Origin of the sequence: Rhizocola hellebori, from assembly GCF_016862955.1 — a bacterium.
Taxonomy (GTDB): Bacteria; Actinomycetota; Actinomycetes; order Mycobacteriales; family Micromonosporaceae; genus Rhizocola; species Rhizocola hellebori.
The window spans coordinates 1-48,446 of record NZ_BONY01000071.1 but is presented as its reverse complement, the minus strand read 5'-3'; the positions used below and the strand labels follow the sequence as shown (position 1 = coordinate 48,446).

Annotated in this window: 45 protein-coding genes and 1 riboswitch; of the genes, 26 read left to right on the top strand and 19 right to left on the bottom strand. The window is 67.9% G+C overall.

Annotation, left to right across the window (positions count from 1 at the left end):
* Positions 1 to 483 precede the first annotated feature (483 nt).
* Positions 484 to 1,398 (top strand): DUF4394 domain-containing protein, encoded by a 915-nt coding sequence (locus tag Rhe02_RS38040; RefSeq protein WP_203913329.1) that lies wholly within the window; start codon positions 484 to 486, stop codon positions 1,396 to 1,398.
* 74 nt (positions 1,399 to 1,472) lie between these two features.
* Here Rhe02_RS38040 and Rhe02_RS38035 read toward each other — a convergent pair whose 3' ends face one another.
* From Rhe02_RS38035 to Rhe02_RS38025, 3 genes are read right to left on the bottom strand one after another with little or no spacing between them, the layout of a single operon-like run.
* Entirely contained in the window at positions 1,473 to 2,294 is an 822-nt protein-coding gene (locus tag Rhe02_RS38035; protein ID WP_203913328.1) for a VOC family protein, read from the bottom strand.
* Positions 2,291 to 2,626: an ArsR/SmtB family transcription factor gene (locus Rhe02_RS38030; protein WP_203913327.1), complete on the bottom strand. Its 336-nt coding sequence runs from the start codon at positions 2,624 to 2,626 to the stop codon at positions 2,291 to 2,293. Before Rhe02_RS38030 ends, Rhe02_RS38035 begins: the two co-directional genes overlap by 4 nt.
* Before the next feature lie 32 nt (positions 2,627 to 2,658).
* A complete protein-coding gene (locus Rhe02_RS38025; RefSeq protein WP_203913326.1) occupies positions 2,659 to 3,783 on the bottom strand; it encodes an FAD-dependent monooxygenase in 1,125 nt (374 codons plus the stop codon).
* A gap of 83 nt (positions 3,784 to 3,866) precedes the next feature.
* On the opposite strand from Rhe02_RS38025, the gene Rhe02_RS38020 reads away from it, so the two are divergent.
* From Rhe02_RS38020 to Rhe02_RS38000, 5 genes are all read left to right on the top strand, one after another.
* A complete protein-coding gene (locus tag Rhe02_RS38020; protein WP_203913325.1) occupies positions 3,867 to 4,484 on the top strand; it encodes a TetR/AcrR family transcriptional regulator in 618 nt (205 codons plus the stop codon).
* A 47-nt stretch (positions 4,485 to 4,531) separates the two neighbouring features.
* A riboswitch (guanidine-I (ykkC/yxkD leader) is annotated at positions 4,532 to 4,639 on the top strand.
* Between the two features lie 50 nt (positions 4,640 to 4,689).
* Positions 4,690 to 5,817, top strand: coding sequence for an agmatinase family protein (locus Rhe02_RS38015; protein WP_203913324.1), 1,128 nt, complete (start codon positions 4,690 to 4,692; stop codon positions 5,815 to 5,817).
* Positions 5,814 to 6,803 (top strand): ABC transporter substrate-binding protein, encoded by a 990-nt coding sequence (locus Rhe02_RS38010; RefSeq protein ID WP_203913323.1) that lies wholly within the window; start codon positions 5,814 to 5,816, stop codon positions 6,801 to 6,803. The genes Rhe02_RS38015 and Rhe02_RS38010 overlap by 4 nt, the downstream gene beginning before the upstream one ends.
* Positions 6,800 to 7,615: an ABC transporter permease gene (locus Rhe02_RS38005; RefSeq protein ID WP_203913322.1), complete on the top strand. Its 816-nt coding sequence runs from the start codon at positions 6,800 to 6,802 to the stop codon at positions 7,613 to 7,615. Before Rhe02_RS38010 ends, Rhe02_RS38005 begins: the two co-directional genes overlap by 4 nt.
* The gene (locus Rhe02_RS38000; RefSeq protein WP_203913321.1) at positions 7,612 to 8,490 is read left to right on the top strand and encodes an ABC transporter ATP-binding protein; all 879 of its coding nucleotides are present in this window, start codon (positions 7,612 to 7,614) and stop codon (positions 8,488 to 8,490) included. The genes Rhe02_RS38005 and Rhe02_RS38000 overlap by 4 nt, the downstream gene beginning before the upstream one ends.
* Here the strand turns inward: Rhe02_RS38000 and urtE are convergent.
* The 6 genes from urtE to Rhe02_RS37970 form a co-directional block, all read right to left on the bottom strand.
* Complete coding sequence (urtE, locus tag Rhe02_RS37995) at positions 8,403 to 9,089, bottom strand: urea ABC transporter ATP-binding subunit UrtE (protein WP_203913320.1); 687 nt, start codon at positions 9,087 to 9,089, stop codon at positions 8,403 to 8,405. The two genes, Rhe02_RS38000 and urtE, sit on opposite strands and share 88 nt — an antisense overlap.
* A complete protein-coding gene (urtD, locus tag Rhe02_RS37990) occupies positions 9,089 to 9,820 on the bottom strand; it encodes an urea ABC transporter ATP-binding protein UrtD (protein WP_203913319.1) in 732 nt (243 codons plus the stop codon). The genes urtE and urtD overlap by 1 nt, the downstream gene beginning before the upstream one ends.
* On the bottom strand, positions 9,798 to 10,841 hold the full coding sequence (gene urtC / locus Rhe02_RS37985; RefSeq protein WP_239124319.1) for an urea ABC transporter permease subunit UrtC: 1,044 nt from the start codon (positions 10,839 to 10,841) through the stop codon (positions 9,798 to 9,800). The genes urtD and urtC overlap by 23 nt, the downstream gene beginning before the upstream one ends.
* Positions 10,838 to 11,725, bottom strand: coding sequence for an urea ABC transporter permease subunit UrtB (urtB, locus tag Rhe02_RS37980; protein WP_203913317.1), 888 nt, complete (start codon positions 11,723 to 11,725; stop codon positions 10,838 to 10,840). Before urtB ends, urtC begins: the two co-directional genes overlap by 4 nt.
* A gap of 61 nt (positions 11,726 to 11,786) precedes the next feature.
* Positions 11,787 to 13,025 carry an urea ABC transporter substrate-binding protein gene (gene urtA / locus Rhe02_RS37975; RefSeq protein WP_203913316.1) on the bottom strand — a complete coding sequence of 413 codons (1,239 nt, stop codon included), beginning with the start codon at positions 13,023 to 13,025 and terminating at the stop codon, positions 11,787 to 11,789.
* A 394-nt stretch (positions 13,026 to 13,419) separates the two neighbouring features.
* Positions 13,420 to 14,493 (bottom strand): substrate-binding domain-containing protein, encoded by a 1,074-nt coding sequence (locus Rhe02_RS37970; protein ID WP_203913315.1) that lies wholly within the window; start codon positions 14,491 to 14,493, stop codon positions 13,420 to 13,422.
* 99 nt (positions 14,494 to 14,592) lie between these two features.
* Between Rhe02_RS37970 and Rhe02_RS37965 the strand changes: the two genes are divergently transcribed.
* A complete protein-coding gene (locus Rhe02_RS37965; RefSeq protein ID WP_239124318.1) occupies positions 14,593 to 15,030 on the top strand; it encodes a MarR family winged helix-turn-helix transcriptional regulator in 438 nt (145 codons plus the stop codon).
* Here Rhe02_RS37965 and Rhe02_RS37960 read toward each other — a convergent pair.
* The 6 genes from Rhe02_RS37960 to Rhe02_RS37935 are packed head-to-tail and all read right to left on the bottom strand — an operon-like array spanning position 14,978 to position 19,525.
* Positions 14,978 to 15,736, bottom strand: a complete 759-nt coding sequence (locus Rhe02_RS37960; protein ID WP_203913314.1) for an urease accessory protein UreD — start codon at positions 15,734 to 15,736, stop codon at positions 14,978 to 14,980. The two genes, Rhe02_RS37965 and Rhe02_RS37960, sit on opposite strands and share 53 nt — an antisense overlap.
* Positions 15,736 to 16,392, bottom strand: a complete 657-nt coding sequence (gene ureG / locus Rhe02_RS37955; protein WP_505973684.1) for an urease accessory protein UreG — start codon at positions 16,390 to 16,392, stop codon at positions 15,736 to 15,738. The genes Rhe02_RS37960 and ureG overlap by 1 nt, the downstream gene beginning before the upstream one ends.
* Positions 16,393 to 16,396: 4 nt before the next feature.
* A complete protein-coding gene (locus Rhe02_RS37950) occupies positions 16,397 to 17,194 on the bottom strand; it encodes an urease accessory protein UreF (protein WP_203913312.1) in 798 nt (265 codons plus the stop codon).
* 8 nt (positions 17,195 to 17,202) lie between these two features.
* A complete protein-coding gene (locus Rhe02_RS37945; protein ID WP_203913311.1) occupies positions 17,203 to 18,906 on the bottom strand; it encodes an urease subunit alpha in 1,704 nt (567 codons plus the stop codon).
* Positions 18,903 to 19,226: an urease subunit beta gene (locus tag Rhe02_RS37940; RefSeq protein ID WP_203913310.1), complete on the bottom strand. Its 324-nt coding sequence runs from the start codon at positions 19,224 to 19,226 to the stop codon at positions 18,903 to 18,905. The genes Rhe02_RS37945 and Rhe02_RS37940 overlap by 4 nt, the downstream gene beginning before the upstream one ends.
* A complete protein-coding gene (locus Rhe02_RS37935; RefSeq protein ID WP_203913309.1) occupies positions 19,223 to 19,525 on the bottom strand; it encodes an urease subunit gamma in 303 nt (100 codons plus the stop codon). The genes Rhe02_RS37940 and Rhe02_RS37935 overlap by 4 nt, the downstream gene beginning before the upstream one ends.
* 344 nt (positions 19,526 to 19,869) lie before the next feature.
* Here Rhe02_RS37935 and Rhe02_RS37930 point away from each other — a divergent pair, with 344 nt between their 5' ends.
* Entirely contained in the window at positions 19,870 to 21,876 is a 2,007-nt protein-coding gene (locus Rhe02_RS37930; protein WP_239124317.1) for a M3 family metallopeptidase, read from the top strand.
* 60 nt (positions 21,877 to 21,936) lie between these two features.
* Entirely contained in the window at positions 21,937 to 22,095 is a 159-nt protein-coding gene (locus Rhe02_RS37925) for a hypothetical protein (RefSeq protein ID WP_203913308.1), read from the top strand.
* A gap of 56 nt (positions 22,096 to 22,151) precedes the next feature.
* Here Rhe02_RS37925 and Rhe02_RS37920 read toward each other — a convergent pair whose 3' ends face one another.
* Positions 22,152 to 24,755, bottom strand: a complete 2,604-nt coding sequence (locus Rhe02_RS37920) for an AAA family ATPase (protein ID WP_275412675.1) — start codon at positions 24,753 to 24,755, stop codon at positions 22,152 to 22,154.
* Between the two features lie 114 nt (positions 24,756 to 24,869).
* Complete coding sequence (locus tag Rhe02_RS37915) at positions 24,870 to 25,676, bottom strand: AfsR/SARP family transcriptional regulator (protein ID WP_203913306.1); 807 nt, start codon at positions 25,674 to 25,676, stop codon at positions 24,870 to 24,872.
* Positions 25,677 to 25,920: 244 nt separating this feature from the next.
* On the opposite strand from Rhe02_RS37915, the gene accA reads away from it, so the two are divergent.
* Genes accA through Rhe02_RS37870 form a run of 9 tightly spaced genes read left to right on the top strand, consistent with a single transcriptional unit; the run spans position 25,921 to position 35,643 of the window.
* Complete coding sequence (accA, locus tag Rhe02_RS37910) at positions 25,921 to 27,630, top strand: acetyl-CoA carboxylase carboxyltransferase subunit alpha/beta (RefSeq protein WP_203913305.1); 1,710 nt, start codon at positions 25,921 to 25,923, stop codon at positions 27,628 to 27,630.
* On the top strand, positions 27,627 to 28,133 hold the full coding sequence (locus Rhe02_RS37905; RefSeq protein ID WP_203913304.1) for an acetyl-CoA carboxylase biotin carboxyl carrier protein: 507 nt from the start codon (positions 27,627 to 27,629) through the stop codon (positions 28,131 to 28,133). Before accA ends, Rhe02_RS37905 begins: the two co-directional genes overlap by 4 nt.
* Positions 28,134 to 28,145: 12 nt before the next feature.
* Entirely contained in the window at positions 28,146 to 29,501 is a 1,356-nt protein-coding gene (locus Rhe02_RS37900) for an acetyl-CoA carboxylase biotin carboxylase subunit (protein WP_203913303.1), read from the top strand.
* Between the two features lie 12 nt (positions 29,502 to 29,513).
* A complete protein-coding gene (locus tag Rhe02_RS37895; RefSeq protein WP_203913302.1) occupies positions 29,514 to 29,780 on the top strand; it encodes an acyl carrier protein in 267 nt (88 codons plus the stop codon).
* Positions 29,777 to 30,247 carry an SRPBCC family protein gene (locus Rhe02_RS37890; protein WP_203913301.1) on the top strand — a complete coding sequence of 157 codons (471 nt, stop codon included), beginning with the start codon at positions 29,777 to 29,779 and terminating at the stop codon, positions 30,245 to 30,247. Before Rhe02_RS37895 ends, Rhe02_RS37890 begins: the two co-directional genes overlap by 4 nt.
* Positions 30,244 to 30,678, top strand: a complete 435-nt coding sequence (locus Rhe02_RS37885) for a cupin domain-containing protein (protein WP_203913300.1) — start codon at positions 30,244 to 30,246, stop codon at positions 30,676 to 30,678. The genes Rhe02_RS37890 and Rhe02_RS37885 overlap by 4 nt, the downstream gene beginning before the upstream one ends.
* Entirely contained in the window at positions 30,675 to 31,958 is a 1,284-nt protein-coding gene (locus Rhe02_RS37880) for a beta-ketoacyl-[acyl-carrier-protein] synthase family protein (protein ID WP_203913299.1), read from the top strand. Before Rhe02_RS37885 ends, Rhe02_RS37880 begins: the two co-directional genes overlap by 4 nt.
* Positions 31,959 to 31,972: 14 nt before the next feature.
* Positions 31,973 to 33,211, top strand: coding sequence for a beta-ketoacyl synthase N-terminal-like domain-containing protein (locus tag Rhe02_RS37875; protein ID WP_203913332.1), 1,239 nt, complete (start codon positions 31,973 to 31,975; stop codon positions 33,209 to 33,211).
* A complete protein-coding gene (locus Rhe02_RS37870) occupies positions 33,208 to 35,643 on the top strand; it encodes an FAD-dependent oxidoreductase (RefSeq protein WP_203913298.1) in 2,436 nt (811 codons plus the stop codon). The genes Rhe02_RS37875 and Rhe02_RS37870 overlap by 4 nt, the downstream gene beginning before the upstream one ends.
* On the opposite strand, the gene Rhe02_RS37865 is transcribed toward Rhe02_RS37870, so the two are convergent.
* On the bottom strand, positions 35,636 to 37,063 hold the full coding sequence (locus Rhe02_RS37865; protein WP_203913297.1) for an NAD(P)/FAD-dependent oxidoreductase: 1,428 nt from the start codon (positions 37,061 to 37,063) through the stop codon (positions 35,636 to 35,638). The two genes, Rhe02_RS37870 and Rhe02_RS37865, sit on opposite strands and share 8 nt — an antisense overlap.
* 134 nt (positions 37,064 to 37,197) lie before the next feature.
* Here Rhe02_RS37865 and Rhe02_RS37860 point away from each other — a divergent pair, with 134 nt between their 5' ends.
* Together Rhe02_RS37860 and Rhe02_RS37855 are read left to right on the top strand one after the other, a co-directional pair.
* Complete coding sequence (locus Rhe02_RS37860) at positions 37,198 to 37,527, top strand: TcmI family type II polyketide cyclase (protein ID WP_203913296.1); 330 nt, start codon at positions 37,198 to 37,200, stop codon at positions 37,525 to 37,527.
* Positions 37,528 to 37,648: 121 nt separating this feature from the next.
* Entirely contained in the window at positions 37,649 to 40,597 is a 2,949-nt protein-coding gene (locus tag Rhe02_RS37855; RefSeq protein ID WP_203913295.1) for an AfsR/SARP family transcriptional regulator, read from the top strand.
* Positions 40,598 to 40,672: 75 nt separating this feature from the next.
* Here Rhe02_RS37855 and Rhe02_RS37850 read toward each other — a convergent pair whose 3' ends face one another.
* A complete protein-coding gene (locus Rhe02_RS37850) occupies positions 40,673 to 41,329 on the bottom strand; it encodes a Tat pathway signal sequence domain protein (protein WP_203913294.1) in 657 nt (218 codons plus the stop codon).
* 319 nt (positions 41,330 to 41,648) lie between these two features.
* Here Rhe02_RS37850 and Rhe02_RS37845 point away from each other — a divergent pair, with 319 nt between their 5' ends.
* From Rhe02_RS37845 to Rhe02_RS37820, 6 genes are all read left to right on the top strand, one after another.
* Complete coding sequence (locus tag Rhe02_RS37845) at positions 41,649 to 42,410, top strand: TetR/AcrR family transcriptional regulator (RefSeq protein WP_203913293.1); 762 nt, start codon at positions 41,649 to 41,651, stop codon at positions 42,408 to 42,410.
* Between the two features lie 176 nt (positions 42,411 to 42,586).
* Positions 42,587 to 43,186 (top strand): DUF6230 family protein, encoded by a 600-nt coding sequence (locus tag Rhe02_RS37840; RefSeq protein WP_203913292.1) that lies wholly within the window; start codon positions 42,587 to 42,589, stop codon positions 43,184 to 43,186.
* A gap of 3 nt (positions 43,187 to 43,189) precedes the next feature.
* A complete protein-coding gene (locus Rhe02_RS37835) occupies positions 43,190 to 43,603 on the top strand; it encodes a DUF6114 domain-containing protein (protein WP_203913291.1) in 414 nt (137 codons plus the stop codon).
* A 290-nt stretch (positions 43,604 to 43,893) separates the two neighbouring features.
* On the top strand, positions 43,894 to 45,564 hold the full coding sequence (locus Rhe02_RS37830) for a pectate lyase family protein (RefSeq protein ID WP_239124316.1): 1,671 nt from the start codon (positions 43,894 to 43,896) through the stop codon (positions 45,562 to 45,564).
* Positions 45,565 to 45,702: 138 nt separating this feature from the next.
* Positions 45,703 to 46,335 (top strand): DUF899 domain-containing protein, encoded by a 633-nt coding sequence (locus Rhe02_RS37825; RefSeq protein WP_239124315.1) that lies wholly within the window; start codon positions 45,703 to 45,705, stop codon positions 46,333 to 46,335.
* 181 nt (positions 46,336 to 46,516) lie between these two features.
* Positions 46,517 to 48,100, top strand: coding sequence for a right-handed parallel beta-helix repeat-containing protein (locus Rhe02_RS37820; protein ID WP_203913290.1), 1,584 nt, complete (start codon positions 46,517 to 46,519; stop codon positions 48,098 to 48,100).
* The last annotated feature ends 346 nt before the right edge of the window (positions 48,101 to 48,446 follow it).

Below are 48,446 nucleotides of genomic sequence, written 5' to 3'. Positions count from 1 at the left end.
GTAGCGCTCAAAGAACAGATGCGCCAACGTCAGCGCCGCTGCCCGACCCAACGCGGCGGCGCACCACCGGCCGGTGCCTGCCTATCGATCAAGACTGTGGGGGTGGTCCGATTCCGGGTACCTGTTCAACCGCCGAACCGATCGGCGCCAGTATGGCTGCAAACGAACGCATCACGGTCTGTTCCGCTGTTTCGGGCCACGCTGGCACTTCTTCGTCTCTGGACCAGGCCGAAACCGCCTTGGCTGCCAGTTCCGCCAGCACCCGGGGGGGTCACCGGCGGCACCCGGAACACCGACAGCGCCAGGTCGACGGCATCGTTGGGGTGCCTAGACGAAGGTCCAGTTAGATCCTGTGCCGTGTAGGCGCGGCCCTGGTGGCATTGTGCCAGAAATCCCGCGCGCACCCGTCCAATCGCGCTGCGCCTCCGAAGAAGCTGCGTGTCGCCCGGTGGGCGCACAGACTCGCGACAGAGGAGAACGAAGATGCCAAGGAAGTGGGTACTGGGCCTGGCGGTGCTGGCCGTGACCGGAGCCATGACGGCGGCCGCCGCGGTGGTGACCAAGGCCGGGTCGCAGGGATCGGATCCGTTGCTGGTCAGCTACAACGACAACTCGCCGGACCGGCGCAACGACCACCGCGTGATCGGCCTGACCGGCGACGGCCGCAACCTGGTCTGGTTTCGCGCCAACGACCCGGACAAGGTTCGCAGCATTGGCACCGTGGGCGGCATGGTGGGTGACACGCGTCTGATCGGCATCGACTTTCGCGCCCAGAACGGCAAGCTCTACGGCGTCGGCGACAGCGGCGGCATCTACACCATCGGCATCGATAATGCCAAGGCCAGCAAGGTTTCTCAGCTGACCATCGCCCTGTCCGGCCAGAGTTTCGACATCGACTTCAACCCGGCGGCCAACCGGTTGCGGGTGCTCAGCGACAACGGCCAGAACCTGCGCCACAACATCGATGACCCAGCCGGCACCCCGGCCGCGGGCATGACCGCCACCGACACCGGGCTGACCACACCACCGGCGACAGCCGTCACGACGGGGGTCACCGGTGCCGCGTACACCAACAACGACACGGATCCGAACACCGCCACCACCCTTTTCGACCTCAACGTCATGACCGACCAGGTCGCCGTGCAGTCACCGGCCAACCAGGGTGAGCTGGCCCCGGCCGGCAAGCTGATGGTCGACACCGACGGCGACACCGGCTTCGACATCTACAGCGCTCTGCGCGTCGGGGTCAGCGCGGGCAACACCGCATACGCCACCCTCAAAGTGGACGGCCGCTATCGGCTCTACCGCATCGATCTGCTCACCGGCCGGGCCGCTCAGAACGGCTCGTTTCCCAACCGCACCCAGGTCACCGACATCGCCATCCAGCTCGACGCCTGAACGGACGGCAACAGACGGCAGCAGGCGGCGAAGTCCAATGAGGACATCGCCGCCCAGCGTACCTAGCCATCGGGTCACGGCATCGCCGGTGATGCCTGTATGAAGGTCCATTGGTGTGCTTCGAGATCCCGTGCCGTGTAAGCGCGATAACCGTGCTGCTGGATCTCCGAGACGATGGTGGCGCCGTGACCCGTGGCCCGCGCATGGTGCGCGTCGAGGTCGTCTACATAGACCCACATCTCGTGGGTGACCGGCTCGTCGGCGGAACGCTTGCCCGCCAACGGGAAAAGGAGCACGGCCACGTTGCCGACGTGCAGCTCGATCCACGACGGTTGAGCCCCTTCGGCGGGGATGCGGTCCCACGAGGTCAGCCCGAAAACCTTGGCCAGCCAGCGGGCTGCGGCCGCAGGATCCTCGTAGTAAAGCGCAGCGCTCAACCGGGCCAGCTGCCGTGGCTCAGGTGAAGTCGCGGCATCGCGTCGGGCGCACCACGATTCAAGCCAGTGCAGCACGTTGGGCCAGAAAAGCGAACCCTCGCCCACCTCGCCGCCGGGTAGCAGGTAATGCTCGACGCGCACCCGGGTGCCCGAGTCGATGGCCTCGAAGCGCACGTCGACCTCGGTGGCGTCGACGCTGCTGCGGTAGACCAGCCGCGCCCCCGGCTCCCACACCGTGATCCGGCCCAGTTCGAGGGCATCGCCGGTGGTGTCGTCGTACACCTCTAAGAATCGCCCGCCGACGCCGGGCTCGATCCGTTTGGTCACGGCACGTGCGGAGTCCCAAGCATTGATGGGCCCGGGAACCCACCACTGTCCTATCTCCTCGGTGAAGGCCTGGAACGCGATCAGCGGGTCGACACCGACCTCGATCGATGCGGTAGCCGATTTGCGGGTCATGGTTTGGCCTTCCCTTCAACATGGCGTTTGAATGAGCCGAGCTGTTCGTTCCAATGCGCTTGTACCTGATCGAGCCAAGCCTGCAAGGCGACCAGAGGATCGGGGCGCAGCCGGAACACCCGAACCCGCGCATCGGTGGCCACCCGTTCGTCGCTGACCAGGCCGGCCTCAAGCAGGATGCGCAGATGACGGCTGATCACGGGCGCCGAGGTGCCGGTGGCCTGGGCCAGCTCGCCGGGCCGGCGCGGGTGCTCGCCCAGCAGCTGGATCACGCGGCGGCGGGTGGGATCGGCCAGCACGGTGAAGACCGCCTGCACCGAGTCATCTAACACCCTCTAATAGTTAGAGCAGATGCTAACTATTGTCAAGCCCGCCAGCTGGCCCAGGCCCGCACCCCGAGATTGCGCACGGCCAGGCCGAGCCGCGTCTTCGGAATGAGCACTCCCGCGGCCACACCGATGCCGCGCTGCCTCGGGTTTACCAGCCTGCGGTGGGTGGCCTCATAGTGGCGCAACGCCCGCGAATGGTCACCCGGATCGGCGCCAAGCGATGCGGCGAGGGTGAAAGCACCGGCCATAGCCAGACTGGAACCCTCGCCCAACAGCGACACGCACGAAGCCGCGTCGCCGAGCAAAGCAATGCGGCCGCGCGACCATGTCGCCAGGCGCACCTTGCTGACCGAGTCGAAGTAGAGATCGTCGGTGGCGCGAAGCGTCTCAAGCAGCTGAGCAAGCCGCCAGCCGCCGCCGGAGTAGGCCGCAGTGACAATTTCCTTGTGCCGCTTGGTGTCCCGGTGATCGAGATCGGCGATGGCTGGGCCGCGAAAGATGAAGGCGGCCAAAGCATTGCCCCGCGACGGGTGGATGGAGGCCAGCCTGCCGGGAGTGTTGTACAGCAGCACCTCCCGGGGATTATCGGCGCCAGCCCCGAGCGGCATGGTGGCCACATAGACGCCCATGTGGCGCACGAATTCGGCATCCCGGCCGAACGCCAGCCGCCGCACGGTGGAATGCAGTCCGTCAGCGCCGATCACGAGGTCGAATCGGCGCGGGGCGGAACGCTCGAAGGTGACATCCACACCGCCCTCGTCCTGCCGCATTTGCGCGATGGAGTCGTCGAACACGAACTCAGCGGTGTCGCGAGCTGCCTCATAGAGGATGGCGGCCAGGTCGGCACGCGGAATCTCGACCTCCTGATCGCTTGCGCCGCTTCGGGTTGCCGACATGGGCAGCCGGGCGATCCGGCGGCCGGCCGCATCGACGAAGCTCATCGACTCCACGTTGGTGGCCGCATCGCGCAGCCGGGGCAGCAGGCCCATCTTTTCCGCCACCGGCAGGGCCGGCCCGCGGACGTCGACGGGGTTGCCGCTCGAGCGCGGCGCTGTGGACCGTTCCACGACGGTGGGCGTGAACCCGTGCCGCGTCAGCCAATAGGCAAGGGTAGGGCCGGCCACACCAGCGCCGGAGATCAACACGTTTTGCGGCTTCATACTCCGCACGGTACCAGCACTCAGTGCAATTCTGCAATGAGTGCATAATTGCGCGGAGTGCGGCGTGCCGTACACTGATCGGCATGTCACTGCGCGACCGCAAACGGGCCCGGACCAGGCAGGCACTCGTCGACGCCGCCGCGGATCTGTTCGAGCGCAACGGTTACGACCAAACCACGGTCGCCGACATCGCAGCGGCGGCCGACATCGGCACGCGCACGTTCTTCAGCTACTTCGCCAGCAAGGAAGAGCTGCTGTTCCCGGAGAGCGACAGCCGGGTGCAGGCCACGGTCGACGCGATCGCGGCGCGCAAGCCAGCCGACGGCCCGGCCGAGGTGCTGCTCACAGCGCTGCGAAACATCGGCGAGGACAGCAATGACATGGTGAGCCCGCTGGCCGGGTTGCGGATGCGCCTGATTCAAACGGTGCCGGCCGTGCGCGGGCGCGCCCTGCAGATCCAGCTCGACGCGCAGCGCGAGATCGCCAGGCATCTGGCGGCCGAGTTTCCCGACCAGCTTGACCAGGTGAGCGCGGCCGCGCTGACCGGAGCATTCGTCGGCGCGGTCCAGGGCGCGCTGCAGGTGCTGCTGGAAGACCCTGAGCGGCAAGCCAATCCGGCCGCCATGCGGGCGGCGGTGGGCCAAGCGGCCGACATCGCGCTCACCCCATGGCTACGCCACGGCTCGGCAACGCGGCATTAATCAAAGGGAAATAGATCCACGGTGTACTGGACCACGACTCACCCAAGGTGAGGCGCGCCTAGGGTTCCGCCGCCCATTCGGGCGGGCTGGTCCGAGAGGTGCAGGTGCCCGGGCACGGCCAGGGCGCTCCACGGCGGGACAAAAGCCCGGGAGACAGCCGAAGACTGGCTGTGCCCCAGCCGGTCCAGTCCCGACGGAGGCACCATTGGGATTCCACCACCACCCCCAGCACGGCCCCGAAGCCAAGTACGCGGTCGAGCGTGAAGCCGAGCTGCCCACCACACAATGGGAAGAGGAGGTCGCGCGCGGCCTCGAGCTCGGCCTGCCCGGCGCCGACTCCATTGTCGACAAACGGATCCCCACCTTCTCCCGCGGCGAGCTGCCACACTTCGCGGGGATCAACACCTTCCTCAAGGCCCCCTATCTGGAGGACGTGCGCCGATGCGGCGAGTACGACGTCGCCGTGCTGGGAGCGCCCTTCGACGGCGGCACCACCTATCGCTCCGGCACCAGGTTCGGCCCGCAGGGCATCCGTAAGATCTCGGCGCTCTACGGCCCGTATTCGTTCGAGCTCGGCGTCGACCTTCGCGAGTCCATCACCATCGCCGATCTGGGCGACATCTTCACCATCCCCGCCAACATAGAGAAGACATTCGATCAGATCTCCAAGGCGGTGGCGCACGTCTACGCCTCGGGCGCGTTTCCGGTGGTGCTCGGCGGCGACCACTCCATCGGCTATCCCACCGTACGCGGGGTCGCCCAGCATCTGCAGGGCAACCTCGGGATCATCCACTTCGACCGGCACGTCGACACCCAGGAAACCGATCTCGACGAGCGGATGCACACCACCCCGTGGTTCCATGCCACGGACATCCCCAACGTGCCGCCGAAAAACCTGGTGCAGATCGGAATCGGGGGCTGGCAGGCGCCACGGCCGGGGGTCAAGGTGGGCCGGGAACGCGGCACCACCATCATGACCGTCACCGACTGCGTCGAGATGGGCATCGAAGCGGCCGCGGAGCGGGCGCTGGAGGTGGCCTGGGACGGCGCGGAAGCGGTCTGGCTCAGCTTCGACGTCGACTGCCTGGACGCCGCCTTCGTACCGGGTACCGGCTGGCCCGAGCCGGGCGGCTTCCTGCCACGCGAGGTGCTCAAGTTCATCCAGCTGATCGCCGAGCGCCCGCTGGCCGGCATCGAGGTGGTGGAGTGCTCGCCGCCCTACGACAACGCCGAGATCACCGCGCTGATAGCGACCCGTGTCATCTGCGACACCCTGGGCTGCCTGGTCAGGGCCGGCCACCTGCCATCGTCCACATTGGAGAAGAAGTCATGAAGAGAAGGGTCGTCGGCCTGCTGGCCGTCCTATCGCTGGCCATATCCGGCTGCGGCACCGCGGAGGAACCGGAGCAGGCCAAAGCCAAGGTGACGCTGGCGTTCAGCGCGTGGCCGGGCTGGTTCCCGTGGCAGGTCGCGCAGGAACAGGGCCTGTTCGCGAAGAACGGGGTCGAGGTCGAGCTGAAGTACTTCGACAGCTACACCGACAGCCTCACCGCGCTGGCCACCGGAAAGGTCAGCGCCAACAGCCAGACGCTCAACGACACCCTCGCCTCGGTCAGCGGCGGCGCGGCGCAGAAAATCGTTCTGGTCAACGACAACTCGACCGGAAACGATCAGATCATCGTGGCCCCGGGCATCACCGGCGTGGCCGATCTGAAAGGCAAGGCGATCGCGGTCGAGCAGAGCACGGTCGACCACTATCTGCTGTTGCTGGCGCTACAGAAAGCGGGTTTGAAGGAAAGTGACATCACGCTCAAGCCGCTGCTGACCGATGCGGCCGCGGCGGCGTTCGCGGCCGGCGAGGTCGACGCGGTCGGCGCTTTCGCCCCGTTCACCTCCGACGCGCTCAAGCGGCCGGGAAGCAAGGTGCTGACCTCGTCCAAGGACTTCCCGGGCGCGATCCCCGACCACCTGGTGTTCACGGCCGAGTTCGTCTCCGCCCACCCGACCGAGGTACAGGCCGTGGTGCGGACCTGGTTCGACACCATCGCCTGGATCCAGGCCAACAAAGAGGCGGCGATCGCCATCATGGCCAAGAAGGCGGGGGTCAGCGCGGACGAGTACAAGACCTACGACGCGGGGACGACAATCTTTACGCGGGAACAGAACCTGTCCGCCTTCGCCAGCGGGAGCACGCCGGCCAACCTCGACTATCAGGCCGGGCTCATCGCGCAGTTCCTCGTCGACACCAAGCTGGCCGAGAAGAAGCCTTCGCTTGACGGCCTTTTCGAGCCCAAGTTCGTCCAGGCGGTTTCGGGATGAGCCTGCCACGGCGTCGGCCCCCGCGGCCGACGCCGTCCCTGCTGGCCATCCGCAAACCCAACTCGCGGCGGGCCACCGTCGTGCTGGTGACCCTTTCGGTGCTCGTGCCGCTCGGGCTGTGGTGGGGGCTGAGTGTGAGCGGGCTGATCCAGCCCGCCCGCTATCTGCCCACCCCAGCCGCCACTTTCGCCGCGGCGCTGGAGATGGCGGGCTCCGGTCAGCTGTTCACCGATGCCTGGGCGAGCCTGCAGCGGGTGCTGCTCGGGTTCGGGCTGGCCATCGCGGTGTCGGTGCCGCTGGGCATCGCGATGGGCACCTTCCGCGCCGGGCAGTCGCTTTTCGAACCGGTCATCGGGCTCCTGCGCTACCTGCCCGCGAGCGCGTTCATCCCGTTGCTGATCATCTGGCTGGGGCTGGGCGAACCGTCCAAAGTGGCGCTGCTGTTCATCGGCACCGTCTTCTTCAACACGTTGATGACAGCCGATGCTGTACGCGGCATCCCGACCTCGCTGATCGACGTCTCGTACACGCTGGGCGCCCGCACCGGCGAGGTGGTACGCAAGGTGGTCATCCCGCACTCGCTGCCGGGCATGATCGATGCAGTCCGGGTCAACGCGGCCGCGGCGTGGAACTTCGTCGTGGTGGCCGAGCTGATCGCGGCCGATTCCGGGCTGGGCTACCGGATCGTTCGGCTGCAGCGCTTCAGCCAGGTGGACCGGATCTTCGCGGTGCTGGCGGTCATCGCACTGATCGGTCTGGCCATCGACCTTCTGCTGCGGCTCACCCGCGACCGGGTCGGGAGGTGGACATGATCAAGCTGGAACTGGCCGACGTCGGCATGCGTTTCGGGGACGTGGTCGCGCTTGAGGGCATCAACCTGGCCGTGCCGCGGGGAAGTTTCGTCTGCGTGGTTGGCGCCAGCGGCTCGGGCAAGTCGACGCTGATGTCCCTGGTGGCCGGGCTGACCAGGCCCACCAGCGGGGAGGTCCGCCTGGACGGCTACCCGGTCACCATGCCCGGCCCCGATCGCGGTCTGGTGCTGCAGTCGGGCGCGGTGTTCCCGTGGCGTGACGTGGAACGCAATGTGGGCTTCGGGTTGGAGCTGCTGCCCCGACTGTCCAAAGCGGAGCGTTCGGAGCGGGTGCTCCGCTACCTGGAAGCGGTGGGGCTGAACGAATTCCGGCACGCCCTGCCCAAGCATCTGTCCGGCGGGCAGCGCCAGCGGGTCGCCATCGCGCGGGCGCTGATCGTCGAGCCGGAGGTGCTTCTGCTCGACGAACCCTTTGGCGCGCTTGATGTTCAGACCAAGGAGGACATGCAGCTGCTCATCCGCAAGGTGTGGCGCGACACCGGGACGACCGTGCTCATGGTCACCCACGATGTGGAAGAGGCGGTCTTTCTGGGCCAGCGCGTGGTGGTGCTGGCGAGCCGCCCGGGGCGGGTGGCCGCCGATCTGAGCGTGCCGCTGGGCGACCACCGCGATCTGAGCGTCAAACGCGAGGACTCCTTCCTCGCGCTACGGGCCAAGATCGAGGATCTGGTGCGCGCCTTTCACCGCACCGGCGGGCAAGGCCCCAGGCAGGTGGTAGCCGCCAGGAGCTATACCGATAGCGCGGCACGCACCAGGTCGGCCGAGCTTTCCCCGCCGGAGCCGGTCGAGGTCACCCGGCCGGATTCGAGGACGTAGTAGTTCTGCGCGGCCCGCAAGGCGAAGCCGAGGTGCTGTTCCACCAGGAAGATGGCGACGTGGTTGGCCAGATCGAGGATCTTCTCCTCGATCTCGGCCACCACCGACGGCTGGATCCCCTCGGTCGGCTCGTCGAGCAGCAGCAGCCGGGGACGGGTGATGAGCGCGCGAGCGATGCCCAGTTGCTGGCGCTGCCCGCCGGAGAGCAGGCCCGCCCTGCGCCGCAGCAACGGCTTCAACGCGGGGAACAGGTCCAGCGCGGCATCGAGGGATTCCTTGCCCTGCTTACGCCCGTCCGCGGTGATCTGCAGGTTCTCCAGCGCGGTCAGGTGCGGAAAGCATTGCTGTCCCTGGGGAACGTAGGCCATCCCGGCGGCCACCCGCTGGTGGGCCGGCATCCGGGTGATGTCCTCGCCGTCGAAGGAGATGGTGCCCTGTCTGGGTTTGAGCAACCCGATCGCGGCCCGCAGCAGGGTGCTCTTGCCCGCCCCGTTGTGGCCGAGTACGGCGGTGACACCCGCGGCGCCGACGCTGATTCCGATGCCGTGCAGCACGATGCTGCGTCCGTAACCGGCTTGGAGACCTTCTATTGTCAGCATCAGGCTTCCTTGGTACCCATATAGACCTCTTGAACTTTGGGGTCGGCCTGGACCTGGGCGACAGTGCCCTCGCTCAGCACCCGGCCGGCATGCAAAACGGTGACGGTCTGGGCGAAGCGCCGCAGGAAGTCCATGTCGTGCTCGATGACCACCACCGTGCGGTCGCGGCTCACCTTGCCGATCAGCTCGCCGGTGGCATCGCGTTCGTCGTGGCTCATGCCCGCCACCGGCTCGTCGAGTAGCAGCAGCTTCGCGTCCTGCACCAGCAGCATCCCGATTTCGAGCCACTGTTTCTGGCCGTGGGCAAGGGTTCCGGCCGCCTGATCCAGCTGACCGGTAAGCCCGATCGTCTCCAGCGCCTCCTGCACGTTCTCGGGGATGCCCCGACGGCGGCGGATCATGGTCCAGGCGCCGCGGCCGGTGCCCGCGGCGATGTCGAGGTTTTGCAGCACGGTCAGGTTTTCGAAGACCGCCGCGGTCTGGAAGGTGCGTCCCACCCCCAGCCGCGCGATGCGATGGACTTCGGTGCCGAGCAGCTCGCGCTCGCCGAAGCGCACCGATCCGCTCGCCTTGACCAGCCCGGTGACCGCGTCGACCAGGGTGGTCTTGCCAGCGCCGTTGGGGCCGATGAGGAAGCGGACGTCGCCCGGGGAGACGTCGAGGTCGACCCCGCCGACGGCCACGAACCCGTCGAAGACGACGCGCAGGTCACGGATGCTCAAGCCGTCCATGCGGTTGCCTCCTTAGCAGACGGGCGAGCGAAGCCAGCCCACCGGGCAGGACCGCGATCACGATGACGAACAGAGCACCCTGCAGATAGATCCAGGCGCCCGGAAACCGTTCAGAGAGCGTGGTTTTCGCGTAGGCCACCGCGACCGCCCCGAGCACCGGCCCGAGCAGGGTAGCCCGGCCGCCGATGGCCACCCCGATGACGAACTCGATCGAGGGGACGATGCCGATCAGCGCGGGCGAGATGATGCCCACTGCGGGAACGAAAAGCGCCCCGGCGAGCCCGGCCATCCCGGCTGCCGCCACGTACGCGACCAGTTTGACGGTGGCCGGGTTGTACCCGAGGAAACGCACCCGCTCCTCGGAATCGCGCACCGCCACCAGCAGCTCCCCGTACCGGCTGTGCATCAGCTGGCGCACCAGTGCGAGCAGGCCGAGCAGGCAGGCGGCGATGATGAAGTACACCATCCGCTGGTTGACCGGATCGTCGAGGTCGTAACCGAAGAAGCCTTCGATGTCGGTCAGGCCATTGGTGCCGCCGGTGGTGCCCTGCTGTCCAATCAGGAGGATCACCATCGCGGCGGCCAAGGCCTGGCTCAGGATCGCGAAGTAGGCCCCGCGAACCCGCCGCCGGAAGATGAGCGTGCCCAGCGCCAGCGCCACCAGCATCGGCAACAGCACGGTGGCGGCAAGCGCGAAGACCGGATTGGCGAAAGGACGCCACCACCACGGCAGCGCGTCAAGCTGGCCGTAGAGCTCCATGAAGTCGGGCAGGTTGCCCTCGCCCGCGTCGGCGAGCTTCAGATGCATGGCCATCGCGTAACCGCCGAGGCCGAAGAAGACACCTTGGCCGAGCGTCAGCAGCCCGCCGCGCCCCCACGCCAGGCCGATACCGACCGCCACCAGCGCGAAGCACAGGTATTTGGCGAGAAGGCTGAGCCGGAAGTCGGACAGCACCGCGGGCGCGACCCCGAACAGGACAACGGCACCAAGCGCGAATCCCGCGGCCGCGCGCCACTTCATGCCAGGCTCCTGGTGCGCAAGGTGAACGCGCCCTGGGGCCGCCATTGCAGGAACGCCACGATCGCCACGAACACCGCCACCTTCGCCACGCTCAACGTCGTGAGATATTCGACGCTCGACTGAAGCACTCCGAGGACAAACGCCACTATGACGCTGCCCCGCAGATGACCGATGCCGCCCACGACCACCACCAAAAAGGCGTCAATAATTATGTTGGTACCCATGGTCGGCCCGATCGGGCCCAACAGAGTCAAGGCCACCCCGGCGATGCCGGCCAGCCCGGAGCCGATGAAGAAGGTGAGCCGGTCGATGCGCGCGGTGGGCACCCCGGAAACGGCGGCCAGATCACGATTCTGAACCACCGCCCGGATCCTGCGGCCGAAGGAGGTCAGCCGCAGCGCCACCGTCAGCGCGGCCACCGCGAGCACCACCAGGCCCAGGATGAACAGCCGGTTGTTGGCCATGGTCAGATCGCCCGCGATTCGGGTGTTGCCGGTGAGCACCTCGGGCGCGCGGGTCTGCACATTGGGCGCGCCGAAGATGTCGCGCGCAAGCTGTTGCAGCAGAAGCGAAACACCCCAGGTGACCAGGAGCGTGTCGAGCGGGCGCGCGTAGAGCCGCCGGATGAGCAGGAATTCGAGCAGCACGCCCATCGCCCCGGCCACGGCGAACGCCACCGGAATCGCCACCAGCAAGGAGACTCCGGCATCGGTGATCGCCGACTGCAGAACGAACGTCGTGTAGGCGCCGGCCATGATGAACTCGCCGTGCGCCATATTGATCACACCCATCTGCCCGAAGGTGAGGGCCAGGCCGAGCGCGATGAGCAGCAGTACAGCGCCGATGCTGATACCGGTGAAGAGCTGACTGGCAACAACTGTCACGTGTCGCCTCCGGGCGGGACGGCCGGTGGCGTCGCCGCCACCGGCCCTCGATTGGGGTGAGTCAGGACAGGCCTGAGGCCCAGGGATAGGCCTTCAGGTACGGGTCGGGTTTGACCGGGCCACCGGAATTCCACACCTCGGTGATCAGGCCATCGTCGCCGATCTTGCCGATACGCGCGGTCTTGTGGATGTGTTGGGTCGCGCCGTCGATGGTGACCAGGCCTTCCGGCGCTTGGAACGTGATGCCGTCGGAAGCCCCCTTCACCTTCTCCACCTCGAACGACTTCGCCTTTTCCACCATGGCTTTCCAGAGGTAGACCGAGACGTAGGCGGCTTCCATCGGGTCGCTGGTCGGCTTGTCCGCGCCGAACTTCGCCTTGTAGGCCTTGACAAACTTGTCGTTGGCGGACCCGGTGGTGGTCTGGTAGTAGTTCCAGGCGGTGAGCTGGCCGGCGAGGTACTGGGTGCCGATGCTCTTGACCTCTTCCTCGGCGATGGACACCGAAATCACCGGCATCGTCGCCGCGGTGAGCCCGGCCGACTTGTACTCCTTGAAGAAGGCCACATTGCTGTCCCCGTTGAGGGTGTTGAACACCGCGTCGGCCTTGGCCGCCTTCACCTTGTTCACGATCGTGCCGAACTCGGTCGAGCCCAGCGGCGCATAGTCTTCACCGAGCACGGTCATGCCGTTGGCCGCCGCGTAGGCCTTGATGATTTTGTTGGCGGTGCGGGGGAAAACGTAGTCGCTGCCGACGAGGTAGACCGACTTCTTGCCCTGCGCCTTGAGATAGTCAAGACCCGGCACGATCTGCTGATTGGTGGTCGCACCGGTGTAGAAGATGTAGGGCGACTGTTCCAGCCCTTCATACTGCACCGGATAGAAAAGCAGCGACTTGTTCTCCTCGAACACCGGCTTGACCGCCTTGCGGCTGGCCGAGGTCCAGCAGCCGAAGACCGCGCCGACCCGGTTCTCCTTGATCAGTTTTTCCGCCTTCTCGGCGAAGGTGGGCCAGTCCGATGCGCCATCCTCGCTGATGGGCTGGATCTTTTTGCCGAGTACGCCGCCTGCCGCATTGATTTCCTCGATGGCGAGGACGATCGCGTCCCGCACGGTGACCTCGCTGATGGCCATGGTGCCCGACAGCGAGTTGAGCAGGCCTACTTTGATGGTGTCCCCGGAAACGTCAATGGTGACACCGGTTGACGTGGTTTCACCGGTCTTGCTGCCACAGCCGGGCAGCACGAGCGCGACGGCCAGCGCCGCGCACAGTACGGCCACGCGGCCGCGAATAGTCGACATGAGACTCCTCGCCAGGAATGGAATGCGGATGCTTGCGGAGAAACAGCGCCGGGTGAGGATGTGGGTCGGCGGTGGGGCACCATGGCGGCGGCCTGGCTCGGTTGTGCCGAGGATTTCCGCCTTATGGCTGGGCAGGATTAGCGTCGATGAATTCGATTACGCCGATGTTTCCCAGCCCTTAATTACCCGTTTCCATCAGCAATTCCAGCCCCGGGTCGAAGGCGCGGAAATGGCTGCCACAAACGGCTTTCCAAGCGAATTGGAAAGCGCGCGCGGCAGCCATCGATAGGAACCATGTGGAGGATTACTTCCTACAGGAAGTATTCTTGGAACGACCGTGACAGTCAATACTCGAACGGCTTCACAACCGGCCGACAGGGCTTGTGAATTCGGCTTACGACGTCAGCTGTGCCACCACGTCGAACTCCAGCCCGCGTGCCTTGGCCAGATAGATTCGCTGCCGCACATGACGGCGTCGCACCTGCAACAGGCCACGCGGGCCTTCGTAGCTGACCGACTCGGCACCCGCCTCGATCGAGCGCACGTCCAGCGCGCGGGCCCGCTCGATGAGCGCGGCGAGCAGAAGCACGCCCTCGTAACAGGACTCGCCGAGGCTGCCCAGCGGTGGCGCGTCGGCGCCGAAGCGGGCCGCGTACTGGCCGTGGAAGTCCAGATTCTCCGGCGTCACCAGGGAGGCGAAGAAACCGGCCGCGCTGAACAGGTCCTCCCCCGCCCCGGCCCCGCCGGCCAGCAGCATGTTCTCGTCCATCAGCGTGCTCAGCCGGGGGCAGCGCGCGGCCAGGCCGTAGCGGGCGAAGGCGCGGTTGAAGCGCACCGCGTCGTTGCCCACCAACAGCATCAGCACCGCGTCGGCCTCGCTGCGCTCGATGCAGCGCAGCACCCCGGAAAAGTCTTGCGTGCCAAGGGGCACAAAGGCTTGCCCGCAGATGGCCGACCCCAGCGCGAACGCGTAGCGCCGCGCGGCCCGCGCCGTGCGGCGGGGCCACACGTAGTCGTTGCCCACGATGAACCAGCGCTTGATCCGCCGCTCGCGGGTGAGCAGCTGCATGGCCGGGCGCAGCTGCCCGTCCGGGGTCTCGCTGGTGAGGAAGACCCCCTCGGTGCGCTCTCCGCCCTCGTAGAGCGCCGTGTACACATAGGGCACCCGGCCCGCGATGCGCGGCGCGATCGCTTGGCGCACAGACGAAATGTGCCATCCGGCGACGCCGTCGACGACCCCGAGCGACACGAGCGCCGCCACCTGCGCGGCTACCAGCTGCGGGGAGGCGCCGCCGTCGACCGGCAGCAGGCGCAGCTCGCGCCCGAGCACCCCGCCGGACCTGTTGACCTCCTCGGCCGCCAGCTGCGCGCACAGCTCGCAGGTCGGGCCGAAGATGCCGGCCGGACCCTGCATCGGGTAGACCAGCGCGACCGTCACCGCCGACCGATCCACCGCGAAGTTGCGCATGCCGTCGATACTCCCGGCCCGGGCCGCGATCTGGAAGGTGTGTCGGGAACCTGCCGCCGTTCTGTAGCATGGGGCAGCCGTTTTCAGATCGGAGGACCGGTGGGCGGGCAGACGGGCGACATCGTCGTCCTGTTGGCGCGCGCGGAGAAACTCGTCGCGCGCAGGCTGGCCGCCGTGCTGGAAAACGAGCGGCTCACCGTGCCCGGGTGGCGGGTGCTGACCCTGCTCGCCGATGGCCTGGGCCACCCGATGACCGAGGTTGCCGATCATTGCCTGCTGCCGCCGGGAAGCCTGACCAAATTGGTCGATCAGCTGGCCGAGGACAACCTTGTCTACCGCCGCATCGATCCCGCCGACCGGCGGCGCATCCGCGCCTTTCTCACCCGGCGCGGGCGCGAAACCCAGGCCCGGGTCGCCCTCGACCTCGAGCTCGACCTTGCCGGCGCCTGCCCGGCCGAGCTGGCCGGCCACCTGGCGACCCTCATCACCGCGCTGGAGTCAGCACAGCCCGCAGCGCCGGCGCTGCCTCGGCGGTAGCCGTCACCAGCCAGCCGGGCCCGGTGCCCAGTGGCATCCGAACCGCTGTCGGGCTGGCCACCTCCGACTGCGCCATCATCGCCTCCGGCGCGGCCGTCCTCGGTTCAGGCCATGATTCGCTGTTGACGCCAAGGAGGCTGCCGACGGCTTTGGCCCCGCCCAGCACGCCGGGGCCGGCCCAGTGCACGGCGCTCGGGCCGACCTGTAAAGCCTGACGCAGCAATGGTTTTCCGGCATAGGTCACCGAGGTGCTCACCGTGACGTCGCCGGGTTGCTCGTCATGGCGTCCGCAGATCAGCTCCTCGCGCCAGAGCAGCCGGGCGCCCTCCGCGAGCTCCACATTGGACATGGCGAGGTGGTGGCAGCCGCGCGCCGCGATGAGCTGTTCGGGCAGCCAGTGCAGCTCACCGCCGCTCGCCACCCGAACCGTGACTGTCATCCGCGACACCGCGCCCGACCGGGCGGGCAACGCGATGGAGGCGGCGATGCCGCGCACGCACAGCCGCGCCCGCTCCCCCACCGCGATCTCCAGCCGCAGCTCGTCGCCGCCGAGCGGACCGGCCGCGCCGCCAAGCAGGTGCACGACGGCCGGGCCGGTGGTAGCCGGGGTGTGCCGCAACAGCAGCGGCGCTTCGCTGCGCAGCCCGGTCAGCCGGGTGACGCCGGCGTCGTCGGCCTGCGCCACCACCCGGGCGACGGCCCGCATCAGTGCTCGTGCGCCAGGAGCGCGCGAATCCAGTCGGCCACCTTGACCGCCTGCCGATCCTGGGCGATCGAAAGGAAGATGGTGGGCAGGTCACCGCGGCGTGCCCTGGCGTCACGCTCCATCACCGACAGATCCGCTCCCACCATGGGCGCCAGGTCGGTCTTGTTGATGACGAGAAGGTCGGCGGCAGTGACTCCGGGGCCTCCTTTTCTGGGTACCTTGTCACCCCCGGCCACATCCACCACGAAGATCTGCCTGTCGACCAGGCCACGGCTGAAGGTGGCGGTGAGGTTGTCGCCTCCGCTTTCCACGAGCACCAGATCCAGCTGGCCCAGCTCCTCTTCGAGTTCCTCGATGGCGGCCAGATTGGCCGAGATGTCATCGCGGATCGCGGTATGCGGGCAGCACCCGGTCTCCACCGCCCGGATGCGTTGCGGGTCAAGCACTCCGGCCCGTTTGAGGAAGTCGGCGTCCTCGGTGGTGTAGATGTCGTTGGTGACCACGCCGAGCCGCAGCTCGCCCGCGAAAGCCCGGCACAGCGCCGCCACCAGAGCGGTCTTGCCCGAGCCGACCGGCCCGCCGATGCCCACCCGAAACGCACCGTGATGGTGCAAAGCCGAGTGCGGGTCAACGTTCGGGTCCGGATGGGTGTGCACGGTTTCAGGATGCAAAGAGACGCACCTCCCAGGTCGCATGAAGCTCGGCCGAGATGTCGGCCAGCGGTGAGGAAAACATGGGCAACTCGGCCGGGTCCTTCCCGGCGTGCGCCGTGGCCGCCATGGCCACCGCGTCGCATTGCCCGGCCAGCTGAGCAAGCAGCCGCTGGATGTCGTAGGGGCTGAACCCCAAGAGCCGCAAGGCGGCGCTGGCCTGACCGGTCACCTGCGAATAGCACGCGATCAGCGCCGCCTCAGCGCAGGACAGCCCCGCCGCCGCCGCGGTCACGCCCAGCACCACGGCGTGATGCACCCCGTCGCGCCGCTGCGGCAGGAGCCCATAGCCGTCACCCGGCCAGACCATCTTTGCCGCCCGCAACAAAGCCGCCCCCTGCTTACGCGAAGCCACCCTGGTGGCCGGTGAAGCCATGCGCGCCTCCAGCTCCTCATCCAGCTGCAGCAGCACCTCCGACCCCGCTGCGCACTCCATGTCCCCCAGCCGCGGCACCGACCCACCCTCCACCGCACCGGACGGGGTGGCAAGGTGGGCGGCGGCAGCGCCTTGGGCCGCAGGGTGAGCGGCGGCTGTGCTGGTCGCAGGGTGAGCGGCGGCGTGGTGCGAGGCGGCGGCGAAGGCGGCGGTGACCAGGCCGGTGGTATAGAGGCGGCCCAGCAGGAATGACTCCAATGTGGACAGGCTGCTGACCCGGCCGGCGGCCACGGCGGCTTCCAGGCCGCTGGAGTGGGCGTGGCCCCCGGCCGGGAAACGGCCGTCGGCGAGAAGAAGCAGCGCGCTGGTCATGCCCGGCCTCAGAACAGGAAGTAGCGCTGGGCCATGGGCAGCTCGGTGACCGGACCCGGCTCGTAGACGACGCCGTCGATGCGCACCGTGAACGTGTCCGGGTCGACCTCGATGTGGGGCATGGCATCGTTTTCCGGCAGGTCGGCCTTTCCACGCGAACGGACGTCGGCCACCGGCACCAGCCTGCGCCGCACGTCGAGCTTCAGCCCGGCTTCGATGGCGGCCGGCGCCACAAAGGAGACGCTGGTCGCCGCAGCCGCCGCACCGAATGCCCCGAACATCGGCCGGGGCAGCACGGGCTGCGGAGTGGGAATGGAAGCGTTGGCGTCGCCCATCTGCGCGTAGGCGATCATCCCGCCCTTGATGACCAGGTGCGGCCTTACCCCGAAGAAGGCTGGATCCCAGAGCACCAGATCGGCCAGCTTTCCCGGCTCGACCGAGCCGATCTCCTGCTCCAGGCCATTGGCCATCGCTGCGCAGATGGTGTACTTGGCCACGTAACGGCGTGCCCGATGGTTGTCGGCGACGCCGTCTCCGGGTAGCGATCCAACCCGATCCTTCATCACGTGCGCGGTCTGCCAGGTGCGGATGACCACCTCGCCGATGCGGCCCATCGCTTGGGAGTCCGAGCCGATGATGGAGATCGCGCCCAGGTCGTGCAGCAGGTCCTCGGCCATCATGGTGCTCGGCCTGATCCGGCTTTCCGCGAAGGCCAGGTCCTCGGGCACGGCCGGGTTCAGGTGATGGCAGACCATCAGCATGTCCAGGTGCTCGGCCAGGGTGTTGTGGGTGTAAGGCCGGGTCGGGTTGGTCGAGGACGGCAACACGTTGGGGTGGCTGGCCACGGTGATGATGTCGGGCGCGTGCCCGCCACCGGCGCCCTCGGTGTGATACGTGTGGATCGCCCGGCCATTGATCGCGGCCAGGGTGTCCTGCACGAAACCGGCCTCGTTGAGGGTGTCGGTGTGAATGGACACCTGGACTCCGGACTGATCCGCCACGCGCAGGCACGCGTCGATGACGGCTGGCGTGGTACCCCAATCCTCATGAAGTTTGAAACCACCGGCTCCGGCGCACAGCTGCTCCCACATGGACTCCTCGGAGACCGTGTTTCCCTTACCCAGCAATAAAACGTTGACCGGGAAGGTGTCCAGCGCCTCGTGCATGCGGGCCAGGTGCCACGCGTTGGGGGTGACCGTGGTGGCCTTGGTGCCCTCGGCCGGGCCGGTGCCGCCACCGACCAGGGTGGTCACCCCACCGGCCAGGGCCTCGTCGATGAGCTGCGGGCAGATGAAGTGGACGTGGGTGTCCACCGCGCCGGCCGTGAGAATCTTTCCGTTGCCCGCGATGACCTCGGTCGACGGGCCGATGATCAGGGCGGGGTGGACCCCGTTCATGGTGTCGGGGTTGCCCGCCTTCCCGAGCGCCACGATGCGCCCGTCGCGGATCCCCACGTCGGCCTTGACAATGCCCCAGTGGTCAAGCACCACCGCACCGGTGATGACGGTGTCCAAGGCGCCTTCGGCCCGCGTCACCCGCGACTGCCCCATGGACTCGCGGATCACCTTGCCACCGCCGAAGACCGCCTCATCGCCGCCGAAACAGCGGTCCTCTTCAATTTCAATCATCAGGTTGGTATCGGCCAGCCGCACCCTGTCCCCAGCGGTGGGGCCATACAGGGCCGCGTATCGATCCCGGCTCAGATAGCTCATGCCATGGCCTCCGCATCCAGGTTGCCGGGGGTACCGCCGCGGAGTCCGGGGACTATCCGGGCACCGCCCAGCGGGACGAGTTCGACTTCGCGGGTCACGCCCGGCTCGAAGCGCACCGAGGTACCGGCGGGGATCGCCAAGCGCTTGCCCCAGGCCGCTTTCCGATCGAACTCCAGCCCCGGGTTGGCCTGCGCGAAGTGATAGTGCGAACCGACCTGCACCGGCCGATCCGCCGTGTTGACGACGGTGACCACGGTCAGCTCCAGCCCGGCGTTGATCTCGACCTCGCCTTCGCCGAAGACGATCTCACCCGGGATCACCGCACCGGGTGGTGCACCGTCACCAGCTTGGTCCCATCCGGAAAGGTCGCCTCCACCTGCACCTCCTTCAGCATCTCCGGGACGCCGTCGAGCACGTCCTGCGCGGTGAGCACGCCACGCCCGGCTTCCATGAGGTCCACCACGGTCCGGCCGTCGCGAGCGCCCTCCAGCAGGAAGGAGGTGATCACCGCGACCGCTTCGGGATAGTTGAGGCGCAGACCGCGCGCGCGGCGTTGCTGGGCCACCATCGCGGCCACATGGATCAGCAGGCGCTCCTGCTCATGCGGGGTAAGAAACACAAAATCCCTCCGGGGTCCCAAAAACCTGGTGCCGCGAGTCGCAGGCCGCCGGCGGTGACATCCTGACGATCTTTGGCGGCCGAAGGTTGCCAAGATCGGGCTTGGATGTCGCCGCCTTTCTGGGCAGCCTGCCGCGCGTCGCTTCGCACGCGCCGAAATTACAGCCCAGGAGGTCCGGAAGGGTGCGGGGATCGCCCGCGACGCAAATCGGCTCTGCCGCATGCAGCATCCCAGCCGATCGCGCCCGGATCAACCCCCCACGCGAGGGTGGTCAAACCGCGGTGGCGCGGAAGGCTAGTTTAAGGAAAGCTAACCTGATCGACCGCGTAAGGAGTGAACGGGCTGTGACTGCTAATCCCTTGTTGACACCAAGCACGCTTCCCTATCACCTGCCCCCGTTCGCTCTCCTCCGTGATGAGCACTATCTGCCCGCCTACGAGCAGGGCATGGCCGAACAGCTGGCCGAGGTGACGGCGATCGCCGAGCAGGCCGACGCGCCCACCTTCGCCAACACGATCGAGGCCATGGAAAGGTCCGGCCAGCTGCTGGAACGGGCAAAGCTGGTGTTCACCATCATGACCTCCACCAACAGCAACGAGGCGCTACGCGCGATCGAGGCGCAGGTGGCCCCGCTCTACGCCGCCCACCGCGACGCGATCCTGCTCAACAGCAAGCTGTTCGCGCGCATCAAGGCGCTCTACGACGCGATCGATGAGGTCGAGGGCGCCGAAGAGCAGCGGCTCGTCGAGCGGTACTACCTCGACCTGGTCCGCGCCGGGGCGGCGCTGCCGCAAGCCGACCAGACCCGCCTCGCCGAGCTCAACCGCGAGCTCGCCGAAGCATCCACCACCTTCAATCAGAATCTGCTCGCCGCGATGAACGACGCGCTCGTCGTGGTGGACACGGCGCAGGAGCTGGACGGCCTGTCCGAAGGCGAAATCGCCGCGGCGGCACAGACCGCGGCCGAGCGGGGCCACCCCGGCAAGTACGCGATCAGCCTGATCCTTCCCACCTCGCAGCCGGTCCTCGCCACGCTGACCAACCGGGAGCTGCGCCGCCGCGTACACGAAGCGTCCATGGGCCGAGCGGCTGAAGAGAACGCCGAAATCGCCGCGCAGATGGCGGTGCTGCGGCTGGAGCGCGCGCGGCTGCTGGGCTTCGCCAGCCACGCCGACTATGTAATCGCCGACCTGACCGCGGGCAACGCCGACACGGTGATGGAGATGCTCGGCCGGATAACCCCGGCCGCGGTGGCCAACGCGGCGCAGGAGGAGACGGCCCTGCAGACCTTGGCCGGCGGCGTTCAGCTGGCCGCATGGGACTGGCCGTTCTACGCCGAGCAGGTGCGCCGGGCTGAGTACAATGTGGACAGTGCGACCATGCGTCCCTACTTCGAGCTGGAGCGGGTGCTGGTCGACGGCATCTTCTTCGCCGCGCACAAGCTCTACGGCATCACCGTCGTCCCGCGGCCCGACCTCGTCGGCTACCTGCCGGAGGTGAGGGTCTTCGAGGTGTTCAATGAGGACGGTTCGCCGCTCGGGCTGTTCCTGGCCGACTACCACACCCGGGCCGGAAAGCGCGGCGGCGCTTGGATGAACGAGCTGGTCAGCCAGTCCCGGCTGTTCGGCACCAAGCCGGTGGTGGTGAACAACATGAACATTGTCAAGCCACCGGAAGGCGAGCCCGCGCTGCTCACCTTCGACGAGGTCAACACCATGTTCCACGAGTTCGGCCACGCCCTGCACGGCCTGTTCTCCAGCGTGCGCTATCCCCGATTCGCCGGGACGAAGGTGCCCCGCGACTTTGTCGAATTCCCCTCACAGGTCAACGAGATGTGGGCGACCTGGCCGGAGGTTTTCACCAACTACGCCAAGCACTATCAGACCGGCGAGCCGATGCCGATCGAGCTGGTGGAGCGATTCCGGGCGGCGTCGGGGTTCAACGAAGGTTTCCGCTCCACCGAGTACCTCGCCGCGACCCTGCTCGACCTGGCCTGGCACCAGATCACCGAGCCGCCCGCCGACCCGGCCGCCTTCGAGGCCAAGGCGTTGCAGGAGGCGGGGGTGTCGATCGCGGCGATCCCGCCCCGGTACCGGACGAACTACTTCGCGCACATCTGGGCCAGCGACTACAGCGCCGCCTACTACTCCTACATCTGGAGCGAGGTGCTCGACGCGGACACGGTCGAATGGTTCACCGAAAACGGCGGGCTGCGCCGGGAAAACGGCGACATCTTCCGGCGGGAGCTGCTCAGTGTGGGCGGCAGTGTCGAGTCGCTCGCCGCTTTCCGGGCGGTTCGCGGCCGCGGGCCGAGCATCGAGCCGCTGCTGGCCCGGCGCGACCTGAACTGACCACTAGCGGCGGCCGAACGCCTCGTTGACATATCGCCTGGGGTTGGCCAAGGTGTGCGCATGAGTGATGATGAGCGCACCGAGATCGTGGCATTTGACACCGACGGCGACGGCGTGGCCGATGTCCGCACGTTCGACACCGACGGCGACGGCAAGGCCGACTTCATGGAGCTGGACACCGACTCCGATGGTGAAGTCGACATCGCCAAGTCGATTTAGCAGCAAGGCAATCGATGGCCTGGGCGCGCCGCGCCCGGGCCATCAGCTTTCGGCCATCAGCGTTCGGCCGCGTCGCCCAGAACCACCCGCAGCCCCTGCCGGCCCGAGACACCGAGCTTGGTGCAGGCGCGGGCAAGGGTGTTGTTGACGGTGGTGACCGCCAGCCCCAGCTGCTCGGCCACCTCCCGGCTGCTGTGCCGGGTCGCCAGCATGGCCACCTCCCGCTCGCGCGGGCTGAGCAGGTGGAAGTCCTGATCGCTTGCGAGCAAAGGGGTTCGGGCCCCCGGGCAGAGGTCGCGCAGCTTGCTCGCGTAGAGCAGCGCGCCGCTGTGCCGGCTGCGCATGCCGGCCGCCTGCCACAGCCGGGTGGCCACGGTGGCCGCTTCGGCCGCGAGCAGATCGTGACCCAGCTGCTCGAAACTTCGCGCCGCGGCCAGCAGTGCCCCGGCATCCTCGCCCGCCACGGCTTCGGCCGCGGTGGCAAGGGTTTGCGCGAACGGGGTGCGCAACTGCGCGGCCAGCTCTGCCAGGCGCTTGCGATCGGTGGCGCACTGCGCGGCGGGCACGCCCAGCCTTATCGTCTCGTAGCGGGCCGCCGCCTCGATGGTGGGCAGCTCCAGCTCGTTGGCGAGCTGAGCCGAGCGCCTTGCCGAATCGACGGCCGCCAGCTGTGCCCCTTCGGCATATTCCACCCAGGCTCGCCAGATGCCAAGCGATGGCTCCCAAATCCGGTTGTGGCGACCGGCCAGCTCGTCCGCGCGGTGCATCCAGCGCCGCGCGGCCTCCGGGTCGCCCTTGGTTCCGGCTATCCAGGCGAGCGCGCCGACACAGCACCGCGCGACGTGGAAGGTGTCGTTCTCCTCCAGCCGCCCGACCGCCTCCCGCAACAGGTGCGCGGCCCTGTCCAGGTGGCCGCGGGCGGCGGCCACCAGACCGGAGTGCAAGGCCCACCCGGCCACCATCATCGGCATGCCCGAGGCGAGAGCGGCCTGGTATCCGCCTCCGGTCACGGTTTCGGCCTGGGCCAGGTCGCCCATGGCCAGGTTGGAGAGGCAGTACCCGATCTCGATCTCGAAGGCGGCCCACGGCAGCTCGTCGGCTTTCTCGCGGGCGATCCGCATGCCGCGCTGGAAGAAGTCCGCGGACACCACGGGATCGCCGAGGAACCCAGACGCCGCCGAACCGCTGGCACAAGCCCACACCACCGCCAGTTGTGACTGTCCATCCCGGACAGCCAGCGCCTCGCGCAGCGCCCTTTCACACTGACCGTCGAAGAAGAGGATCCAGGACCAGGAGCCGCGCGCCGCGTCGCCACCCGGCTGATCGAAGACGGCGGCCAGCATCCTCTCCGCGGCGGCGAAGTCGCCGTTGCCCCAGTAGAGGTTCTCGGCATGGGTGACCGCCCAGCTCACCGGCTCGGCATCGTGGGAAGCCTGCTCCGCCAACAACATCGTGGCTTCGGCGTCGCGGCCCCGATATTGCAGGATCTCGGCGAGCAGCCGGTCGGCCTGCGGGCTCGGCTGTGCCAGCCGCGCGGCCCGTGCGAGCCGCTCGGCGATGACGAGATCCGCGCGGCCCACCGCCAGCGCGGCTCCGGCGCGGACCACCTCGGCGTCGATGACCCTGCCGCCTTCCACCTGCCACAGCGCGGCCCGCAAGGCATCGTCGCGGCGGCGCATCGGGGTGGCGAGGATGGCTTCGGACAGGTGGCGGTAGATCTGCCTGGCCCGAGCGGCCGACAGCCGGGCCCGGATCACCTCGCCGTAAAGGGGATGCGCCAGCTGTGCCTCGACCCGGGCCTGGGCGGGCTCGACCACCACCGCGCCGGAGGCTTCAGCCAGGTCGATCGCGGTGAAGTCGGCGAGCCGCTCCAGAACCGACAGCGACACCGGCTCGCCGCAGGTGACCATCTCAAGCACGGCGCGCGCGGCCGGGTCGAGGTTCTGCAGGCGATGCCACACCAGATCGGCGAGCTGGTCGGGCACAGCGAAGGAGGTGTCCAGCAACCACACTCCGTGACGCTGATGAAGCCCACCGCCACGCAGGATCTCGCGTAGCGCCAACGGGTTGCCCCGCACGAGATCGTGCAGACGCCGCCGGCTCAACCCGTCGACCTGGCCGTCCACATACTTGTCGATCAGTGAATCGAGCACCTGTGGCGGCAGGCCTTCCAGCTCAAGGCGTTCCGCCCGGCCCTGCTTGTAAAGCGAGACCGCGAGCTCGGGCACCTCGGCGTCACGGCGCAGTGTCATCACCACGAACGCCAGCCCGGCTGAGATCAGGTGGGCGATCGCCGCGGCCGACGCCGGATCCAGAAGGTTGGCGTCGTCCACTCCGATCACCACCCGCCGCCTGCCGGGCAGTGCCGAGAAATAGTCGGTGATGGACAGCAGCAGCCCGGTCGGGCCCGCATCGACCTGCGGTCCAAGCAGATGGGCCACCGCACCGAACGGAATGGCGGCCACCGTGCGGGTCGCCGCCGCCCATTCGATATGCAAACCCTGCCGCCGCCAGGCCGCCAATGCGGCCCGTACCAGCGCCGTCTTGCCCACCCCAGCGTCACCCGTGACCACCAGGGCGGCACATTCGGGCTGACGGAATGCGGCGTTCATGAACGCCAGCTCCCCGTCACGCCCGGCAAAAGCCCAGTCCCGCGCCATCATCATCGATTATGGGGCGGCCGTGGCGGATTGGCCAACCCTGGCCCTACCCTGAATTCGGTCGCGAACACCCAATTTTCGGCGGGTGTCCACATCGGATGCGGTAACCCGGGGTCAGGCCGGCTGCTCCGCGCCCAGGAAGGCGAAGTGGTCCAGGGCCGGATCCGAGGACAGGATCGCGCGCTGAAGGCTGTGGATCCGCCGCGACGGTTCCAGCCCGACGTCCTCAAGCAGGGTCCGGCGTAGCCGCTGAAAAGCGTTGAGGGCGTCGGTTCGGCGCCCGGCGCGGTAGAGGGCGACCATGTACTGCGCCTGGAGATCCTCGTGCAGCGGGTGCTGCGCGGCCAGACCACTCAGCTCGCAGAGCACCGCATGGTGCCGGTCGAGGCGCAGCTCGGCGTCGAAGCGCAGCTTGCACGTGGCCAGCCGGCTCTCCTCCAGCTGGCTGACCTCGACGGTCAGCACCGGGCCGAGCCGCACGTCGACCAGAGCCGCGTCCTGCCACAGCTTCAATGCCTTGCCCAGCAAGCAGGAGCCGAGGGTGTCGTCCCGCTCGGCCAGGGCGGCGCGCCCCTCGGCGGCCAGCCTGGAGTATTCGTGGAGGTCCAGCTCGCCTTGCTGGACGCGAAGCAGGTACCCGTCCGCGGCGGTGACCAGGATGTCGCGGGCCACCTCCTCGGAGCTGAGCCCCAGGGTGGCGGCGAGCATCCGCCGCACCTGCAGGACATAGGTCTGCAGGGTGGTCTGAGCGCTGGCGGGCGGCTCATCGCGCCAAAGCTCACGGCTCAGGGTCTCGATTGGCACGACAAGGTTGGCCCGCATCAGCAGCAAGGCGAGCACCTTGCGCGGCTTGGGCGCGGTCAGGCAGCCGACGCGGCCGCCGGAGCGCACCGCCAATTGGCCGAGAACGCGACAGTCCATGTTTCCTCCGAATGTCGCAGAAGCCCAAAAGCCCCCCAATTGGAACTTTCAGTTTGTTCTGTGATCAAACCTACTAGGCCCATCGGATTCTCGCCGATCTTCGCTCGGATCCCTGGTCAGCGACTTATGGCCGAACGCGAGTGAAATTCCACCGATCGTCTAGCGGGGTACTGGAAGGGTCGATATCGGCACAAAGCCTCGAATCAGATGTAACAGGCATTTATCAGTGAAAGGGGGTATCGGAATGGCAGAACCGACGCAGGCGCCGTGGGTGCTGTGCCCCGGTTGCCAGGCCGTCATCTACGGCCGGCGAATGGCCAGCGCCGACGGAGTATGCCCACAGTGCGGCTGCTACGGCGCGCTGACCGCGACCGAGCGGCTCGCCCTGCTCGCCGACCCGGACTCGCTCGAGCTGCTCAATTTCGACCTGCCCGACAGCGATCCGCTCGCCTTTGTCGACCGTCGGCCCTACCCGAGCCGGATAGTGGAGGCGCGCGAGGCCACCGGCCTGCGCGAAGCCGTCCTGTGCGCACGGGTTCGGGTGGGCGGCACGCCCGCGGTGATCGCGGCCATGGACTTCCGGTTCATGGGCGGCAGCCTCAGCGGCGCGGTGGGCGAAATCATCACGCTGGCCGCCGAGACCGCCCTTCTCGACGGCTCGCCGCTGGTGATCGCCACCGCGTCCGGTGGGGTGCGGATGCAGGAAGGCGTGGTCGGCCTGCTGCAGATGGTGAAGACGGCACAGGCGCTGCAACAGCTCAACGAGGCCGGGCTGGCCACCGTCTGCCTGATCACCGATCCCACCTATGGCGGAGTGGCCGCCTCTTTCGCCCTGCTCGGCGACGTGATCATGGCCGAGCCCGGCGCGCGGCTCGGCTTCGCCGGGCCACGGGTAATCCAGGAGACCATCCGGGAGAAGCTGCCCGACGGTTTCCAGACCTCAGAATTCCTGCTGGAGCGGGGATTCATCGATCAGGTGTGTCCCCGCTCGGCGTTGCGTGACCGGCTGGGAAGGTTGCTGTCGCTGGCCACCGGACGGCGGCGCACCGCTTACACCGAGCCGGTGGAGCAGATCGTCGTCCGCGAGCCGGAGGCGCTGGAGCAACGCCCGGCGTGGGAGGCGGTGCGCAAGGCCCGCGACATCGGGCGGCCGACCACCTCCGACTATCTGCGGATGATCCTCGACGATTTCGAGGAGCTGCGCGGAGACCGGGTCGGCGGCGACTGCCCGGCCATCATCGGCGGCGTCGGCCGGCTCGGTGGCGACCCGATAGTCGTTATCGGGCACGAGAAAGGGCACACGCCCGCCGACCTGACCGCCCACCGGTACGGCATGCCGGCGCCGGCCGGATATCGCAAGGCGGGGCGGCTGATGCGGCTGGCCGCCAAATGGAAATTGCCGATCGTGACGCTGGTGGACACGCCCGGGGCGCATCCGGGTCTGGACGCCGAGCTGCAGGGGCAGGCAAGCGCGATCGCGGAGAACCTGCGGCTGATGTCCACGCTGCCGGTTCCCGTGGTCACGGTGGTCACCGGCGAGGGTTGCAGCGGAGGCGCTCTGGCCATCGCCGTGGCCGATCGCCTGCTGGTGATGGAGAACGGCTTCTACACCGTCATCAGCCCGGAGGGGTGCGCCGCGATTCTGTGGCGCGAGCGCTCCGCCGCGCCCGAGGCCGCACAGGCGCTTCGGATCGACGCGCGGTCCCTTCTGGAGCTGGGCGTGGCCGACGGCGTGATTCCGGAGCCGCCCGGCGGCGCCGAGACCGATCCGGCGCAGGCCGCGTCCTTGCTGCGCACGGCCATCCGATACGAGCTGGCCGAACTGGATGCTTTGGACCCAGCCGGGCTGATCGCCGCCAGGCGTGCCCGGTACCGCGATTTCGACGGCACGAGCCGCCGGGCGCTCTACGCCGCACCGGCCCTGGTGACCGCTTCTGACAGGAGGATCTCGTGACTGAGGTGATCAATTCCGAACCGCGCATCGGCGCCGGTTCGCTCGCGGAGGCGCTGAACGATGTCAGCCGCAGCGCGCAACAGCTCCTCGCGGACGTCAACAGCCAGCCGCGGGCGCTGCGGATCCGCGCCGGAGACGTGCAGGTCGAGCTGGAATGGCCGGCGCATGTCGGCTCCGCGCCGGCCGGCGTGGTACCACAAAACGTTGCCACGGCTGAAGAACTGACCGCAGGCGAAACGGCGACCGCGAGTGGCCTGTTCGATCTGTGCGCACCCACCGTCGGCACGTTCTACGTCTCCCCGGAGCCGGGGGCGGCGCCCTTTGTGGCCGAAGGAGATCTGGTCCGCGCGGGACAACAGGTCGGCATCGTCGAGGCGATGAAGCTGATGATCCCGATCGAGGCGGAACGCGATGGACAGGTCATCGCCGTCCTCGCCGCGAACGGGGGTCCCGTCGAGTACGGCGACCGCCTGTTCACCTTCGCCACCGCGTGCTCGGAATAGCGGGGGGCAGCCGTGTTCAAGACTGTGCTCATCGCCAATCGGGGCGAGATCGCGCTGCGCGTCGCCCGCACCTGCCGGGAGATGGGGCTGCGGGTGGTCGCGGTGTATTCCACCGAGGACCGCAACTCGGCCGTGGTAGGCCTGGCCGACCAGGCCGTGTGCATCGGCCCCGGCCCGGCCAAGCTCAGCTATCTCAACCTTTCCGCCGTCGTCGAGGCGGCGCTGGCCACCGGCGCCGACGCGGTGCATCCCGGCTACGGTTTCCTTTCCGAGGTACCGGATTTCGCCGAGGCGTGCGAAACCTCGGGCCTGACCTTCGTAGGCCCGCCCGCCGCTGTCATGGATCGCTTGGGCGACAAGTCATCGGCGCGCCGGGCCATGGCCGAGGTCGGCCTGCCCATGTTGCCGGGCAGCATCGAGCCGATTGTGGACGCGGACATGGCGGCCAAGGTCGCCGCCGATGTCGGCTATCCGGTCATCGTCAAGGCGGTGGCGGGCGGCGGCGGGCGCGGCATGTGCGTGGTCAGCGAGGCCGGTGAACTGCCGCAGCGCTATCGCGAGATCCGCACCACGGCACAGGCGCTGTTCGGCGACGACCGTGTCTACATCGAGCGGTATCTGCCCTCGGCGCGCCACGTCGAGGTACAGGTGGTCTGCGACGGCTACGGCGGCGGCGTGCATCTGGGGCTGCGCGACTGTTCGGTGCAGCGGCGGCGGCAGAAGATTATCGAGGAGACACCGGCCCCGAGCATGCCGGCCTCGCTGACCGAGGAGATCTGCGAGGCGGCCGTGCGCGCGCTGGTCGCCACCGGGTACGTGGGCGCGGGCACCGTCGAGTTTCTCCTCGACGGCCCGGACCGGTGGTACTTCATGGAAGTCAACTGCCGCATCCAGGTCGAGCATCCGGTGACCGAGATGGTCTACGGCGTCGATCTGATCCGCGAACAGCTGCTGATCGCCGCCGGGAATCCGTTGAGCCTGCGGCAAAGCGAGCTCATCCCGCGCGGCGCCGCGATCGAATGCCGGATCAACGCCGAGGACCCGGCGCGCGACTTCCTGCCCACGCCGGGCCAGCTGACCGAGCTTCGCCTGCCGGGTGGCCCGTTCGTGCGAGTGGACACCGATGCCCGCTGCAACAGCCGGATCTCGCCGGCCTACGACCCGCTGCTGGCCAAGATCTCGGTCTGGGGACCGGATCGGCCGCAGGCACTGGCGCGGATGTTGCGCGCCCTGGACGAATTCCACGCCGAAGGTCCCGGCGTGTGCACCAACCGCGACTTCCTGCGCACCGCGTTGCGGCATCAGCCGTTTGTCGCAGGCACCCACAACACCTCGCTGGTGGCCGACTTGGCGCCCGCATTGCCCTGAAGGAGAGGAACCATGCCGACCGAGAAATTCTCCATCGACGACCTCATGACGTTGCTCGTCACCAAGGCGGGCCTGCCACCGCAGGCCCGTACCGAAAATCCACAGTGGACATTCGCCGACATCGGGCTGGACTCGCTGGCGTTCCTGCAGTTGCAGGCCGAGCTGCAGAGCCTCTACCGGGTGGAGCTGCCGTCGGACAAGCCGCTGGCCTACACGTTCGGCCAGATCGTCAGTCACGTCAACGAAAGCCTTGCGCGGGAACAGGAGCGTGTCGCATGAGCGCACCCACTATCGGACATGTCGACAACTCGATTCTCATCAACTCGGACCTGGACCTGGTCTGGGATGTGACCAACGATGTCGAGAACTGGCCGGAGCTTTTCACCGAGTACGCGTCGGCCGAAATCATTGACCGGCAAGGCGCCACGGTCCGGTTCCGGCTGGCCATGCACCCCGATGAGAACGGCAAGGTGTGGAGCTGGGTTTCCGAGCGCACACCGGATCCGGTCAAGCGGCGGGTGGTCGCGCGCCGGGTCGAGCCGGGTCCGTTCGAGTTCATGAACATCGAATGGATCTACACCACCGAGCCGGGCGGCACCCGGATGCGCTGGATCCAGGATTTCCGGATGCGCCCCGACGCGCCGGTGGACACCGCCGCCATGACCGACCGCATCAACGCCAACACGGCGATTCAGATGGACATCATCCGTAAGAAGATCGAGCAGCTAGCAGGTGACAACGCATGACCACGGAACTTGAAGCCACCAGCACCCACCACATCAAGACCATCTCCATCAGCGATGTGCCGGCCAACCGGCGGCGCGGTGGCGACATCCGCACCATCCTGTCTCCCGCCACCTGCGGCGCGACGTCGGGTTTCCTTGGCACGCTTCGGCTTGAGCCGCTGGAAGTGGTGACCGAACACTGGCACCCCTATTCCGAGGAGTTCCTCTTCTGCGTCCAGGGCGTGGTCACGTTGCGGCTCAACGGCGAGGAGCGCCTGTTGAGCGCGAACGAGGGCATCCTCATCCCGATCGGGGTGCGCCACCGGCTGGTCAACGAGGGCTCCACTCCGGCCTTCCTCGTCTTCCAGCTGGCGCCGTTGGCACCGGCGCCGCACCTGGGCCACGTCGACACCGAAGATCTGCCTGAGGAAACCCGCGAGGCCGCGCGATGACCGGCGGCGCCCGCCGCACCGTGGTCACCGGCGTCGGCGTGGTCGCTCCCGGCGGCACCAACCGCGAAGCCTTCTGGAAGCTGTTGACGGCCGGGCAGACGGCGACCCGCAGAATAACGTTCTTCGATCCAGCCGACTTCCGCTCGCAGATCGCCGCCGAGTGCGACTTCGACCCGAAGGCCGCGGGCCTTACCCCGCAGGAGATCTACCGCAACGACCGCTTCGTTCAGTTCGCGCTCGCCGCGGCGGACGAGGCGGTCGCCCAGAGCGGGCTGGATTTCGTCTCCGGGCACGGTGTCGACCACGACGCGGTCGCGGTGAGCATGGGCAGCGCGGTGGGCGCCACCACGCGGCTGGAGGACGAGTACGCCGTCGTCAGCGATCACGGCCGGAACTGGCTGGTGGATCAGCGCTACGGCAGCTCGTTCCTCTACCAGGCACTGGTTCCCAGCGCTCTGGCCACCGAGGTGGCCTGCCGCTACCGTGCGCACGGGCCGGCTGCGGTGGTCTCCACCGGCTGCACGTCCGGGCTGGACGCGGTCGGCTACGGCCATCAGCTCATCGTGGACGGCGACGCCGACGTGGTGATCGCCGGGGCGACCGACGCGCCGATCTCGCCGATCTCCATGGCGTGTTTCGACGCGATCCGGGCCACCTCGGCCCGCAACGATGATGCCGGGCACGCCTCGCGGCCCTTCGACGCCACCCGCGACGGGTTCGTCATGGGGGAAGGGGCGGCGGTGCTCATCCTGGAGGAAGCCGAACATGCCCGGCGTCGCGGGGCCGAGGTGCTGTGCGAGATCCGGGGCTTTGCCAACCGCTGCAACGCCTATCACATGACCGGGCTGCGGCCCGACGGCGTGGAGATGGCCGAGGCCATCAACGCGGCGCTGGCCGAGGCGCGAATCGATCCCACACAGATCGGCTACGTCAACGCGCACGGCTCCGGCACGATCCAGAACGACCGGCACGAGACGGCCGCCTTCAAACGCAGCCTCGGCAACCACGCCTACCGCGTTCCGGTGAGCTCCATCAAGTCGATGGTCGGCCACTCGCTCGGCGCGATCGGCGCCATCGAGGTGGCGGCGTGCGTGCAGTCGATCCGGCACGGGGTGGTGCCACCCACGGCCAACTATGAGCACAGCGATCCGGAGTGCGACCTCGATTACGTGCCGCGGCAGGCCCGCGAGCACCGCGTCGACGTAGCGCTCTCAGTCGGCAGCGGGTTCGGCGGGTTCCAGTCCGCGATCCTGCTCACCAAGCCGGGATGGGGACTGTGATGTCTAAAGCAGAGATGGCCAAAACCGCTGTGGTGACCGGCATCGGGGTGGTCGCCCCGAGCGGGATCGGCATAGAGGAACACTGGCGCAGCACGCTGGCCGGCGAGTTGCGGGTGCGCCCGATCGAGTCCTTCGACGCCAGCGGGTACGACACCGTCCTGGCCGGACAGGTGGACGGATTCAACGTCGAGGACCACGTCGACGCGCGGCTGGTGGTGCAAACCGACCGATGGACGTGGATGTCGCTGGCCGCCGCCCAGCTGGCGCTCGATGACGCCAAGTACGACCCGGCGGCATACGACCCGTACCAGACGTCGGTGGTGCTCTCGGCCGGGTCGGGCGGCAACGAATTCGGCCAGCGCGAGATCCAAGCGTTGTGGAGCAAGGGACGCACGGCGGTCAGCGCCTACCAGTCGATCGCCTGGTTCTACGCCGCCAGCGCCGGGCAGACCTCCATTCTGCACGGCACCAAGGGACCGGCCTCGGTGCTGGTCTCCGAGGGAGCGGGCGGGCTGGACAGTCTCCACGCGGCACGGCGGGTCATCCGGCGGGGCACGCCGACGGTGCTCGCGGGGGGCACCGAGGCGCCGCTGTCGCCCTATGCGCTGGCCTGCCAGATCGCCAACGGCCGCACCACGCACAGCCGTGATCCGCGTGAGGGCTACCAGCCCTTCGATGTTCACGCCAACGGTTACGCACCCGCCGAGGGCGGCGCGGTGCTGGTGGTCGAGGACGAACAGACCGCGCTGGAACGCGGCGCCCAGCAGATCTACGGCGAGATAGCCGGGTACAGGGCCACGCATGACGCGTTCCACCACGAGAATCCGGCGCCGGACAGCCGGCAGCTCATCCGCGCGATGCGCGGCGCGCTCGCCGACGCCCAGGTCCGGCCGGAACAGGTGGGTCTGGTCATCGCGGACGGGGCGGCAGTGCCCGCATTGGACACGCAGGAGGCCGAGGCGATCCGCACCGTGTTCGGCATCTGCGCGGTACCGGTGTGCGCGCCGCAGGGATTCATCGGCCGGCTGTGTTCGGGAGGCGGCGCGCTCAGCGTGGCCACCGCGCTGCTGGCCTTGCGCGACGGGGTGGCCCCGGCGGTGGGCAACCTGACCCAGCCCGTGCCGTGGTACGGGCTGGACTTTGTCCGGCAGCCGCGGGAAATGGAAAAGGACGTGGTGCTCGTCATCGCCCGCGGCCACGGCGGGTTCAACAGTTGCATGGTGGTTAAGCGTTATCGAGAGGGACAGCGGTGACCGAGAACAACGACAAGCCTGTGCGCGCGATCCTGAGGATGCGGGTACGGGAAGGGTGCGAGGCGCAGTTCGAAAGCGCCTGGCGCGAAGCGGCCGCGGAGATCAGCCGGGTGCCCGGCAACCTTCGCCAGGAACTGAGCCGCGACACAGACCAGACGCGGGACTTCATCATCACCAGCGAGTGGACCGACCAGGGGGCGCTGGACCTGTTCGGCCGCAGCGCCGCCCGGGACAGGCTCACCTCGGCCCTGCGCGATCTGCGCGAGTCGGCCGACCGCAGCACGCTGGAGGTGCTGCACGTCGTCGACGCTCAGGCGCCCCGGATCCGGGTGGTGGTCAAGGTGGTCGTCCCGGACGGCAAGGAGGAGTCCTACGAACGCGCCTACCGCAAGGTGGCCGAGCGGATGCGCGGCACTCCCGGGCACACCCGCGAGGAGCTGCTTCGGGAGGTCGGCACCAAGAACTACCACCTGTTCGCCGAGTGGGAAAGCGAAGCGGCCTTCAACGCGTGGGCCGATGATCCGGCTCATATGGAACAGACCGCGCCGCTTCTTCCGTACCTGCTGGAAAGCTTTGAACGCACCACATTCGAAATCGTCGCCCGTCCGGAGGACATGCTGCCGGAGGTCGAGGCGGCGGCCGCGAAGCCGGTGGCGGCCGCCAAACCGGCGCCGGCCGCGAACCCGAAGCCGAGCGCGATTGCCATGCCCGAACCCCGGGCCACCCTGGAGGTCAAAGTGCCAGATCTGCCGCCCCTGACGTCGATCGCCGGATCCAGCGACGCCTCGGCTGCCGAATTCGACACCGACGTGCTCGTGGTCGGGGCGGGCCCGGCCGGGCTCACCCTCGCCATCGAGCTGGCCCGCCGCGGCGTGCGCTGCCGGCTGGTGGAAAAGCGCGCCGAGCCGTCGAGCCAGGCCGACAAGGCCATCGGCATCCAGTGCCGCACCATGGAAATCTGGGAGAACATCGGCGTCGTCGGCGAGGCGATGGACGCCGGCAGCTGGCTGCACGGCCAGACCGTGTTCGTCAACGGCAGGCAGACCCACCAGGTCGACTGGGACCTGCCCGAGGTTCCCTATGCCCACCTTGGCCTGCCGCAGTACGACACCGAGCGGATCCTCACCGGCTGCTTCGAGCGGCACGGCGGCCGGGTCGAGCGGGGCGTGGAGCTGCTCGGGTTCACCCAGGATTCGTCCGGCGTCACCGCCCGGCTCAGCGGCGGCGGGCAGACCTCGCAGCTTCGGGCCCGCTATCTGGTCGGCTGCGACGGCGCGCACAGCACTGTGCGGCAGGCCATCGGCGCCACCTTCGAAGGTGGCATGGGCATGTTCCCGCAGCTGTTCATGCTGGGCGACGTCGATCTGGATTGGACGATGCCCGAGGGTCACCTGCTGCGCTTCATCCACGTCGAGGACGAGGAGATGAAGGGCATGCTGGTGTGTGTGCCGCTGCGCGGGCCCGGCCGCTTCCGGGTGGCGACGCTCGCGCCGCCGCGGCTCATGGCCGAGATCGGCACCGGGCCCATCCCGCCCGGCTTCTCCCAGGAGTACACGCCGCCGACCCTCGCCGACATCCAGACCGTGCTCGATGAGCTGGCTCCGGCCGGGACAACCGCGAGCAACCTGCGCTGGTCGTCGATCTTCCGGATCAAGCACGGCATCGTCGACCGCTATCGGGACGGCCGGGTCTTCCTGGCCGGGGACGCCGCGCACCTGCACCCGCCCGCGGGCGGCCAGGGCATGAACACCGGCATCCAGGACTCGTGGAACCTGGGCTGGAAGCTGGCCAGCGCGGTGAAGGGGACGGCCGCGGCCAATCTGCTGGACAGCTATCAGGCCGAGCGCCGCCCGGCCGGGAAGTCCATTGTGGACAGAGCGGTACGGGTGGCCTTCACCGACGAGATGGACATGGAGGACGAGAAGCTTCAGTTCCTCACCGACATGCAGATGACGCTCACCTACGCGGGCAGCCCGCTGGTCGGTGAGGTGGTCGAAGACTCAGCCGGCTTCGACGGCGGACCCGCACCGGGCGACCGGGCACCCGACGCCGAGCACCTGCGGCGCTTCGGGGTGAGCCACCCGGTGCGCCTGTTCGAGCTGACCCGCGGCACGGCCCACACCCTGCTGGCCTATGTCGACACCTCCACCAAGGAACACGAGGTGATCGGGTTCGAGAAGCTGGCCGCCAAGGTGCGCAGCCAGGGCGCCGGGCTGGTCAACGTCTTCGTCATCGCCCACCCGGACGCCGCCGTGCCACCGCAACTCGACCTGCCCGTGTTGCGGGACACCGCGGACGCCTTCCGCGCCGCCTACGGCATTCGCGGGGGGAGCGCCTATCTCGTCCGCCCGGACGGGCACGTGGGATTCAGGTGCGCGCCCGTCTCCGCGGCGGCGATCGACGAACATCTGTTCAAACTGTTCACTATCTGACCGATTGCGCGGGCTCTCCGGTGATGGCTGTCCAGTCATCGCGGGAGGGCCCGTCCGGCATCGACGGGAACTTCGGATGCGCCTCGAGCCAGCGGGCCACGTGGGCGCGAACCTCCTCGGTGCCGAAGGCCACCTCCGGCGCGAGCACCAGATGGCGTACCTGGGCCTTGGCCCGCATCACCACCGGATCGTCGAGCGCGCAGGGGTTCAAGGCGAACTGGGCTCGCGTCGCGGCGTCGAACGCCCGCCCGGCAAGCATTTCCGGGCCGCCGGACAGGAACGCCTCGTCGCCGCGGTCGACCTTCACCTGGTGGTCGAACCACGGCTTGAGACGCCGCATCGCCCATTCGTGGTAGTCCACGGCGAAGTCCGCCTGGTCCTGCATCGCACCCACGGTCGAGGCCACCCGCTGGGCCGCCAGCAGGGTCAGCGCCACGCCCTGTCCCAGCGTCGGGTTGGTGTGCGTGATCGAGTCGCCGACGCCCAGCAGCCCGGTCACCACCGGGCCGTGCTCGTCCACCAGCGCCGTCCACCGGTTGTCCAGCCCCGCCATGATGTGTACGTCGCCGATGCCCTTGGCCCCCAACCCGAGCCACGCGCCCGGCCCGGGGAAGATGGCGGCCAGCGCATCGAAGATTGTGGTGTCGCGCAGCGCCGTCCGGGTTGGATCGTTCACCGAGATGGCCAGGGTGACCCCGAAGATGTCGTTGTCGCCCGGGAACACCAGGCCGATGGCGAAGGGCGTGACCGAGACGTCGCTGACCCGGCCGGGCACCCGCGGCGCGTCGGGGCTCAGCTTGTACCAGCGGGAGAAGTAGGCGATGCCGATGTTGTGGTTCTCCACCACCGGCGGCCGGCATCCGGCCTGACCGAGCCAGGTGCCTACCGGTGAGCGCCGCCCCGCGATGTCGAGCACCAGGTCGGCGTCGTGGACCTCGGCGCCGCAGCGCACCCCGGTCACCCGGGGGATCGCACCCGTCAGGTCGAACTCCAGCCCGTCGACGGTGTCGCCGCGGCGCAGCTCCACCCCCGCCTGCCCGGAAACCGCCTCGTACAGGGCCGTTTCCAGCAGGACGCGGCGGGTCCTGGTGGTGACCAGATCCTCGTCACCCGGGCGGATCGGCGGGTGGGTGCCGAACCAGTCGAACTCGTGGTATTCGCGCGCTCCCAGTCGCAGCATCGCCGCGTAGACGTCAGGCGCTTCGGCGCGCAGCACGTTGCGGACAGGCGCCATGAACGCGTGCGGCTGGGTGGCCTGTGGCGTGCGCGGCCTGGGCCAGTTGAAGAAGTCTTCATCGAGATTGCCTGTCGGCCAGCGGTTCTCGGATTCGAACACCGTCACCGAGTGACCTCGGCGGCCCAGGAACAGTGCGGTGGCAAGGCCACCGATCCCGCCGCCGATTATTGCGAGCTTCGCCAACCCAATCGCCCCCGTGTCTGGAAGAAATGCCTTCCCAGCATGGTGATGCTGATTCGCTAAGTCAACGGACACGCCGGGGCTGGACCGCTAGGTTCGAGGAGAAGCTGGAAAACCATTACGGGGAAAGGTGAACCATGAACAGAACCATCATCGTCGCTCGCATTCAGCCCGACGCCGAACGCGCCGTGGCGAACGTCTTCGCCGCCTCCGACGCGACGTCGCTGCCGCGCGATCTGGGTGTCAGGCACCGTGCGCTCTATTCGCTTCAGGACATCTACCTGCACGTGATCGACTTCGACGAGGATCCGGGCGTGGCCATGCGCAAGGCCGTCAAACTGCCGGGCTTCCGGCAGATCAGCGAGGAACTCAAGCCGTTCATCAAGCCCTATGACGAGCAGCGCTGGCGCACCCCGCAGGACGCGGTCGCCAACCAGTTCTACCGCTGGAGCGCCACCGAAAGGTGAGCTCAGCGGGGGCGGCCGGGCAGAACGGCCGCCCCCACGCTCTCGGCCGGACAACAATTGCCAACCGTCCGGTGTGGACCGCGAGCCGACGGCCCCCGTTCCCACCGTCGGATCCGCAAAGGTGAACGCCTTCGTCAACCTTGCCGCAGCCAGGTCATACGAATGGGCACATGTGCAGTATCCGTTGGCGATCATGGTTGGGCACAGACAATGCTTCACCGTGGAGGTGGCGGTGAAGTTCCGGGTGCTTGGCGCAGTTCAGATCAACGTCGCAGGTCAGTGGCTTCGGGTGGAACGCCCGCGCCGCCGCGCCCTGTTGGCGTATCTGCTGCTGTCGGCCAACACGACGGTGACCGTCGCCCGGCTCACCGAAGCGCTGTGGGGGCCACACCCGCCCAGCACCTCGCGATCGCAACTAAAGAACGATCTTGCCGCTATCCGGCGGAACCTCGCCGAAGCCGGCTATCCAGATCTCCTGCGCACCCAGACCGCGGGTTACCAGATCGATCTCGAGCCCGGCGACCTTGACCTGCTGGTGTTCACCCAGCGGGTGCAGCAGGCCGAGAGCGAGCTGGCGGCCGGGCGGGCGGCACCGGCGTCCGATCTTTTCCGCTCTGCGCTGAGCCTGTTCAGCGGGCCCGCGCTGGCCGATCTGCGGGCCTGGTTTACCGAGTCGGCGCAGTCGCGGCTGGAGGAGCTTCGCCTCGCCGTGGCCGAGCAACTGGCCGAGGTCGACCTGCTGCTCGGCCGGCATCTGTGGCAGATAGCCGAACTCACCGAGCTGGTGGCCCAGCACCCGCTGCGCGAACGGCTTCGCGGCCTGCTGATGGTGGCCCTGTATAGGGGCGGGCGGCGCGCCGAGGCGCTCGCGGTGGCCCGGGACCTGCGCAAGGTGCTCATCGAGCAGCACGGCTTGGACCCGCAACAGGAGTTCACCGAGCTGGAGGCTCGGATCCTGCGCGGCGACCCGGGTCTGGCGCCCGAGCCCGATCATCCAATCTCGACACAGGTCCCCGCCCAGTTGCCCAAGGACATCTACGCCTTCGTCGGCCGCGAGGTTGAGCTGAAACGGCTGGCCGCCGTGGCCGACGAGGTCGACGGGCCGAACCTGTTGCTCATCGCGGGAAACGCCGGAGTGGGCAAGACCGCACTGGCGACACACTGGGCCCACCGCATCGCGCCCAGCTATCCCGACGGGCAGCTCTACCTCAACCTGCGCGGTTTCGACCCGGGCAGCAACCCGATCGAGCCGCTCGACGCGCTGGCCCGTTTCCTGCGCGCGCTGGGCGCCGACGACGCCGAGATCCCGCGTGAGGTCGATGAGGCGGCGGCCCTGTTCCGGTCGCTGCTCGCCGGGCGGCGAATGCTTGTGCTGCTTGACAATGCGCACTCCGCTGAGCAGGTCCGCCCGCTGCTGCCGGGAGCGCGAAGCTGCCTGGTGGCCGTGACCAGCCGGCGCGCCCTGCACGGGCTGATCGCGCACGAGGGCGCCCATCTGCTTGAGCTTGGCGTGCTCTGCGCCGATGACGCCAAGGAACTGCTGAGCACCGTCCTGCATGACGGCTCCTTCGCCGTCGACGTCGAGGCCACCGACGAGCTTTCCAGACGATGTGGGTACCTGCCCCTCGCGCTTCGGCTGGCGGCCGCGCACCTGACGTGCCACCGGCATCTGCCGATCGCGCGTTACACCAGCGAGCTGGCCGGAGACGACCCACTGGCCGCGCTGGACCGGAGCGCCGGCGAAACCGCCACGGTCAGCGCCGCCTTCGGCGTGTCCTATCGCGAGCTGAGCCCGGCCGCGCAAAGGATGCTGCGCCTGGCGACGCTGGCCCCCGGGGCGGATTTCAGCCTTGCCACGGCTGCCGCGCTCACCGGCCAGACCTTCGTCCAAGCCGGACAGTCCATCGGCGAGCTGCGCGCTATGCATCTGATCAACGAGGATCAGCCGCAGCGCTACTCGATGCACGATCTGTTGCGCAGCTACTGCAGCGCGCGGGCGATGGACGAAGATTCGGCGCAGGCAAGGTCCGACGCCACCCGACGCATGATCGACTTCTACGGGGAAACCGTCCACCACGCCTACCCGCTGCTGCAACCGGTCCGGGCCAAGATTGCGATGGAGCTGGCCCATCCTCCGCTGGAAACGCTCGAGTTTTCCGACCGTGCGGCCGCAATCGATTGGTACGACAAGGAACGCGAGTCCCTGTTGGGGGCCATCGAGCTGGCCTTCGCCAACGGCTGGTTCGCCTCGGCGTGGCAGCTGAACTGCACCCTGTTTCCCTTCTTCCTGCTGCGCCGGCACTGGCCCGAGTGGCTGCGGGCGCTGCAGATCGCTCTGGCCGCCGCCGAACAGGCGCAGGATCTCAACGCCCGGCTCATCACGCACAACATCTTCGGGATCGCCTGCCGGCAGATGGGCGAAAACGCTTCCGCGCGACACCATTTCACCTGCGCGCTGGAGCTGGGAACCACCGTCGGCGCGCCCAGCCGGATAGCGGCGGCGCACGTCAACCTCGCCGACGTGTGCATCGCGGAAGGCCGCCTCGAAGAAGGCGTCGCCCATCTGCGCATCGCCTTGCAGGATCCCGGCTACGGCCACGAACCCGCGCTAGCGTCGGTCACTTATCACACGCTGGGCTGCGCCCTGCTCGACATGCAGGATCTCGGCGAGGCCAAGGCGGCGCTGACCAAGTCCTTGGAGCTGGCGCACGCCTCCGGTGACCCGCTGATGGCCGGCTATGCCCACCTCAACCTCTCCGAGGTGGCGCTGAGCCAGGCACAGGTCGGCACGGCCCGCGCCCATGCCGAGCAACAGCTCGAGCTCGCGGTGCAGACCTCAGACCCGCTGCTGCACGCCACCGCGCTGGACGTGCTGGCGTCCTGCCTCGCGGTCAAGAGCCTGCCCACCGCCCGTGAACACTGGCGTTCGGCGTTGCGCCTCTACCGCGAGCTCAACCATCGCCGCGAACAGAGCCTGGCCGATTGGCTGGCCACCATCGAGACCCAGGCCGAGCCGGTCGCCCTCACCGACCTGCAAGACGTTCGCCTGCACCAGCGCCATCTGCGTTGAAGCCAGGGCCGCGGCCGCGCCCGCTCGCGAGGAACGACGGGCACGACCGCAGCCGGTCTGGAACCGATGGCAGGCCTACTGGGTGAAGACGATCGGGCTGCCGGCCACGCTGGTGTCACGCACCGGCGCGTACTTGGCCGAGAAGAAGGCGTTGGCGAAACACAGCCCCGGACCGCTGGTCTTGGTCAGCTGCTGCGTGGTGAAGGTGAGCGAGTTGTCGGTGTTGCTGGCCGTACCCGAAAGCTGGTTGCCGACCGCGGTGTACACGCACGTGATGTTGCCCAGCAGGGTGCCGAGCACGACCGTGGAGCGCAACGGGTTGCCGCTGATGACAGCCGCCTTGGTGCTGCCGTTGACGCTGACCGTGTAGGGAAGGCTGTTGACCGTCACGCTTCGCACCGCGGTGACACCGAGGACGTTCGCGGTACAGCTGCTGAAGGTTTGGGTGGTAAGGCTCTCGGTGGTGACGCCGCCCGCGGCCGGGTTCGTGAGAACCGTCGCGGCGAAGCTCGACACGGCACACCGCAGGCCGGTGGTGTTGGTGGCCGACGAGAAGAAGGTGGCGTTGGTACCGGCGGCGAGGCTCGCCTGAAGGACGTCCCCGACCGCGACGGCGTTGCCGCCGAGGCTGCCGTAGGTGAGCACGGCGTTGGCGGCGTGGGCGGGCGCGCCCCACAGGGCCAGCATGGTCGCGGCGCCGGCGGCGACGAGGAGCCTGGAGATTGTGCGCATGGTTGTCTCCTTCGACGGATTGTGCTTGCAGCCGTTGGTTTTCGGCTGAACGAGGGCAGAGTGGATCTCCTCGCGGCGCGCAGCTGAGCTGCGGCAACAAGGTGCTGTGGAGAGGGGAACTGATTTCAGGGAGCGGCTGAAAATGCCATCATGTCTATGAACCCCCTACCCGGTCTGAAAGCAGGTAAGTCGGCACCGCACTCACGCCACGGCCATTCCGCAGCTGGCCGGGCGGGTGGTGCGAGGAGTCCACATCGAAATAAAAACCTCCTGATGTTATAAACCTATGGAGGTCCCGAGTCAAGTGAGGGAGGCCAATATGGCGATGGATGATGCCGCCGATCCCAGACTCCCCCTGCTGCCCGGCGCCCGGGTGGCCAGAGACCCGGCGCGGGCCATCAAACGCGGCCCGAGCCGGATCCCACCCGACGTGGTGGCGGCGAACCAGCGCGAGCGGCTCTTCGACGGCCTGGTGCAGATGGTCGCCCTCAAGGGCTATCCCAACGCTCGGGTCGGCGACATCTGCCAGGCGGCCGGGGTCACCAGACCCGCGTTCTACGCGCACTTCGAGGGCAAGGAAGACGCGTTCCTGGCCACCTACCGGCACGGCACGGGCGTGATGCTGGGCCTGATGGCAGCGGCCTTCCACGGCGCCGGTGACTGGCGCACCGGCGTGCGCAACGGGCTCGACGTCCTGCTGACCGTTCTGGCCAGCGTGCCCACCTTCGCGTCCATGGCCATTGTGGAGATCGACGGGGTTGGCACAGCGGCCCGCCGCGAGCGCGATCGGATGCTCAGCCGCTTCCGCGAGTTCTTCGTCAGCGCGCCGCGCCGTGACCAGCTGCCCGACGAGCTTGTCGAGAGCGTCATCGGCGGGATCTACGTCTCCATCTACCGCCAGGTGGCCGCGGGGCGCACCGAGTCGCTGCGCGATCTCCTGCCCACGCTGACCTACTTCGCTCTTGTGCCATTTCTCGGTCACGAGGAGTCGGCCTCCGAGTTGCTGCCGTCGCCGGAAAGCCCTGCTACGTCGCTGCCCTGCGGGGCAACCGTGCCCATGCCGAGCGTGGGCTCGGCATGATCCAGTCACTGACCTAAGTGGATTGACTTGACGACGTTTGATACCCGGCGGTAACTTGCTGGCATCCTCATCGAAATATGGACACGTCGCTAGTTGCTCAACGGTCCGGCAGCCATCCGCAGTGGCCGCCGGCCGCGCGGCAACGCCTGGTAGAGCTCACTCATAGGAGAGCCTCTATGTCCATTGATTCGTCCATCTCGTGGCGGCGTTTCGCGGCCGCCATGCTCACCACCGGCTCGGTCGCGGCAGTCCTGGTCACCTTGACCGCGCAGGGTGTGCTCGCCGCCAACTTCTCCATCTCCGGCCTGCCTTTCACGGTCACCGCCGACAAGATCCAGGGTGAAGGGCTCGAACAGTTTGCCGCGCTTGACGAAATGGCGCCGGGCAGCCCCAACGAGGGCGACACCGGTGGCCAGGTGGTGGTCATCGTGTCGGCGATCCGGGAAGCCAAGCTGACCAACCTGTGTCAGAGCATCGACATGGGCGGCATGTTCCTGCGGATCACCGCCGGCGACAACGGCACCGATGTCACCGCCAGCAACCTGGTCGTCGACTCCGACCTGGTCAGCGGCGACGCCACCTTCGCCGACATCGAGATCGGGCGCGACGCCAGCACCATGGACCGGGTGCCCGACGTCAGCGGCAACATCGGGGTCTTCGGCCAGCAGGCGCGCACGGTGACCATCGAGAACCTGCGCCAGAACAACTTCGCCACCACCGCCTCCAGCTTCAAGCTGCCGCACCTGCGGATCGCCTTTGCCCAAGAGGGTTGCTAGCCGATGTCTGACGCACAGATCGCCGAGGGCGCAACCGGTGCACTGCCGGCGCCCTCGGCGCGCCGCACCTTCCGGCAGTGGCGGCGCTCCCGTCCCTTCTGGGGCGGGCTACTCGTGGTGCTGGGCGGGCTGGAGATCATCGCGACCATCCGCGCTCCGCTGCCGGTCGTGATGCATGTTGGCATGCAAGGAGCCATCGGCTATCTGATCCCGTTCATCATCGTCATCTGCGGGTTCCTGATCGTATTCACCCCCGATCAGCGGATCTGGAACTCATGCGTGGCAATGGTTCTGGCGCTCGCCACCTGGCTGACCTCCAATCTGGGTGGTTTCCTGCTCGGCATGCTGCTCACCCTGGTCGGGGCAGCACTCGCCTTCGCCTGGCGGCCGGGGCAGGGTCCGAGCCGCGCCCCGTAGCTCCATATTGGACAGAAGCGGCTTTGCTGCAACTTCTGGACGCTGGCGGTGCAAATCCTCGTGCCCGCCAGCGGCCCGCAGGTGCAGCAATTGCGGACATACAGCCACGTAACAACGTCGATTTGACTGCAACAATCCTGCACATCGATCTTCTTGACTATAGGAAAGCGCTTTCCCTAGCGTGGTAACCGAAACGTTTCGCACTCTTGCCCGTGGCGCGGCCGGCCGCGGGCAGCTCCTCGGGCCGCCCATGCCCATACGGCGGCCACGAATCGAAAGGACGTGCGAACTTGTCCGCCAGTCCAGCTCAGTTACCGTCTGCTGCCCGTCGCCGGGCCTGGCTCGCCGCCGGGATCGCGACCGCGGTCACCGCGACCGTGTTCCTCATGACCGCCACCGCCCAAGCCGCAACGCTTTTCAGCGACGACTTCAACGACGGCAACGCCAACGGGTGGTCCAAGTCGGGCGGCAGCTGGTCGGTCGTCACCGACGGCTCGCCTGTCTACCAGCAGAGCAGCACCGGCAGCGACGCCAAGGCCCAGGCCGGCTCCGCCTGGGGAAACCAATCGGTGCAAGCACGGGTCAAACCACTGGCATTCAGCTCCGGAACCGGCCGCTTCACCGGCATCATCGGCCGCGGCCAGAGCATGACCAACTACTACTATCTCGTTCTGACCAATTCCCAGGTCCTCCTGGGCAGGCGCAACAGCGGCGGCTACACCACCCTCGCTTCGGCCGCCGCGTCGGTGAGCACCGGCACCTGGTACACCCTAAGGTTCGAAGCCTTTGGCAGCGCCCTGCGCGGCTACCTCAACGGGACGCTCGTGGCCAGCGCCACCGATTCCGCTTTCGCCACCGGCAAAGTCGGTCTGACCACCTACTTCTCCAGCGCCTCCTTCGACGACGTGGTCGTCACGGACACCCCCGGACCGGGACCGTCGATCAGCCCGCCGGTAACCCAGACGCCACCCCAGTCCCCCTCGCCGACGCCTTCCGTGTCGCCGTCGCCCTCGCCGACCCCGACCGGCACCCCGACTCCCCCACAACCGGGCCAGGCCGACGGCTTCGCCGGCGTCAACGCGTGGGGCCAGAACGGCACCTCCGGCGGCGCCGGCGGCGCCACGGTCACCGTCAACACGACGGCGGCTTTCCTCAGCGCGATCGCCCAGCCGTCACCGCTCATCATCCAGGTCAGCGGAATGATCTCGCTCCCCGGACCGATGCACGACGTGACCTCCAACAAAACCATCGTGGGGCTGGGAGCCAACTCCGGGCTCACCGGCGGCGGCCTGAACGTCGGCCTGCCGATCGACGACGACATCCTCTCGCCACCCGCGAACGCGGTGCGCAACGTCATCATCCGCAACATCAGCATCACCAACTGCCCGGATGACTGCATCAACGTGATGATGTTCTCCCACCACATCTGGATCGACCACAACGATCTGTCCAACCAGTTCGACGGCGCCCTCGACGTCAAACGCGGGTCGAGCTACGTCACCATCTCGTGGAACCGATTCCACAACAGCGACAAGAACTCGCTGCTCGGCCACGACGACTCCAACGGCGCGCAGGACATCGGCCGGCTGAAGGTCTCCTACCACCACAACTTCTTCGACGGCAGCATCCAGCGCAACCCGCGGGTCCGCTTCGGTGAGCCGGTCCACATCTACAACAACTACTTCCTGCACATCACCGGCTACGGCGTCGCCTCGCAGATGAACGCCGGCGTGCTCGTCGAAGGCAACTACTTCGATGATGTGGAAAAGCCCACCCGCAACGACGTCGGCGGCACGGCCGGCCGGATCGTGGCTCGCAACAACATCAACGTCAACACCGAGGACCCGATCGTCACCTCGGGTTCGGTCGAGGAGGCGAGCAACTACTACTCGTACACCCTCGACAACGCCGCCAGCATCCCGGCGACGGTCGCCGCCGGAGCGGGTGTCGGCAAGATTTAATCGGGTAAATAAAGCGGGGTGGGCCTGTTTCACAGCGCCCACCCCGCACCAATTTCGGGGAAGGTGTCGAAATCCGGGTCGCAGCTTCGTCCTTAAGGTGAGAACGCCCGTAGCGGCGTACGAGGAGAGGACTGAGCAATGCCCGACAAGACAGCGATGCCGCCCATCGTCTCGGCGAGCGAATGGCGCCAGGCGCGCGATGAGCTGCTGGTGGCCGAGAAGGAGGCCACCCGCAAGCTGGACGCGCTCGCCGCGCGGCGGCGGCGGCTGCCGATGACGGAAATCGACAACGGATACATCTTCGACACGCCGGAGGGGAAGAAGACCCTGGTCGACCTGTTCGACGGCCGGAACCAGCTGGTCATCTACCAGTTCATGGACCGGGGACCGGACACCTACTGTCCGGGTTGCACGGCGTTCACCAACAACATCCCGGCGGCCGGTCCGGCCAAGCTCGCCGCGCGCGGGATCACCTGGGTGACCGTGTCGAACATGCCGCTGGAGCAGATCGAGCGTTACAAGGCCCAGATGGGCTGGACCGTGCCGTTCGTGTCCTCGCACGGCACCTCCTTCGCCAATGACCTGGAGGTCGGCGAAGGCTTCCGGTTCCTGGTGTTCATGCGCGACGGCGACCACGTCTACCGCACCTACGACACCACCTCCCGCGGCGTCGACCGGATGCTGTGGACCTACAACATCCTCGACGTCACCGCCTACGGACGGCAGGAGGACTGGGAGGACTCCCCGGAGGGCTGGCCCCAGCCCTTCTGATCGGGGGAAGGCCGCCGTGGCCGATCCTGGCCACGGGCGGCCGCGGACGGCCCGGGCAGTTGACCGGGCCGAGGCTTGTCACTATCATCTTCTTCGATTGGAAAGCGCTTTCCTCCGCGCTTTACCTGGGGCGCCACCGGGCCGGCGTGTCCACCGATGAGCACTCGACCACGGAGAACACATGAGACTCAAGCCTTTCCTCGCCCTGGCCGCCCTCGCCGCCGGCGCGATCGTCATCTCGCCCGCCTCACCCGCGGCCGCCGCCACCGTCCGCTACGAGGCCGAGAACGCCCCGGCCACCTGCGACGGCACCATCGACTCCAACCATGCCGGCTTCTCCGGCACCGGTTTCTGCAACGCCCGCAACGCTGTCGGCGCGGCCTTGCAGTTCACGGTCAGCGCCTCGGTCGGCACAGCCGCGGTGCTAGTGGTGCGATACGCCAACGGCACGACCACCAACCGTCCCGCCGACGTCTTCGTCAACGGCACCCTGCTGCAGACGCTGCCCTTCGCCGGGACAGGCGCCTGGACCACCTGGTCCGGCAGCACGCTGACGTTCAATGCGATCACGGGCAACAACACCATCCGATTCAGCCCGACCACCGCCAACGGCCTGGCCAACATCGACCTCATCGACTTCACCACCGAAGGGCCGCCTCCCCCGGCCAACAACCTTTACGTCGCGCCCAGCGGCAACGACGCCAACGCCGGCACCCTCGCCGCGCCCCTGCGCACCGTTCAGCGCGCGGTCGACCTGGCCCAGCCCGGGTACACCATCTTCCTTCGCGCCGGCACCTACGCCCCCACCACCAACGTGCAGCTGGTCAAGAGCGGCACATCGAGCCAGCCGATCACGATGACCAACTACAACAACGAGCGGGCCATCATCGACGGCGAGAACATGCCACACACCCCGGCCCCGGTCGGTGGCAGCATCCCGCGCCCGGAACGCGGCGCCATCCACATCGAAGGCGAATACTGGCGGCTGATCGGGCTGGAAATCATCAACGGCCCCTACGGCATCTTCGGCCTCGACACCAACTTCAACATCTTCGATCGCCTCATCACCCGCAACAACTATGAGAGCGGCCTACACTTGCAGGGCGCCTCCGGCAACAACCAGATCATCAACCTCGACAGCTCCGGCAACCGCGACCCCCGCAACAACGGCGAAAGCGCTGACGGCCTGGCCATCAAGGAAGGCTCCGGCACCGGCAACGTCGTGCGCGGCGCGCGTCTGTGGAACAATTCCGACGACGGCCTGGACTTCTGGGAGTTCCTCTCCCCCGTCTTGGTGGAAAATAGCCTGGCCTACGGCAACGGCTTCAACCGCTGGAACATCCCCAACTACAGCGGCGACGGCAACGGCTTCAAACTCGGCGGCGGCGACGTGGACCTGCCCGCCGCGCACATCACCCGCAACAGCATGGCGTGGGACAACTCAGCAGGCGGATTCGTCGACAACGCCAACCCCGGCGCTCTATTGGCCGACCACTGCACCGCCTGGGACAATCCCGGAACAGGCTTCGACTTCGCCGACGCCGACGGCACCCTGACCCGAAACCTGGCGGTAGCCAACGGCACCAACTCGTCGCTAGGCTCAAACTCCAGCGGCAGCAACAACTCCTGGAACCTCGGCGGCACCTGGACCTTCGTCAGCACCGACCCCAGCACCATCACCGGAGCACGACAAGCCAACGGCGCCATCCCATCGTCCACCTTCCTGCGCCCATCCAACGGCGCCGACGTAGGCGCACGATTCTAGCCACCACAACCCAACCGGGGCGCAGGCTTGCACCCGCGCCCCGGTGCCTCACTCTCTTTTCTTTGCGCCGTAGCGCCATTTTTTCTTTGCGCCGTTCCGTAGCCTTTCTTTGCGCCGGTCCGTCGTGGCCGGCCGCCGCACCTCCCGGGCGGCAACGCCACCTCCGTGCGTGGTCACCCCCGGCGGCTCCGCCGCCGACCCGCACGAGCCCACCAATCCCCAGCTGTCGTCCTAATCGGACACTAGCCTCCCGCCTTTGCCTTCCTCTGCGATAATCGGCTCCGCCGCAACGGTTTCCCTCACCCACGACATTCGCGACCAGGCAATTCACTGCTCTGATCCGTTG

What these genes read in the sequence shown, in the direction of transcription:
- Rhe02_RS38040 (WP_203913329.1), top strand. Translation starts at nt 484, where the DNA reads ATGCCAAGGAAGTGGGTACTGGGCCTGGCGGTGCTGGCCGTGACCGGA.
- Rhe02_RS38035 (WP_203913328.1), bottom strand. Translation starts at nt 2,294, where the DNA reads ATGACCCGCAAATCGGCTACCGCATCGATCGAGGTCGGTGTCGACCCG.
- Rhe02_RS38025 (WP_203913326.1), bottom strand. Translation starts at nt 3,783, where the DNA reads ATGAAGCCGCAAAACGTGTTGATCTCCGGCGCTGGTGTGGCCGGCCCT.
- Rhe02_RS38020 (WP_203913325.1), top strand. Translation starts at nt 3,867, where the DNA reads ATGTCACTGCGCGACCGCAAACGGGCCCGGACCAGGCAGGCACTCGTC.
- Rhe02_RS38010 (WP_203913323.1), top strand. Translation starts at nt 5,814, where the DNA reads ATGAAGAGAAGGGTCGTCGGCCTGCTGGCCGTCCTATCGCTGGCCATA.
- Rhe02_RS38005 (WP_203913322.1), top strand. Translation starts at nt 6,800, where the DNA reads ATGAGCCTGCCACGGCGTCGGCCCCCGCGGCCGACGCCGTCCCTGCTG.
- Rhe02_RS38000 (WP_203913321.1), top strand. Translation starts at nt 7,612, where the DNA reads ATGATCAAGCTGGAACTGGCCGACGTCGGCATGCGTTTCGGGGACGTG.
- urtE (WP_203913320.1), bottom strand. Translation starts at nt 9,089, where the DNA reads ATGCTGACAATAGAAGGTCTCCAAGCCGGTTACGGACGCAGCATCGTG.
- urtD (WP_203913319.1), bottom strand. Translation starts at nt 9,820, where the DNA reads ATGGACGGCTTGAGCATCCGTGACCTGCGCGTCGTCTTCGACGGGTTC.
- urtC (WP_239124319.1), bottom strand. Translation starts at nt 10,841, where the DNA reads ATGAAGTGGCGCGCGGCCGCGGGATTCGCGCTTGGTGCCGTTGTCCTG.
- urtA (WP_203913316.1), bottom strand. Translation starts at nt 13,025, where the DNA reads ATGTCGACTATTCGCGGCCGCGTGGCCGTACTGTGCGCGGCGCTGGCC.
- Rhe02_RS37970 (WP_203913315.1), bottom strand. Translation starts at nt 14,493, where the DNA reads ATGCGCAACTTCGCGGTGGATCGGTCGGCGGTGACGGTCGCGCTGGTC.
- Rhe02_RS37960 (WP_203913314.1), bottom strand. Translation starts at nt 15,736, where the DNA reads ATGCGGGCCGTCGCCCGGGTGGTGGCGCAGGCCGACGACGCCGGCGTC.
- Rhe02_RS37950 (WP_203913312.1), bottom strand. Translation starts at nt 17,194, where the DNA reads ATGACCAGCGCGCTGCTTCTTCTCGCCGACGGCCGTTTCCCGGCCGGG.
- Rhe02_RS37945 (WP_203913311.1), bottom strand. Translation starts at nt 18,906, where the DNA reads ATGAGCTATCTGAGCCGGGATCGATACGCGGCCCTGTATGGCCCCACC.
- Rhe02_RS37925 (WP_203913308.1), top strand. Translation starts at nt 21,937, where the DNA reads ATGAGTGATGATGAGCGCACCGAGATCGTGGCATTTGACACCGACGGC.
- Rhe02_RS37920 (WP_275412675.1), bottom strand. Translation starts at nt 24,755, where the DNA reads ATGGCGCGGGACTGGGCTTTTGCCGGGCGTGACGGGGAGCTGGCGTTC.
- Rhe02_RS37915 (WP_203913306.1), bottom strand. Translation starts at nt 25,676, where the DNA reads ATGGACTGTCGCGTTCTCGGCCAATTGGCGGTGCGCTCCGGCGGCCGC.
- accA (WP_203913305.1), top strand. Translation starts at nt 25,921, where the DNA reads ATGGCAGAACCGACGCAGGCGCCGTGGGTGCTGTGCCCCGGTTGCCAG.
- Rhe02_RS37895 (WP_203913302.1), top strand. Translation starts at nt 29,514, where the DNA reads ATGCCGACCGAGAAATTCTCCATCGACGACCTCATGACGTTGCTCGTC.
- Rhe02_RS37890 (WP_203913301.1), top strand. Translation starts at nt 29,777, where the DNA reads ATGAGCGCACCCACTATCGGACATGTCGACAACTCGATTCTCATCAAC.
- Rhe02_RS37885 (WP_203913300.1), top strand. Translation starts at nt 30,244, where the DNA reads ATGACCACGGAACTTGAAGCCACCAGCACCCACCACATCAAGACCATC.
- Rhe02_RS37880 (WP_203913299.1), top strand. Translation starts at nt 30,675, where the DNA reads ATGACCGGCGGCGCCCGCCGCACCGTGGTCACCGGCGTCGGCGTGGTC.
- Rhe02_RS37875 (WP_203913332.1), top strand. Translation starts at nt 31,973, where the DNA reads ATGGCCAAAACCGCTGTGGTGACCGGCATCGGGGTGGTCGCCCCGAGC.
- Rhe02_RS37860 (WP_203913296.1), top strand. Translation starts at nt 37,198, where the DNA reads ATGAACAGAACCATCATCGTCGCTCGCATTCAGCCCGACGCCGAACGC.
- Rhe02_RS37850 (WP_203913294.1), bottom strand. Translation starts at nt 41,329, where the DNA reads ATGCGCACAATCTCCAGGCTCCTCGTCGCCGCCGGCGCCGCGACCATG.
- Rhe02_RS37845 (WP_203913293.1), top strand. Translation starts at nt 41,649, where the DNA reads ATGGCGATGGATGATGCCGCCGATCCCAGACTCCCCCTGCTGCCCGGC.
- Rhe02_RS37840 (WP_203913292.1), top strand. Translation starts at nt 42,587, where the DNA reads ATGTCCATTGATTCGTCCATCTCGTGGCGGCGTTTCGCGGCCGCCATG.
- Rhe02_RS37835 (WP_203913291.1), top strand. Translation starts at nt 43,190, where the DNA reads ATGTCTGACGCACAGATCGCCGAGGGCGCAACCGGTGCACTGCCGGCG.
- Rhe02_RS37825 (WP_239124315.1), top strand. Translation starts at nt 45,703, where the DNA reads ATGCCCGACAAGACAGCGATGCCGCCCATCGTCTCGGCGAGCGAATGG.
- Rhe02_RS37820 (WP_203913290.1), top strand. Translation starts at nt 46,517, where the DNA reads ATGAGACTCAAGCCTTTCCTCGCCCTGGCCGCCCTCGCCGCCGGCGCG.